We start from the raw sequence: 57,671 nt of genomic DNA on the forward strand, positions 1-57,671 counted from the left end.
CGACTACTTCTTCTTGAAGATAAAAGCGGCTTTCCCCGGAAAGCCGCGATGAACCTTAAAAAAGCCCTCATAGCAATATAAGGGCTTCAGAATAAGAATCAAACTGTGTTGTTATTGGTGTGTTAAGCGTATTTTTTTGCTTTAAGCATATTGTTCCACTGTCATCGCCCAATTTTTCTTCTGTTGTTCGAAATTCATTTTGATTTGCTGATAACGAACCTTAAGAACAGAGTGTTCGTACTTCTTCACAACGTCTTCGCGCTTGCTTTCAAGTAGCTGTTTTTTAACTTCGTAATATTCGTTCATGTTTGATACTAGAGCATCAAACTCTTGTTGAAGCTTCTCTGCGATTTGTTGCTTGTCGGCACGATGCATGATTTTTTGCTGGGTGCGTTTAAGTAACATTGACGCTTCAGCTTTCTCAATACGAGCTTGAGGGGTTTTCTTAAGCTTACTTGCCAGTCCCATCAACGAAGCACTCTTAATCAACCATTTTGTTGGATCGTATTGCCACCAGTAGATGCCGTTACGGTAGTCGTTCTCAAAGATGTGGTGGAAGTTGTGGTAGCCTTCGCCGAAAGTGAGTACTGCTAACACACCGTTATCACGCGCTGTGTTTTTGTCAGTAAAAGGTTGGCTACCCCAGATGTGAGCAAGAGAGTTAATAAAGAATGTTGTGTGGTGGTTAAGTACCAAACGAACTGCACCTACGATTAACAACATGCCAATCACGTCACCGTAAATCACGCCTAAAGCGATAGGAACACCGAAATTCATTAGTAATGCTAACAGAACATAGTGCTTGTGCTGCCACATAACAATCTTATCTTTTTTAAGGTCACGGCAGTTTTCGTAGTTTTCGTACATTGAGGTGCTGTAATTACGAATCATCCAGCCAATGTGTGAGTACCAAAATCCACGTTTTGCAGAGTATGGGTCTTTGTCGTTGTTATCGACATGCTTGTGGTGAACACGGTGATCAGAAGACCAGTGTAGCGCGCTGTTCTGCAGGGCAAATGCACCACCTAATGCAAACAGGAATCTTAGGCTTGAATGCGCTTCAAACGCTTTATGTGACCATAAGCGGTGATAACCTGTCGTGATTGAAAGGTTACAGAACGTAAAGCAGATTGCTAGCCATATCCAGTGCTCCATGCCATAGCCAAAAAAGTAGCCATAAACGGGAGCCGCTACAACAGCAAGCAGCATACTAAAAGAGAACACAAAAATATTGAGCCAGATTAATGGCGGCTTTTTTGTAGATTGTTTGTCGGCACTATTCATTAGCAAATTTCCATTGGGCTTACATCTGTGCGCTAGAATATCAGCGTACACGTGTAAGTCAATATTGAAAGTGTAAACGTGTATTAGTATGTTTTGCTTAAATATTGTATAAAGGTAGTGTGAAATGTAGTAGCAAGTCATAAATGGAAGTACTAAGGGCTAATAAATGGAAATTAAGGTAGCTGAATATAAAGATTATGAGCGGATTGCCCAATTACACGCGGATAGCTGGAAGCTATATTACCGTGGCATTCTTGCTGATGATTACCTAGAACATGATGTTTTGGAGGACAGATCTGTTATTTGGCAGACTCGTTTGATTAATCCTCCTTTCAACCAACATGTTTTATTGCTTGAGGAAGGCGGTTTACTGGTTGGTTTTGTCTGCGCGTTCGGTAATCACAACTTTGAGCGTGGTACGTTCATCGATGCGTTACATGTAGATAATAATTATCGTGGACGAGGTGTAGGCAAGCGTCTGTTGTCTGAATTGTCGAAGTGGTTGCAGCAATACTATTCTGACTCAGGGCTTTACCTAGAGGTGATGTCTGAGAACCACCAAGCGATTGCTTTTTATCAGGCGATTGGTGGCAAAGAAGAACTAGAGCAAGTTTGGAACGCACCATGTGGCAGCCAAGTGAATGAAAAAGTGATTTCTTGGAGCTCTCCCGTTGAACTTGAACAGAAAACAGCGAGCGTTGTGTATTCTTAGTCGATTCTTGTTGAATACTGTTTTTTGCTGAGTAGCAGGTTCTTAACGAAGCTATTTTAAAGCAGAAGAACAAAGACAAAAGCCCCGAGTATTAAGTTGCTCGGGGCTTTTTTGATTGAATTAGTGGTCGTTTTAATGATTCGCAAAGATGCGTGAAATATTGGGCGATTAATCACACCATGTGATCTTATTCCTACCGCCTTTTTTCGAAATGTAGAGTGCTTGGTCAGCGTCGTCGATAAGCTGCTCGACAGAACCAAGGGCTTGAGGGGCATGTTTCACACCGATTGAAATTGTTACTTCTAATCTAAGGCGAGTAGGGGATTCTAAAAGGGCATTAACCAGCGATTCAATTGAAGCCTCGGTTTCTCCTTGGACCAGCACCAAAAACTCTTCACCGCCGTATCGAAAGCAGTTACTGCTAGTCGGTAGTCGTTTTTGAATCTCATCGGCCAGTTCTTTAATCACCATGTCACCCATTTGATGGCCGTAGGTGTCGTTAATCGATTTGAAATGATCAATATCTATCATGAGCGATGTAATGGATCGCTGACGGTCTATGCTCGGTTCTATCACCTGATGAAGATAAAGGCGGTTGTAGCAGCCCGTTAGTGCGTCTTGATAGGAAAGGGCCTCGAACATATTAGATTGCTTGCGAAGCTGAATCGCTTGTTTGCGGAGTTGCTCGGATTGAGCGAAACGTTTGTGTACTTCCAGGTCACGTCTAACACAGGCCGCTGAGATTAGGATGTAAGCCGAGATATAAACGGAAATTGTTTCTATTTCATGCTCTGGCTCCGCTTCATAAAGCAGTGGCGCAAGGCCGATGAGATAAGCCAAAAAGATAAACGACAGCGTAGATATACTGTATCTGGCTGACAATCTTGAAAACGTACCAATGTAGATCATCACTAAAATGATGCCACCTTGGTAATCGAAGTTGTTCAGCTCGATGGCTAGTCGACCGACATAGACCAAGAAAAGTGAGCTAATTACAAGGAAGGCACTTTCTACGAGTTCCAAAACGTTGGGTTTGTTTGTAATACAGTATCTGGCGGCGGCCATCATCAATAAAAAAAGTATGACTCGGAAAATGATAGGCGTAATGCACTCGCTACCAAAGTGGATGTAGTCGGTGACGATAAAAGCACAGAATATTGAGATAGGGATGTAGATGAAATTTATGTACGGCAAATAAATTTCATTATCGAAATAGGTTTTAAATCTTTGATTCTTGAACCCAGAATAAGAGCGCATTGAGAAATTAGCCGAGATTGATACACAATAATTTGCGTAGTATGTCACAGTCTTTGGGATTGTAAACGACCATTTCTATAGATTTGTCAGTATGTTAGCTAGATCAACAAACGGTAGCGGGCAATATTCACGCTCTATTATCGATAGAGCGTGAATATCTAGAGGCTGGTGTAAGAGTGGTAAACAGAAATTAAAGCAGATTATAAAAACTAATCGCGATTAACGCTTGTTCTTCAGGTAACGCTTACGACGCTCTTCTTTTTTCTTAATCTGTTGTTCCGCTTTCAGCGCAGCCGCTTCTTCAACTTCGATCAGCTCTTGTGTGATCATTTCTGGCAACTCAAGCGTTACCTTACCTAAAGTGCCATTACGCAATTCGTGAAGCAGGATTTCTGAACATTTGTGAATGTCGATATGACCACCGGCACGAAGTGCACCACGCTTACGACCAATTGCTTCCATCAATTCGATGTCAGACTCTGGCAGCTCTTCAATTTGGTAACGCTCTTGCAAAAGGTTAGGGTACTGCTTTGCTAGGTATTCTACTGTGTAGAATGCCACTTCATCGTATTCCATTGCTGTATCTTTTACAGCACCTGTTGCAGCCAAGCGGAAGCCACTGTGTGGGTTTTCTACTTTAGGCCAAAGGATTCCTGGAGTATCTGAAAGGATCACGCCATTTTGCAGATTGATACGTTGTTGGCGACGAGTTACCGCAGGTTGGTTACCAGTAACCGCAATCGTACGTCCAGCCAAGCAGTTGATGATGGTCGATTTACCCACGTTCGGGATGCCCATGATCATTGTACGAATGTTTTTGCCCATCTGTTCACGGTGCGGTGCCAGTTTACGTACCAGCTCCATAACGTGGTTAACTTCTTCTTTTACGCTAGTCGTAATCGCAATCGCTTTAACGCCTTGCTCCTTCTCGAAGTGCTCAATCCAACGTTGAGTCAGTTCAGGATCTGCAAGGTCACGCTTGTTCAGCACTTTTACACAAGGCTTATCGCCGCGCAGTGAAGAGATCATTGGGTTTTCACTACTGAACGGGATACGAGCGTCCAGTACTTCGATGATCACATCAACTTGTGGGATAACTTCTTCGATTTCTTTGCGGGCTTTATGCATGTGACCCGGAAACCATTGAATAGACATAGAGATAAACCTTGATAAATATATTTGCTGCACATTGTAAGGGTTCGATAGGGCGTGTAAAGCGCTATATCGCCTAGAAGAACTACAGAAAAAGACATTTGCGCAAAGATTCTTGGGAGTTCAATTGAAATTGACTATTAAGTTACAATTTAGAACGCAGTACTTATGCGGCTAAGCCTTTGATTCAAATGCTAACAACTTGAAATGAGTTAGTGAGACAACGCGTTATCTGAGTCTCCTATTCAGAGATAAATAATGCGAGTATTTGCTTGGTTTGCCTCAAAGGCAAATCGAATATTACTAGGGGAACTCTATGTTGGAGGTTGGTTTGATTGTACAGATTGAGCTAGGCTTTTTATTAGCTGCTTACGTTCAGCTTGAGCAATGTATATAAATTGGTCGTTGTAGCTTTTGTCTGCGTTGATATATTGTTCGAAGTTAACTGGTACTCCAGTAACCGAAAGCTCTAAATGCAAGTGAGGTCCAGTTGTTCGGCCTGAATTCCCAGTAAGACCGATTATCTGACCTTTAGTGATGTATTCCCCAGCTAAGACATGTCTTTCTGAAAGATGAAGGTAGCGAGCGTAGTTTCCATCAGCGTGTTTTATGGTTAGATAGTTACCAGCAAAACGGTTATACCGGGACTTCAAAACGATGCCATCTGACAATGAATGAACCTTTGTACCTATTGGTGTCGCGTAATCCGTTCCAAAATGAGGTGCAATTCGATTCGTTATAGGGTGTTTCCTGTTTAAATCGAATGATGAACTCACTCGATAATGCTTAGCAAGAGGGAATACATAGTCATTGTTTATTTTATATCCATTTTCGTTATAGATATTATCATCCGCCCCTCTCATAGCAAAAAATTCTATATCACTACCTAAATAGTAAAAAGCACTGACATATTCTTTTTTTGTACCATCATGTTGGGTTTTTATTGAAAACTTATCACCGTTGTTAACTGATTTAATAATGTCAAAATTATCACCTAATAGACTCAATAGTGATTTTAATTCATTGTTCGTCAAACCAGAGGATAGTATAGAACTGACAAAAGAGTATTTCACAACCCCTGAAACCATTTCAGATGTCGGAGCTGGGGTTGGAATATGAATGCTTTTGGACTTGGCTATTTTAGGTGCCTGTTTTTTATAAGTATTTGAATGATTGTAGCTTAGCGATATGGCTGTTGAAACGATCAAAAAAACCATCAAAAGGCCAAAGGAAAGGGTACGGCGACTTAAATGGCTATTTATTTTCAAATACATAAATTATCAATAAAATTCGGTTAATGGATAAAAATAAGAATTAGATCATAATATTTATTTGTTTTTTTTGCATGTTATTTTAGTTCATTCCTTCGTAATGACTAGCTAAAGGTATAGGGTGTGTTTTTAGAGAGATAAAAAACAAACATTTCACCTTTTGATTTAGCTAAACTGTACTTTATAAGTAGTTATTATGTCATGTTGAGAAAATCTTAGACGATAATATAATCGCGGAAAAATATACTCTGCCAGAAAACTATGTTCACTAAAAATACGTTGAAATCAACATTAGGTCTTATTGTTACGTCGCTTATCTTAAGCGCATGTGGCGGTGGGGAAGGCGGAGGTGATAACACCCCGCCAGCAAGGAATACCGGAAGCATCTCAGGTAACGTTTTTGACGCTCCTGTGAGCGGTGCGAAAATTGAGGTGTTTGAATACAAGGATGGAAACCTAGGTAGGAAGTTAGCAAGTACGACTTCCGATGCTTTTGGTGACTACAAGGTTGAATTTGAATCTTCATCGATGCCACTTTTCATCGTAGCTAAAGAAGGCAGTTATACCGATCCCTTAACGAAAAATACAGTGTCTGTCAGTAACGGCAAAACACTGCGTTTAGAAGCCATGCTCAATTACAAAGAAGGGCGTGATCAAAACTTAATGCTGACCCCTTTGACGAACATCGTTTCAGGCTTAACTCAATACAAAGTAGGCAGGGGAGTGTCAGACTCTACTGCTATATCGGAATCACTAAATAGCATTAACGATATGTATGGTTTCGATGTCAATGAAACTACTCCGATAGACATTACTAAAGGTGGTCAAAGTAGTTTTGCTACATCCGGTCACCAATATGGTGCTTTGTTAACCGCTTATTCTTCTTATTCGTACGACCTAATTCAAAAATACGGTGATACTCAGAGTAATATTTACACATCGATGCATTTGGCTGATATCCAATATCGAGATGTCATTGCCGATGGTCTTCTTGATGGGCTGGAAATAAGTACTGTGTCGGGAGGGGTAACCCCTTTAACCTTCGGTCAACAAAAAGTCTCTAGTGATATTTACACTCACGATTTGGCACAGCATGTTCTAATTGTCGTCAATGATCCTAACTTAAATATTTCAGGAACAGACGCAGACGACTATGTTGAGTTTAGCCGTAAGATTAATGACCAAGGCACCAATAGCGGTACTGGCGGTGTGATCCCACCTCGCGACGAAACCGAAATTGATACCGAAGCGCCTACAGTGTCTAGAACAGACAGTGATGTATTGGTAAGCCTCGATAAAGTGGATATTAAGCTCAATGATGAAATTGGTGTTCAAGGTGTCTCAGCGTACCTTGAATACCAACTGGACGGTGTCTGGTCTCTCGAGAGTCAGTGTGACGATGAACAAACTGCGGGTAGTGAGTTTTGTTTCTTGGAATTCGACGGCTTTGAATCTGGTCTTAGAGAAACAAGTATTAAAGTAAGTGTAGACACAAAAGCCATTGACGCGGTAGAAGTTGATTCGGATACGGGACTCTCAAATGTAACTGCGGCACGTTTGGTTTTTTATACGACTGACGTCTTAGGTAACGAATTAGTTCAAGGGCGAGATGTTGGCCATTATGTAAACTTTGAATGGGACAACAATGCGCCGGTAATTGAAGTAACCTCGGCTAGTTCTATAAACAACAGTGCAAAAGAGTATGTGCTTAAAGGCACTGTAAAAGAAGACTCGCAAGAGATTGATTCGGTAACGGTTTCATTTAAAGGCGGTTTAGATGATAGCGTTTCTTGTGGTCATATAACTTTAGAGTCAGGCAGTGCCTGTGAATTCAGTAAGGGATATTCATCCGATGAATTCGTATCGATAACAACATTTGAAATTAAAGCCACCGATAGCAACGGGAATATTGGTAAGGAAGTTCACGAAGTCGTTCGTGATGATCAAGCGCCGGCGCAAGTGATTAGCTACCCAGAGAATGCTCCAATGAATTATGTCAACGTTAGTGTTGATGGGGAACGCGTAACTAAAGAAGATGTTTATACGCAAGACACCTACACATCAGAAACGGTTCAATCCACTCGTGATTATTTGAAGATTGATTACATTTACGCGAGCAAGGGGATTTTAAACTCAATTCCCGATGTCGATTTTAGTGACTTTAATGTCAACGACCTCAAAGATAACAAAATTCCATATGTTCGTGTCAGAGTCTCAGATGGCAACGGGGATATGGGGTTAGGATCTAGTGCCGACAAACTTAAGCTAGTTGTTAAGTATTTAGTAAGCGCAAACAATGATAATAACTACGTGCTTCAGAAGGTAACCGATACCGTAGCCTCTGCCGCTAACATACCCCACGAAACTATCTCTGATACTGAAGGACACGTAAATGAGGTTATCTATTATGTTCCTTTTGTAAAAGAAATACTTGGTGACAACTTCGCTTCGACGTCCGAGAACAGCAGTCAAAAACTAGTGATTCAAACTATTGACGAGTCTGAAAATGAAAGTGCTGAGCAAGAAGTTTATTTTCGTAGTAGCTTCGACTTGCCGACAATGACGATCGTTACTCCATTTATCGGGGCTAGTGTGCAATTGGAGGGATTAAACTCGAAGGGAGAGTTTACCTCGCTAGGAAGATGTACCACGATTCAGCACTTAGAAAGTGATGGAACAAATAAAGCACTCGATGTTGCTGGATGTGAAACAACAACTGATGTAGTTAACTACGACTTTATGCGAGTGCGGTTAATCGGTATTGATGGTAATACGCAACCGTATTACTACAAGTGGGAGAGTGATCCAGGTACACAATCAGAACAAGTGAACCTAAATAGCGCGAATATAGGTGCCTACTTTAAACTTAATGGTTCTAAGACTTTTTATATTACCGAGCTAGCAACATACCAAACCGGACTGTTTGACTCTCAATGGAATCAAGTTGAAGCTGGAAACAAGACTCCAGAGAATGCCGCACGAATTTTAGACGACGTACAATATGCTCTCGCTGGTGGAAGCGATTCATTCTTTGGTTTCGACCCAACGATCGTTTCGTATGCAACGAATGAAATATTGAAAGGTGCTATTCCGGAAAAACTGCCTAATAATTATATTCATCGGTTTTTAGTAGAAGCGATTTATGACATTACCCAAATAAACAACATGCTACTAAGTAACTCTGTTGATTTTGCTTCCGCTATCTATGATGACTTGCAGTACGATGGCCAAGCTAACGGTATTGGTAGTGGGGGTGAAAAAATAGTTCTAGATTCATATGAATTTAGCTCAAAGTCTTACCGTAATGACTTAGCGCAATCATACTATAACATTATGACTGAAAAGTATGGTGTAGCAGCTAACCTAGCTCAGCGATACGCCGATCAGATATCAATGGCGAACCCAAGCCTCGATGGCGAACAGATTATAGACGGTGATGGCGAAAGTATTGATAAATCACCGCCTCAACCTTCGCTAAGTATCGAAAATGGCCGAGAAACATGGGTTGGAAATAAACGGTACGTTGCTGGTGTTTTAGATTCACGGATTATTTTGGAAGATCCGTCAGGCATTGTCGTGGAAGAAGGCAGTCAGCCATTATTTGTTACAGTGTGGTATAAGAAAACTGAACCGAATACGGAAATCCCAATTGATCTGAATATTCGAGAGTCAGGTGGTGATAATTATAAAAAAGAGTATTTATTTACCCTTAATACCGAGTCTTCAAATCTCAAAGGGATTGTCGAGTTTGCACTTGTGACCAGTGCAATGGATGAGCATGGAAATAGCTATGGTTACAATGGAGAGGAACCACATACGGAAACTTTGTATGTGGATAATGATTATCCTTTAGCGACTTATATTCCCCCGAGCGATGGTAATGGTGATCCGATTGACGAAAATGTCTATTTGAACACCAATTATGTTCAAGAACTCACTTTCAACATTGACGATATTGTAGGAGACAAATTGGACGAGCGAGGGCTCACTTTCTACAACTCGGCAACCGGTGTTACTAATGATTATGACGCTAACTCACATTTTTCAAGTAATACAGAGGATCATTTTAAGGTAAAACTATGCTCCGGAGACAAATGTAGCAGTCAAGGTAATATTATTAGTCCAGAAGATGGTAATTGGGTGGTGTATGTTAATGCTGAAGACAATCTGTCTAATATAGTTAACCGCCAGACGACCAATGCCCCTCAATTTAGTGTATTACTTGATTCAAAAGGTCCGGTAGTAAACGGATCTAAAATTATTAACCACTTAGGTGGTAATACTAGCTGGGTACCTGATATTACTTGGAGCTTGAGTCCAGGGAGTTTGGTTGAAGTCGATATGAAGTCAGAGTCTGGCAGGCGTTTCACTTTGCAACATTACGAAACAGAACCTGAAGAGAGTACTGAGCCGTATCTATTAGGCATGCAGCCTAACGTAGAGGTGAGACTAGTTGCGGAGGCATTTAAATATAATGAGAAAAACTTCTTCTACGTAACAGCAACAGACAGTTCTTTTCCATCGGGAACACACAGTGGTGAATTTGAATTCTTGGTCGACAACAAGGGACCAGTAATTGAATTAGCTGACCCTTGGGTTTTAGACACTAATTCAGGTGAAAGCTATGTTCTTGGTACCGCATTTACTGTAAAGCTTACATCAGTATCTGACGACTCTGATGTATCTAAGGTTGAACTTTGGCAACAAGGTCAAAACGCTGCAATACGTTCAATTGACCCCAAAGATCCAACGCAGCCCTTTGATATCGAAATTACAGAAACGCAAAGTGACACTATAGTGATTGGCGAAGACAGAAAGGCTAACCTGTACCTCAAAGCCCTAGACGAATATGGGTTTGAATCTGAAACAGAAATTAGAACTGTTCTGCTAGATCGTGAAGGCCCATCACTAAAGTTAAATGCGTTTGATCCGGAAAGTTTCTATCTTGGTGATTATGTATTCAATCTTTCAGCCCAAGATTTAAATGATAGGGGAACACCATCATCAGACGGTGTTAACAATGAAACATTAGAGTATTGGACTTTCAAAGAAAACCCCTCTGATGCAAGCACCTTAGTTGGTGAAGATATGAAGATTCCTTTAAGAGGTGAAAACGATGGTGATAGTGCGATTCGCACTATCAGATTAGGTGGTTCCGACATTAGAGGGAATACGACAAGCATAGATTATGTGGTTAAAGTTCAAAACTCAAAGCCCACTATTAACTCGGTTACTTTCACATATGAAGATGGCACGCCAGTTTCTTCTGGTGGCCAGATACAAATTACTCGTGTTGAACCTGTAATTATAAGTATTGATGCTGAAGATGAGAGCGGGATCCCGCTAGTTGAAGGTACTTATAAATATGGGGAACAAACCAACAATATCTCATTTTTTCAGAAAGGTGGCCTTTGGGAAGCTAGGTTGACAGAGGCAGATCTAACGGAAGATGGTGCCTATCAGTTGGAATTCAAAGTATATAATAACGTTCGCTATAGCTCTGAACAAGAAAGGCCTGTTTCCGAACGGTCAGAAAGTATCAATGTGCAACGTCAAGGTGTTGCTCTGTCAATCGTAAAACCGACTGACTTCCAAAGTCATATATCGGGAAGTACCCTTAATGTTGAATTTGGCCCTGCGGGTGAGGTAAAAGCAAAAACATTAGAATGTTGGGTTAGAGAGAATTACACCTCAGACGGTGTGCCGGAAGATGGTTCGAACAATGCTTATTCAGGTGTTATAACTAATCCTCAAGAAAATTATAAGTGTAGCATTACAACTGATGTGAATATGTCTGTTTCACCTGTGGTTTTGATAACGAAAACAGTAGGAACGAATGATACTGAAACAGTCAATAAATTCAGCTTTAATATGATGGATATCGATGCCCCTACGGTTGAACAAGACACATATCAATTTACTGGCAATGACGTTGGTTTGAACGCCGAAGGTAAGAAAGTTCTGAGCTTAACATTGAGCTTCAAAGACAATCTTTCTGGTGTGGATATTAGTGATGGTAACGAACCGTTATTGGTAAGAAATCGATTAAATGTGTCTTTTGAACCAAATAGTTGTAGCTCTAAATTGGGTATAACGACATGTACGTATAGAGAGTTGTATGCCGATATCCTCTCTCCGGGGGCGTTACAGCACTTATACACGATTAAGAACTTGTCTGATGTCGCCGGAAACTTAGGTTCGGATCATGCGTTAGAATTATTGCTTCCAGCCCAAGGCGATTTAGAAATCGCTATTACCAGCCCTGCTGAAGATACTATTATTCGAGGTGAGACCCTTGAAATGAAATTCAAGGTGAAGGTTGGACAAAATTCTGATCTTGAAAATGTCGTCGCAACTCTAGATGGTGCGTCATATAATTTGAATGACAACCCAGAGAACTTTGGCCCTTTCACTAAGTGTGAGGATGACTATTCTTGCTCGACGTTTACCGCGCCATTAGATGACAAACTAGATGGTCAATTTATCAAGCCTAAAATTCAAATTATTGATGTATGGGGAGAGTCTATAAGCGATGAAGTCAGCGTAATGGTCGATAATAGCCTACCAAATGTTGACGACACTGTATCCCTCAATGAATCTCCGGATGATTCTAGCTTAGTTAGATTTCAGTTTTCTGTGTGGGATGAAGGTAGCGGTATAGCAAAGGTTAAGTACACAATAGTTAATCCTAAATATGTATTTGATAAAGATGACATTGGCGACAATTCACACCTTTATTTTGATCTTCCAAAAACTGAGTTAGAAGAGTTGAATTCGATACGAGTCAATGTCGAAGCAACTGACAATGTAGGTTGGACTCAAAATAAGACGATTGATATTGACATTAGGATACCAACTATTGATTTGGCTTTTGATGGAATAACGAGTTTACAAGGGGGTAAGCTTGCTTTTACTAATGATAGCCAAGCGTTCACCATTACCTCTGAAGAGGGAGAGGATGTAAAGGCTGCTTCCTATGCTATAGATTTGGTTCCAGTTTCAGGTAACACGATTAAGTTTTCTGGGAAAATAGCCTCTTCAACAGCTTCAGATACGATGACTTTTGATATCGATGCTCAAGCTGAGTATATGCAAAAAGTAACCGTAACCGATTCTATCGGGCGAGTTATTATTGACTTTAATGTGCTCAACAAGACTTACGATGCTGAAGGCATCGCATCCATTGTTGATTACCAAGCACCGGTCATTTCAAGTATCACCAGTACTCAGGATTCGATGATTCCAGAGGAAGGGCTATATTATTTGGATGTAAGAGCATACGTCTTCGATAAAAATCTAAGCAGTGTTGGTTCTACTTCGGAAAACGGTACCGATGCCCCGGTAAACCCACAATCAATTGAAGAACCGACCAAAGACGGTGACCCTTACTTGATACGTTATCTTTTATCTCCTGGCGATTATCTAATAAATGTAACGGCAGACGATTTAGTTGAACACCAGACCGAGAAGTCACTAAATACAAAAGTTGAAGCAGCAAGTATTCCAGAGCTAACAATATCAACGGCAGCATCAATGCCTTTGGCTGGTGGCGTTGAAATTCCACTTTTGTTTACCTTCACTGAAGAGGTTAATCAATTTGAATTTTCAGATGTAGAGATTTTAGCAAGTGATGGCAATGATACAGGCGAGTTGAAGCAAGCATCATGGAGTACAACAGACAATATAACTTGGTCGGTCAATTACATAACGCCTGAAAAACAGAACAAAAACATAACCATACGAGTCGGTGATAATAGTTACGAAAGCGTAAATACTATCCCCGGTACAGGGGATAGTTTGGTTTTGGGGATTGAGGGTGTGTTACCAACCCTGTCTAGCGTGACATTTGATCCAATGCATCAGCAAGTAGGCAAAGATGTACAAGTAGCCCTTGAATTTGATAAGGAATTACAAGAAGTAACGGCCATGCTTGGTGGTAATCAAATCAACTCACTAACTGCTACGGCTGATAAGAAAGTTTGGAAGGGTAACGTTCGAGTACCTGATACTAATGAATTAACAGTGGCTTTGATTACAGAGCAATACAAAGACCTAGTGGGTAATGTGGGCATGCAAGACAGCACACACTCGCTGCCTATCACGCCAACGTTGGACATCACACCGGTGGGCAGTGTGGACGGCAGCAATGCCGCGAACTTGGCCTTCTCAGGCACCTCGACCCGTTTTGATGGTCAAGAGCTTCGCCTGGCAGTGAAAGCGCAAGACAATGAGACGGTATTGAAAAATGGCGTTACGACCGTAGCAAGCGGTGGGGCTTGGAGCAGTACGGTGGACATCAGCGATCAACCGAACGGCAGCTACACCGTTATTGTGACGGGCACCAACGCTGCAGGCGTGCAAGTAAGCGAAAGCGCAAGCTTTACGCTCGCGCAAGCGGTACCGACGTTAACGAGCGTGACGTTTAACCCAAAACACCAAGCGATAGGTCAGAGCGTATCGGTCAGTCTTAAGTTCGATAAAGCGCTGCAAGCGGCCAGTGCCGAGTTAGGTGGTACGGTCATCTCGCTGACGCAGAGTGCGGACGCCAGCGTGTGGACGGGCAATGTCGATGTATTAGTCGCGACGTCGTCTGATTTGACGGTGGATTTGGTGGTGAAAGATTACCAAGACTTATTGGGTAACGTGGGGGCGCAAGACAGCACACATTCGCTGCCGATTACGCCAACTATTAGCATCTCTGCGATCAACAGCGGTAACGATGTTAACGAATCAGAGTCACCCACATTGATTCTCGATGGTACTACGGTTCGTTTTTCTGAAGGTGATAAGTTGAGCCTAAGTGTCACAGACAGTGGGGGAGTTAAAGTTTCAGATGCTGAGGTGCTGGTTAGTGAAAACGGAGTTTGGCAATATGAACTGACTCTTGATCCAATCGAAGGTGGGTCTGTGACGGTGTCACTACATGGTGCCAATGCACTTGGAGCCGATGCTACTTTGGTTGAATCTACATTTACATTAAATAAGGATGTGAACGCTGCAGTGGTCGTAGTGCCAAGTTTATTACGACAACTGCTTATTTACGACAAGGGCACAAAACTAGCAGCGTAACGCTAATCGTTATATGGAAGATTAGACAAAGGTCTGCCTATTCGGCAGACCTTTTTTGCAAATGTATCTCAGGTTGTAGAAATTTGAATATGCACAGTGGACTTAATCATTTCTATTCTCCTCAAGTCGATTTTTTGTACAGCAGTGACTAATATTGATTAGTTTAGTGATGCTGAGTCATTGAAATGAAAATTATTTTGTTTTTCCTGTTTCATTATTTAGTCATATTTTTAGTCAGATAACTAATATAACTGGTGATGTAATCAGAATGGCAATTGTATAGATATTTTGCATAGTAGTTTTTGGTGTTATCCCTATAAAAGTGCCATCTTGATATTAAATGCATAATATATATAGTGTTTATATCAAATCGTTATTTGATGTGGTGTTCTGCATTTTGGTACTTTAGTACCACCCTTTTAAGCCAATTTAGTGTTCCAAAATAAATCCTATTTATATTGGCTAAGTTTATGTGGGAATTTATTCCCACTTTTTTTCTCTTTTACAGATGAGAAAATGCTCAATATAACCTTCTAAATCGATGAAATGCTTCCACCAGATATGTGTGTTTAGTCTAGTTAGTATTTACTTAAGTACGCAATGAAATGATTGTTATGTGACATCCGTTCAAATTTATTTGCCTTTTTAGTTGGTCAGACGAAATGACTATTTATCCTGTTTAATTAGCTTTATTGCTAGTGTTATGGTTTTTGACGATACTCCTTCTAATCTATTGAAATTTATAACCATTACGCGTAGAATTTATTTAACCAAATCGTTTTTTAAGCCTTATCAGCTTAGTTATCACCGCAACTATATATACCTGTAGGTTGTGGAGAATCCAAATGCACTTAGTTTGCAAATTTATATCTAGTTCGTCTCTCAGTACGAACTACCTTCAATATGTCTTAACACCGGATGAGTGTATCGGGCTATTTTCGCGTGCGCGCACCCCTAAAGACATCTTGGCTCAGTTACCAAGCACTCTGGTTCAGCAGATTACTGCGTCGGCTAAAAAAAATGTCCACAGCCTGCTCAATGCTATTCGAGTAGAACTTGTAAAAGCGAACTGGGTTTGTCTTTCATCCAATGTGAGACGTAGTCCACTAACGAGTAAGCAGCTAGCAAATTTCCCCCGACTGAAGTTACATGTCGATCGGGTGAGCAATAGTACTGCAGAGCGCGTTCATAAAGCTAACTACCAGCAAGTTGTCGATGATGTACCTTTGGCACGCCACTACAACTTCTCGCCGGTTGAACCTTCCCCTGAACATAAAATCGTCGTTGAGTTTGCTGGTCAGTGGTCGAGTAATGCTGGCTGTCTGATGTTAGGAACTACCGATACTCAAAAAGAAAAAGTGACGGTAGGTAAGTCAGATCGAGAAAATAAACACCGAAGCCTCGCTACATTTAAAGATCTTGAATTAGAGCGTAAAACGCTATATATCAAAATCCCTTGTTCCGATCAGCCTCAGCCAATTTTGCTTAAACTCGCCGAAGACCTGCAGCCCGTTGATAAAGAAACGCAGATGGAAGAGTGGGATAACGTGTTGGTGCCGGTAGTTCCGCTATACAAATCGGGTTCTTCATGGGATGGCTACACGTCGGGGCGTGTTTACATTATTTGGAATGGGGAAGTTTGGCGCGAACTACAGGTAACAAATGATGGATATTTTGCTGATGTAGACATGAGCAATAGCCGAAAAAAAACAACGGAGACAAGACACGTCAATATTGATGGCTCTTCGTTGTTCCCCGGAGAGAATGTTGCTTTTGAACGGTTCACCATTTTGCAAGATGGGGTAGAAGTGTTTAACGGCGAACTAGACATCAATGAGCAGGCAAGAGTGTTTAGTTTGGTCGCAGAGGAGGTCGAGATCAAGTTCGTTGATTTTGAACATGAGCAATTGATGGTTCCGACCCATCCTAGCCCTATGAAAGCCTCTGCCACACCGAGTGATGAGGTTCTAGGCTATCCGTTACCTCATATCTGGATACCATACAAAATCAAAGGTGAGTGCCAAGACGTTTACCTGTATTACGCATCTCAAGCATTAAGTGATGGTGCTATTTCTGAATTAGAAAGCAATTATGAATCGATGGCTGTTTCACTAGCCGAAACGTCAGACTACAGCAGCAATCAAGAATTTACTCAACAAACTGTTTTTGCTTTGCCTGAGCTCTCTGAAAGTCAAAAAGTGAAAGCGCTTGTGAATGAACAGAGCGATTGCAATGTTGCTGCAGTCAATATACCGCCTCCTGGAAGCGAGATCATACTACGCTATCGTGTTCTGGGCTCCACCGATCAGCCCGATGACTATTTTATGTTACAAAACGAAGAGCATAGTTGGGCGCAAAAAGCATATTTTCGTTGTGCCAAGGTCGATGAAGATGGCTATCTCAATTTACGATTTAGTGGCTGGCCTGAAAAGGTTAAAGAAGTCGATATTTTAAGGGGGGCTCATGCATCACGAGGGAATGAAACTCCCGAAACATTTAAGTTGCGCGATAAAGTAAAAGTTACGGATTTATTAGGCTAGAAAATGAAAAAAACACTACTAATCACGTTATTAGGCTTAGCAATCATTGGTTGTAATGACCAATCTCAACAGAGTGCTTCCCCTGTTTCGAGTTCTGCGCAAACAGAGCAAGATAAACACCCAGATCGGGTCTATGTCGGCGAGCATAACTACTACGTAATTGAATCGGCAGTGACCAATGAGAATTGGGTAGCCGATGACAAAATAAAACCTATGCCGGGCAAGTTTCCTAAATACTATGTCTTTAATTCAGATGAATGGCCCAAGGAAGACATTAACGATGCTAGCTCTTATGATCTGCCGCGTTTTCAGTTTGCATGGGCTAATGATGAAGACAAAGTGAACTTAAAAATATGGAGCATGAAGACAGATGGCACTGATTTACGTTTAGTCGTAGAAGATACCGTTGGATATGGGGTAGTGCTAATTCGACGCTCCCCTAATTTACGTTATGTTTCTTGGATTGATAGCGGTACTGGTAAGTACGTATACGACCTGGAAAAGGGAGTAACAACTAAATTACTTGGAGGGGGCTATCCTGGTATGGTTTGGTCAGAGGATAGTCGTTTTCTTTATTTTCACACAATGCCAGGGCAGAAGTTTGATGCTTATAATGCCCGTTGGGATTCTGAAACTGGTGAAATTGAAGCGGTGGATTTTGGGATTGGTCCTGCCGCTGTAATGAAAGACAATCAGTTGATTACGCTTAATGATTACGGGCTAGTAAAGATAGATCTAGAAACCAAAAAAAGAAGCTATATTGACTTCGTTGATCGATTGCCGGATAGAGATATCCTAATGAAGTTTCGCTCGATAAGTCCTGATGGTCATTATGCTTGGGGAGAAAATAGTAAATATGATTTCTTCTTTGATATTAATAATAACACGGTTAAAAAATTCGCTGCAGAAGAAAAATTCATAAGGGCTCTTATTTTGGGAGCCTCTGCTCGCTTTAGCGCACGTGATCGAGTGTCTTACCTATCAGTGGTTGATCGCGAGAAAAAACAAACTTGGCAATGGTATGCGTTAGGTACTGGCGAAATAGGTGTTAACTCGAATATGAGTTTATACAATGGCTTGGCGAATGATGGTTTGTGGTTTAAAGGAGCAACGAAATGAGTGACGTGCAAACTTATGATAGGCCGTTATACCTTCTAGGCGCGACCTATCAAAGAAGCAGAGATAAAGATAAAAACGTTGTTTTTTCAGATTGGAACCAAAAGAGTGACTTAACTGATGAAGCTAAGTTGAAAAACATCCGACCTATACCGTTTACTCCGATATTTGTCGATGCACTCGCTGAAGATTCGATCACTTTACCAAGGTTTTGGGGAAGTGACCAATATGGCAGGTTATGTAACCTATCGTACTTAGGTGAAGCTGAAGATAGTAAACAGCAAGTGCTACTTCGCCATAATAGCCCCATCACAACGATTGATGATGATCAAAACTATGAAATGCTGTTCCCACCAACTAATCTAATTGGCCAATTAGCAAAAAATACATCGTCTATCGTTGAACTAAAAGAAACATTGAAGTCTCTGTATACGGAGATGAGCTCGAGAAACGTAGCGAGGCGGTTTAACCCTACCAAAATTTCTGTAAAACAACTTGCTAGGCCTCACACGAAGGAACATGGGCAATCACTATCGCAGGAAGAAGAAAATTACAACCAATGGTATGCGGATATTCAGTTATCTGACGTTGAGTTTATTGAAGGTTTTGTTGTTCCTGCTGTAAATACCATAAGTATTGTATTTAGTAGTGATATTTATGTTGGTGCGGAAGTGTCTTTATTAAAGTACGCAGATACACTAAGCGATACTCAGCAAGAAGCAGAAGTTGTGATAGCACGTGATATCGTTAGGCTGCCATTTTATGTAGGTGAGGATAGAAGCTCTGAGGACTTTAACAACACACTTCCGTCTGTAACATTTAATCTGCCCTCTGTAGTAGATAAATCGATGGTAGACTCCCTAAACGACGAGCAAGAATTTGTTGTCGGGGATGGTTTTTACGGGCTTAGAGTCCAATTCTTTGTTAAAGATTATTTAAAAGCGAATGAACGTCTTCAAAATGAAGTTCCTGAAGTTATCAAGTCTGGACGACTCCGATTTGAACGGAATAAATCATCGGCGGTTACTGGCGTAGAAGAGCAGGGCTGTTATACCTACGAATTGAACGAAAAGGTAACGTTTAAATCAATCAGCGGTTATGGGAAGCTTGCCATTGTATGCGGCGACATGATCTCTCTTGAAGAGTGTTTGTTTTACCAGTACCCCCAAGCATTACCCTCTAATTACAGCGAGTTGATGACGAAAACTGGTAAATCGGTTCCTCTAAGCGGTACGGGTATTAATACTCTCGGATTAGCATCAGCAATCAAAAAGAATGCGGAAAGTCTGGGCGAAGGTTTCCTGATGGGAGGTAATCCATTTTCAGATAACCTGAAAGCAACCATGTTCAGTGTCTCTAAAGGTATCTGGTCGGACATAGAGCAACAAAAACTGCCCGATTTAATGACCAGTAGTGTTGCTCTCGCTTTTGGCTTTTCAGCATTTAAAGAAAGCCGTAAAGAATTGACTAAAGCGATAAGATTTGCCAATAAGGGGCTCGATTTTAATCAGGCGGCAGCCTTGGCGCTTCGTAAGAGCGGTATGAACATCTCTTTTATTAAGCGCGAACTCGATGTCATAAAAGCTAGCTTGATCACGGGTACATTCAGTGAAAACTCAACACGTCTAGCGAGGTCATGGTTCAATGGCTCCGTTATGGAGAAGATGAACCGAGCATTTCCAATTCTTGAATCTGGTTCTAGCTTAGTCGATTTATACGATTTGGTGCAAAAAGAAAACGAGCTTGAGAAGAAATCTCTTGAAGCCAAAGAAGATTTCGATGCGGTATCTCAAAGCTACCTTCAATCTATTTCAGTTATTAAAGCATATCAAGAATGGGCACAAGCGTTAGACGATGCTAAAAACGTCATCAATGGTAGCGATGGTGAGGAGATAGCCCACATAGTTGAGGACAGCCAAGGGTTAGCGATTCATATCAACTTTAAGTTCAACGAATGGCAACATGGCAATGAGCACGGCAAGCTGAGAACAGACATTAAACAAGTGTGTAAGAATTTGTCGCAATTGATGCTAGATAACCCAAGTTACAAGGTATCAATAGAAGGGCATGCGGGTAGGATTGGTTCTTCTGATGCGAACGATCTTGTTGCTGCTAATCGTGCAAAAACTGTTACCAACGCAATTACCTCCATTGACTCTAGCTTGGAAGAAAGGGTTTACACGGCGTCTTATGGAAATACTCAACCGCTTACGGCTGATAGTACCAAGAGCGATATGTCACAGACCGGAGACAGTGCCCCTGCAGCCTTAGATCGACGAGTTGAAGTTCGATTGATTATTCCTAACTATCAAGTTGTTTTACCACCGAGCCGCAGCGGAATGGTGGAATTAGAGAAAGCACGCCAGTTGAAGCAGGCATTGGATGTTGGCTTAGATGATACGCAGAAGGCACAAGTCGCGGCGGTGTTAACTACTCTTAACGGGTTTGCGATGTTTACACCGTTAGCCCCGCTTGCTGCGGGTATTTTGTACTTAAGATCGGGAGCAGAGCTAGCAGATTGTGCGCTATCTGTGTTGGATGAACTCATTACTGAAAAAGCCTATTCTGACTTTAAAGGTCGTTACCAGAACATCGACCAACTAAACCAGTTAGGTAAAATCCATATCCGAGTTCTTCAACAGTACAGAGACCTAAAAGTAACGATTGAGCGTAGTGAAATAAAGACACGTGATGAAGTTGAATCTCACCTGAAGAATAAAGAAACTGTGCAAGAGCTGCAGAAACGATTTTTACTCCGTGCTCTTGCGCTTAACGGGCTAGTGGAACTGCTTGCTCGCATTTCGCTTTGGAATCCTAATGTTTCTAAGTTGCAAGAGTTGCTTGAGGAATATCGAGTTAAGGATTACATCGATGTTTACGTTATCAACGATAACTGGGAGGCGCCGTTAAGCAATTACAACACAATGGCTCAGAACTGGATTCAACGAGTTAGGGACGATAAGTCAGGTGCAAGTGCTGCCCGAGCTTTTGCGCAATCTTGGAAAAACGAACATTCGCCACAATTGTCCCCTTTGTTGAAGAGAGCTCGCATCCAAGGGGAATTCAATAAAGGCTTCCCAGTACAAGCCCGTTTATATCAGGGGGATGTGGACAATGGCTTTTCCGATTTCGCGAAAATGTTCGATAACAATGTGGAGTCGGTTAGATCGAGCGATATCGGCTTCAGTCGTTTGCTAGTTGATAGTAAAGGAGATGGGGTTTCTTGGAAGCCTTTTGAAGAGTGGATTTCCCCAAATAAAACCAATCGAATTACGCCTTTTACACGTGTTAAGGTACAAATTGTATTATCAAGTAATGCCTCTAAATCTAAGAAAAAGATCTTTAAGACAACACTGCAATATTGTTGTGAGCGCTCGCTTTGGGACTTTAAAGGGCCAAGCTTTGAGGTTTTGATGGCGCCACGAAAAGCGGATGATCTAACTTTGTGCGGAAGCAACGATAAGCTAAAAAATTACTTTGGCCAACACGCAGTTGAAGAGCATATGACATGTGTTGAGTTTGAGCCAACATATTGGTTCGGCGAGTATGAAATCCCAGGTCTCAAGCCTTTATACTCAGATTACGAGATGCAAAACTTTGATAAATGGAAACAAAGTGGAGAAGCTCGTTCATTGCAATACTATTTCACTGCTGATGGGAGTACGCTATCGCTAGCAGGAACTGACGAGCGGTTGACTATGTTTAACTATGGTGTCGATGATAATAATACCTATGGTAAGCAATGCCACCTGAATAGTGATGGTGAAGTCGAGGTTGATGGTTTACCTCTCGTTTTATACGACGGTTTGGCGAATAGGCAGGTAGTGATTAACGAATATGATTTACTAATCGAAGAGTTTGTTAAAAGTGCTTCTGCTAAAAAATCTGAAGGTATTGCACCGTATCTAAAAGGTGATGTTTCTATCTTTAGTGCTGTTTCGAAAGGCAGTGGTTTTGAGTGGTTCGATGATAAAGCACCAAAATCCTCTGTACTTGATTGGTCTAATGATAAACCAGTTACTATATATGTCGCGTTTCTTTCCGAAGGAGGCGAAAAAGAGACATATAGTCGTATGATGGGAGAGGGCTATCAGGTGCCAATGCGGTTATCTTTGTCAATCGAAGAGCAAGAATCGATGTTTTCAAAAGATACGACTGAAGGGCCAAGTTTCTTTGGGTCACTTCTGGAAGTTGGTGAGTACACTTATAAGAAAGATGTCCCTTCTCCTTATGCAAAAGTAGAAATCAAAGAGGTCAATTTTACTGATACTAACTCCGAACTTGCATCTGGGTTGGGAGCTTTTGTGGAGGAGTTTCAGTCGAAAGTTAATGTAGATCCCAATAGATACCTAGATCCATTTAGTGACCGTAGAACGCTACATATTGTTAAGTTTGAGCTTAGATACACCTCTCCTACTGGACGACGAGTGCCTACTTTGAGGCCATTTGGTCCTATTGTAGACAAGATAAAAGCAGAGTTCTTACCGGTGCATATTTCGGTATCATCGTTATCGCAAACGGGGCTTGCACCCGGCGTAGGGGAGTATTCTATAAAGCAGCCTCAGAAATTGTCTTTGCCTGGTGGTCAAAAATACAGTGTGCAAGGGATGCCTTGGATGGAGATTGAAGGCGATGCTTCTCGAATGAACGATTCAGCTTTTCTCTATTGGCAAAAAGAGTTAGCGAACAACCCGGTGAAACGAAAAGCGTGGATCGAGGATTGGATTGTGAAAGAACCGATGAATGTAAGCGTTCCGGAACAAAAATCAATATAAAAAAACCGCCTACGGGCGGTTTTTTATTTTCTATCGGACTGACTGAAACACTCTGCTGTAATTGCTTTCTTTTTGGCTCAGCCCGCCGCAGAAATATCGTATTTCTTCATCTTGTGATTGAGCGTACTTAATGGAAGCGACAGTTGCTCTGCCGCTCGTTTCGTGTGCCAATTACAAGAGTTTAAGCAGTCAATAATTACGGTACGTTCGTATTGGCTGACGACCTCTTTTAGGCCAACTGCGACATCGTCATCTCCTAGAGGTTCAGGTTCAAACGTGGGCTGTATTGCCGATGTAACTGGAGCAACGACTTGATGGTGTTCTACCTCTTCAGGGATCTGTTCACCAAACTCAATCTGAGTAATGGTTTCGAAATCGGAAAGCAGAACCGAGCGTTCGATGATGTTTTTAAGCTCACGCACGTTACCCGGGTAAGGGTAAGCGAGCAGTTGGTTTCTCACATTAGCACTCAAGCCTGGTGATTGAGGCAAGCCTAACATCGTCGTGGTGTGCTGAACAAAGTGCTCAGCAAGTGGGATAATGTCCGCTTGTCTGGATCTCAGTGGTGGTAAAGTGATAGGGAAAACATTCAAGCGATAGAATAAATCGGCCCTAAAGCCACCGTCTTTAATCTGCTGCATTAAATTACAGTGTGTCGCTGCAATGACTCTGACATCCACTTCAATTTCTTTGCTGGCACCAACAGGACGAACTTTACGTTCTTGCAGCACACGCAGTAGTTTAGCTTGAAGTAGCATTGGCATATCGCCAATTTCATCTAGGAACAGGGTGCCACCGTTTGCTGCTTCAAATAAGCCAACTTTGTCCTTGTCTGCACCGGTAAATGCCCCTTTTCTGTGTCCGAAAAGTTCGGATTCCAGAAGTTGTTCAGGAATTGCGGCGCAGTTCTGAACGATTAATGCTTGATCTGAACGATTCGAGTTTTCGTGAATGTATTTTGCAATGACTTCTTTACCCGCACCTGTCTCGCCTCTTAGTAAGACGTCGACAGGCAGAGAGAGCACCTTATCAAGTCGGCTCAATACATTGACCATCTCTTCACTTTCAGCGATCGGACCTTGATAGGTTTTCTTTGTCCGCTTTTTTAGCTGAGTATTTTCACGGACCAATGCTTGGTTATCGGCGCTTAAACTCTTAATCACTTGTCCATATTGCTCTAACCAAATGGCATGGCGAATATTACTTGCCGCCATTCGGCAAAACTCGGTAAGTGCGGTTTCGTTATCGATAACGCTTAAATCGAGCAAAACCAATAATCCAATGGTTTTGCCTTCATCATCAATCAATGGCCAAGCAAGTAAGTTGTTGCTTTTTAGACCTAACGTTTGCTCGGTTTGATAGATGCCTTCGCAGTCATAACCATTATAAGTGTATAGCTCATTGATCAAGACAACTTCGCCGTTACGTACGGCGAAGTTGAATGGGTCGGCTTCACTTACTGTGTCTAACTGCAGTGGTTCCCAAGGATGTGAGGCAATGACTTTTTCATGGTGGTGTGCAGTGCTCGGAATCAAGGCTTGACCGGTTTGGTCAAGCACGTAAATGATGCCATGTTTCGCGAAAGTCATTTGCCTTGCTGCTGTGAGAACGGCATCCAAAGTTTGAGCTAACTGGCTGCGATCAGCCAGAGATTGGCTGATCGCAAGTAGGGCGTTACTAAGCTCACTATGGTTAGCTGAACGCATAGGTTAGAGTTCCTTGCTCGTCAACAGAAACGTCAATTTGAGTATGTGAATCATCCTTGTCATTCACCAGTAGTTGAGTCGAAAGCTGCGGCAATAGTTGACGGTTAATAACGGCATCAATATTTCGAGCTCCCGTCTCTGCAAGGCGGCAGTTGCCTAATACGAATTCTACTAAGTTATCACCATAGCAAAGTGCCAGTTTGTGGTGGCTTTGCAGGCGCTCAGACACTTTCTTCAGTTTATGATGGATGATATCAGTCATTGCTGCGTCTGAAAGTGGAAGGAATGGCAACACGGACATACGAGCCAACAAGGCTGGCTTGAAGTGTTGATTCAACGTTGGGCGAATGGCTTCAGCGACGATATTGGCATCAATGTCTTTCGCTTGGTGAACCAAAGACTCAATCTCATGTGTCGCGAGGTTACTCGTCATGATGATGAGCGTATTTTTGAAGTCGATGGTACGACCTTCGCCATCATTCAGTGTGCCTTTGTCGAAAACTTGATAGAACAGGTTGAGTACTTCTGGGTCTGCTTTTTCAACTTCATCTAAAAGAACAACAGAGTAAGGGCGCTGACGTACTGCTTCGGTTAGCATACCGCCTTCGCCAAAACCAACATAGCCAGGAGGAGAACCAATAAGGCGAGACACAGTGTGTTTCTCTTGGAACTCAGACATGTTGATGGTCGTCATGAAACGTTCACCACCAAACATTTGATCGGCGATAGCGCGAGCTGTTTCTGTTTTACCTACACCACTTGGGCCAACCAATAAGAAAACGCCCGTTGGTGCATCTGGGTTGCCCAATCCTGCTTTTGCGGTTTGAATACCTTCAGCAAGCGCATCAATGGCAAACTCTTGACCTTTAATGTTTTGAATTAGATTTTGCTTCAAGTTTAAGGTCGCTTGCGACTCATCTTGAAGCATCTTACCCATAGGAATGCCTGTCCAATCAGAAATAACATGACTAATCTCGTCTGGACCTACTTCATAGTGAACGAGCGGATTGGTACCGCGCACGTTATCTAAACGTTCGTTACAAGATTGAATAGCTTCGCGAGTCTGCTCTTCAGAATATTCATGACAATTTGGTTTGTCACTTGTTAGTGCGTCATCATCTTGAAGCGTATTGTCAGCTATAGGAGCGCTGTCTTCTTCAGTCGAAGGAGTAGTAAGGCCATAAAGATGACTACGCAGTTCTATGATCTCTTGAATAAGAGATTGCTCTTTTTTCCATTGAACCTGAAGGGTAGCTTGTTCTTCTGTGGCCTTTTCAATCTTCTCTTTTAGCTCAGGAATTAAAGCGGCACTGTGTTTGTCACCAGTTTGCTGAAGTTGGTCACGTTCTAGAGCTTCGAGCTCGCGATTCGCAGCGGCAATTTCTTGATGTAATGTTTCAACAGGTGCCGGTGTTGCATTAAGGCTAATATTGACGCGAGCACAAGCCGTATCTAACACGTCGATTGCTTTATCTGGCAGTTGACGTCCAGTGATGTAACGATCAGCTAAGTTTGCTGCGGCAGTGATTGCGTCGTCACGTACGTATACGTTATGTGACTTTTCATAGGCTGGTCTTAAGCCTCGGATGATCAATGCTGCTTGAGTAGCCGACGGCTCATCAAGTTTTACCAGTTGGAAACGGCGCGCCAGAGCTGGATCTTTTTCGAAATATTTTTTGTATTCAGACCATGTGGTGGCAGCAATTGTTTTTACTTCACCACGTGCTAGAGCGGGTTTAAGTAGGTTGGCAGCATCGCTGCCTCCAGCTTGATTGCCTCCCCCAACTAGCGTGTGAGCTTCATCTATAAATAAAATGATTGGAGTCGGTGAATTCTTCACTTCATCTAGTACTGCGTTAAGGCGTTTTTCAAACTCTCCCTTAACACTTGCCCCCGCTTGAAGTAAGCCCATGTCTAGGCCGTATAGTTCAACACCTTTGAGGCAGTCTGGCACATCTCCTTCGGTAATTTTTAATGCAAGACCCTCTACCACCGCTGTTTTACCAACTCCCGGCTCACCTACGGCGATTGGGTTATTTTTTCTGCGTCGCGCCAATATGTCGATTATTTGTCTGATTTCTTGATCACGGCAGAATACTGGGTCGATCTCGCCCTTTCTTGCTTTGCCGGTAAAGTCGGTGGTGAATTTACTTAATGCCGAACCATCTTCACGTGCGTCGGTTTTTTCTGATGTCGTTGCTAAAGATTCTAGAGAGTTTGTTGTGAGTTCAGAAAAGTTACGCTTTAAGGTATCTGGGTTTACACCGTCTAAGATTGAAGCGTAGCCGTGCTGACCATAGCGTAGTGGGTTACTCACGAGTGTAAGAAGTAGGGCGCCAGAGCGAATCTGAGTTTCGGATAGATCTAAAGATGAGACCAACCAACTTTCTTGAAGCCATTCGATTAAAAGCGAAGAAAAAACGGGCTTGCTGCCGTTGCCTGTTGTGTTGGTATCTAAAGTCGAACGAATGGATTGCCTTAAAATGGTCTCTGAGCAATCGAAATGACTTAATAAGATATCAAAATCACTATTTGGCCTTTCTAATAAGCTTAATAGATAGTGTTCAATTTGCACTTCATTGGCTTTTTCCGATACGGCTAATGCAGCGGCATCCTCTAAAGCGACTTTTACAATAGGGTGCAGACGTTGTATTAAAGAGGAAAGGTTTATATTTATCATTTTAGTTCTATTAGTTATGTATATGGGATGCAGCAATTATACTAAAATTGATAACTGGTTTTTTATTCGGTGATGAATTTACTATTGTTTATTGGTTACTTTTATTGTTTGTTTTGGCTTTTTATCTGACTAATATTTAAAATCCTGTTAAAAATAATAAATAGTCTAGGTGTTATGATTTAATTACTAGTTTTTTTGACTTTATTTCTAATCTTCGAGATGGTTATTTTGCCTTTGTGTTTTAAATTCAATTTATTAGTATCCACGTTCAATAAATCGTTTTTATAAACAACAAATTGTTGTTAAATATAATGTTTATAACGGGTGATTTTTTGTAACTGACTGTATTAATTGGTTTTATAAAGTTGGCATGATGTTTGTATTAGCTTAGTCAGTCGCGGTGATAAGCGATTTGGTGAATTAATGAATTATAAATTTTAAAAAGGAAATATCGATGCCAACTCCAGCATATATGTCTATCAATGGTGAAACTCAAGGTCACATTACTAAAGATACTTACTCTGCAGATTCTGTAGGTAACACTTGGCAAGAAGCTCACGTTGATGAGTTCCTAGTTCAAGAACTTGATCACGTACTAACAGTTCCACGTGACCCACAAAGTGGCCAACCAACAGGTCAACGTGTTCACCGCCCTGTAGTAGTAACTAAAGTACAAGACCGTTGTTCACCTCTGTTATTCAACGCATTAGTGTCTGGCGAAAAGCTTCCTGAGTGTGTAATCCGTTTTTACCGTACTTCAGTACAAGGTAAGCAAGAGCACTACTACTCAATCAAGTTAATTGATGCACTACTTGTAGATATTCAAACTCGTATGAATCACTGTCAAGACGCTGCAACTTCAGATCGTGTAACTGAAGAAGTACTTAAGCTGACTTACCGTGCAATCGAAGTAACTCACGAGAACTGTGGTACTGCTGGTAACGATGACTGGCGTGCTCCACGCGAAGCTTAATCGCTTTTCGTGAAAAACAAAGGGTCAACAACTGCTGTTGGCCCTATTTCTATTATTAGTATCAGGTAAAAGATATGGTGAATGACGTAGAATTTAAGTTTGAACTGCAAGGCTCTGAGCATGATTTTCGTGTGGAGAGCTTTCAGGTAATCGAAGAGCTTTCAAAGCCTTTTCAAATCAGCCTATCATTACTTTCACTTGATCCTGATATCTCATTTGATGCACTTATCCGTAAACCAGGTAGCTTGACTCTATATGGCCAAGGTGTCAGTTCAGCGAGATGCTTTCACGGCGTAGTTAATGAAGTTCGTTACCTTGGATCGGGTAGGAGATTCTCCCGTTACCAACTGACTCTTGTTCCGCAAGCTTGGTTTTTGAGCCAAAGACAAGACTGCCGAATATTTCAACAAAAATCAGCGTCGGCGATCATCTCTGAAGTTTTAGATGATGCGTCAGTAACTGATTATCGATTAGAGCTGTCAGGCGTATATCCTTCAAAAGAATACGTGCTCCAATATCGAGAGACAGACCTAGAGTTTGTTCAACGAATTTTGGCTGAGCATGGTATGTGGTACTACTTTGAGCATACAGAAGCTAACCACACAATGGTTATTGTCGACAGTAATGATGCAATAGCTGAGTTATTGAGCTCACCACTTAACGGGTCTTATTTGGGTCCTATTGTTTATCATGCTGATGGTGGTGGTGTTGCAGATCGCGAGCATATCTCTGATCTTGAACTTGTGAATCGAGTGAAAACCGGCCACGTTACTTACACTGACTATAACTACGAGTTTCCGAAGATCCCTCAGGAAATGAGCAGCTCCGGCGAACTCGATTTAGACCTTAAATTGTTCGATTTCCCAGGGCGTTACGTTGATCCAATGATGGGTCAAGTAAGATCAAATGAATGGATGTCTGAATATGTTGTTGATAATCAGCAAGTGGAGGCGACCAGTAATGTCATGAGGCTGGCGTCTGGATACAGTTTTAGTATCAGTGAGCATCCACGTTCAGCAATCAACCGTGATTATCTCATGTTATCGGTAATGCATAGTGGCCATGACCCTCAGGTTCATGAAGATGAAACTAATGGTCTGCCAACTACATATCACAATCAGTTTGCGTGCATTCCTAGGAATGTTGAGTTTAGAGCTCCAAAACTTGAGGCTCCTTTGGTTGAAGGTACACAAACAGCGGTCGTTGTGGGGCCTGCAGGCGAAGAAATCTATACTGATAAGCTTGGACGAATCAAAGTTCAGTTCCATTGGGACCGTTATGGCGAGAGCGATGAGCATTCGAGTTGTTGGATTCGAGTTAGCCAATCAATGGCTGCACCGACTTGGGGGGCGGTATACCTACCTCGCATCGGCCATGAAGTGGTTGTTACCTTCCTAGAGGGAGACCCTGATAGGCCTTTAGTTACTGGCGCAGTTTATAACGGACTTCATTATCCTCCATATTCGTTACCAGAGAACAAAACGCGGACAACTTTTAGAACGCAAACGCATAAAGGGACAGGCTATAACGAGTTGAGCTTTGAAGATGAAGCTAACCAAGAAGAAGTCTACATTCATGCGCAAAAGGACATGTCGACTAAGGTTTTGAATAACCGCTATCGCGATATAGGTCAAGATGAGTTTTTAAAGGTTGCACGCCATCAGACAAATGATGTTCACGGTGATCACAAAGAGACCATTGACGGACACAAGACCACCCAAGTTAACAGTACGTTTACTGAAACTGTCGAACAAGATGTATCCGTTACTTACAATGCCAATGAGACTCAATATGTTAAGAATAACTCTGATCTAGAAATTGGAGACAATCAAATTACCAAGATTGGTAAGAATGATGACTTGGATGTGGGCGAAAATAGCAACTTAACGGTAGGTGCTTCAAAAAGTTCTGACATTGGAGCTGATGATAACCAAACGGTTGGTGGCAACTTAACGGTTTCTGTTAAAGGAAATACTTCATACAAAGCCGATGGTGCGACCCAGATCATAAGCGGTGACAAGATAGTACTGAAAACGGGTGGGTCTTCATTAGTGATGAATAGTGATGGTTCTATCAAGTTGTCCGGTTCTTCAATAACCATTGAAGGAAGCGATAAAGTTGTAGTCAAAGGTGGAAACGTAGCGATCAATTAATGATGGAAAAACAAACCCAAATTATCCAAACCATCACCGAACAGCAAGCCGAATCAACGGCTTGCTTTTCGCGTTTTGGAACAATTGTATCGATTAACGAATCTAAAAGTGGTGTTCGTGTCGATTTCGAAGGTAACCCTTTACAGCAACCAATAAATGCGAGGTTGGGGCGGGGGTTCAAATTAGCCGAGTTACAACTTGCTGTTGATAACAACCTTTCATGTCGTATCGAATTTTTAAATAACGATTTTAATCTCCCTTTAGTCACAGATATCTTTTTCTCCATTCTGGATGATTCTGATGAATTTGTACTGAGAGCAAAGAAAATGGTTATTGAAACGGAACAAGAGTTAATTGTGAGAAGTGGCGAAACAGAGACTCGTTACAGCGGCCGTGATGGCCGAATTACCACCAAAGCCAAATATGTGACTTCCCAAGCAGAGAAGGCTCAAAAAATTCAAGGCGGCACCATCGCGATCAATTGATCGTGTTACTAGATTGGATTCACGGATGCGTCAAAAAATAGGTATTGATCAACTAAACCAGCCGATTACTAATGAAGATTTGGAACTCGCCATCACTAATGCGGAAAGTACGCTCGCTTTATTGGACGAGCTTCCTATCAAGTGGCTGGATATGTGTAATGAAAAGCTGTCACTGGCTTCGGAGACACTCGGTTTCTTGTTAAAGCAACGCTTACAAGTACATAAAAGGGGATACCCAAGCGTTAAACTGGAGTATTTAGCGCTGGCTGAGCGTCAGATTGAAGACCTAAAAAATGTTTATTGGTCTTTCTATCGATTGGCTCCGGGATTGATTCATCAATTAAAGCAGAGCGAACCAACCATTTATGCTTGGCTCATGTTGAATTCTGAGATTGGACAAGAGCAAGAAAACCTACTTTGTGGTTTATCGATACTTGATGATTTGGATTACCAAACCGCAAAATTGCTAGTTGTTCAGTCATCATTATCAGGTATCGACTCTGTGGTAATCGAAATGGTTGAAGGTGGTTGTAAACTGCCCGTGCTTTACTTGGAGTGCCTACAGTTACGCCAAACTGTCACAGTTGGTCTGCTAAAACGTTGGCTTAAAGACAAGCGGTTTTCTGAGCATAAAACACATTTATTTTTATCGTTACAAAACGATGCAGAAAGCGTTGTCTGGTTAGCTGAAAACTCAAATGGCAGTCAGAACCTGTTTGAGCGATTACTTACGAAAGAGGATAGAGGGACATGGTTTCGTCAGGAATTTGGTACCTCAATCGATAGTGTATCTGATCCCGAAGTGGTCACTTTTGCCAAACTTTTGGAGCTCAAAGAGTTTGAGAGCTTTAATCTGAGTAGTGTACAGGCTCCGTTCGATTTTGTATTACACGGTCTGAATGAACATGTTCCGAAAATAGTTGAATTAGTATCAAGCCTTGACGAGTTCGAAGGTGAGGATTGGATCCAAGCGCTTTACATTGTCTATGGGAAACGTTTACCAGTGACACCAAAAAATTTGGGGATAGACTTTGAGTGGCACGAAATACTCGAAAAGCTAAAAGAATGGGTCGAAATTGGCGCCTACAGACAAGCGTCACCGGGTCGATTGGGACAAACTTTGACTCTAGAAACCAGTATCCAAGCCATGTTCGATACTCAAGTCAGTGCTGCTTTTAGGGTTTGGATTTGGCGTCAGGTTTGCCTCCATACTCGCTCATACATCCCTTGGGATATGGCTATGCCAGTTCATCAACAAGAGTGGAATATCACGCGACTAACCCAGAATTCAACAGCCTCAGAAAGGTTTAATCTAAGGAATAATAATGCAGTTGTGGGATATTGAGAACCATCCAGAACTTTCAATCAAAGGCCGTTTTCAACGGGATCATAATGGCAATGAGGTGTGGATTGTCGTTGGAAAACGTTCATGGCAACTCGTAGGTTCTGTTTGGAAGGAGCAAGAAGAGGCAGAGATCTATGACGATCCTGTCTACCTGGGTGAAGCAGGGCTTTCCGCGATGAAAGCTGACCAAGAGTTCTCAGTTGTTAAAACCAACACAGATGTACTGATTTTCGGTAAGGCCCGAAGCTACGCGAAAAAGGCAGTTACGTACCATGAGTGTCGGCTTTTGATTGATGGCCATATCGACAAAACCATATCGGTACTTGGTGATAGGCAATGGATTGAGCACGGAGGTAGCGTAACGCTAAGTAAACCACTCCCATTTGTGGAAAAAGAGATGGACTTCTCCTGTGCTATCGGAGGCGATTTAAGAAACCGGCTCGGCGGAGGTATTGCTGATACTAAAGGGGAACTATTGAAACAGAAGGTTCCTTCGGTTTTTTATCCTACGGAAGATTGGAGTGCGACACCCAAGAATACACGGGTTGCTGGATTTGGCCCGTTAGCCCCATTTTTCGGGGCTCGTCAGCGATACGCTGGCACTTTTGATGACGATTGGCTAGAGAATAGGAAACCTCTTTATCCCGTAGACTTTGACCAGCGTTTTTATCAGAGTGCGCCACTAGACCAACAATGCAAAGGCTTCATATCTGGCGGTGAACGATTGATGATGAGTGGCTTTTGCCATAATGATGCACTCTCTTTCCGTTTCCCCAAAGAGATGTATGTAGCAGAAGCTCAATTTAAAAATGCCAACTATCAAGTAGATATGCCTATTTCTACGGTTTTCATTGATACAGAGGCTCGCATACTTTCAATCAGTTACAGCGCTGCCTTTCCATGTCAAGGCGAGGAGCATCTTTTAGTGTCAACGAAGATCCATAAAAAACAGGAGTTGTCGGATAATGAATAACAATTCAGCACGATTCGTTATTGGTATGGAAGCCATGACACCAACGGGCATGAATCTTGATATTGCCACAACAGTTGCCAAAGCGGATTTGGGAAGGTTCGATCAGCAAGTGGCCGGTGATGGGATAGAAAGATTCACGTACGCTAGTATTGAATACATTTCCAGTACATCATTGTTTGACAAGTGTTCGGTGCTTATTGAGAGCTTGATCGACTCTCTTTTAAAGCAGTTACCTACATCATTAAAGCCTATTCCGTTACTCGTCAATGTACCGGGCTCTATTTCTGCTGTGGAGATGAGTCAGTGGTTAAGTGAATGTAAGCATTGTGATTCAATATCACGTTATGAAGTGGTTCAACAAAGTGGACCATCATACTTGACCACATCATTGGCTAAGTTGAACCAATTCGATGCAATAATGAGTATCTCAGTAGATTCACTTGTTGATGATCTCAGTGACTTAATCGAAGCTGGAGATGTCATGAGTTCAACTAATCCATGGGGCATAATACCGAGTGAGGGCGGGGCGGGTTTACTGTTATGTCGGAATAACTTGGTGCAAACGTTAAAGCTTAAACCCAAAGCAAAGTTAGGTTATTTCGAAGTAGAACCTGCAAATACAACGCGAAGGTCAGTAATGAAGCTCGTCAGGAATGCGAGTCGCAATATCAAGAGTTTTGGGCCTGTATTCTCTGATATGACTAATCTGAGGTCTCATACTGAAGATTATGGGTTCGCGTTAGGTGCACGCGCCGAATGTTTTGATAACCCACAGCAGCCCACTTTAATTAATGATTTATGGGGTACATTGGGTAGTTGTTCTGCATTGGCATTAATGGCCTGCACTATCCAAGAGGTAACGCATAATAGCCCTGTAACCCTGTTAATGTTTGATGTTAAAGGAGAAAGGGCGTTGCTCCAACTCACTTGTATGAAACAGACCTGACTGCATAGCCGTGATACGAAACGCTTATATTATAATCATTATCACACGACAATTATCTGAAAGGCGATTCAGTAGACAAAGTTAGTCTTAGCGTTTATTTAGATCCACCTTATTCATCAAGCCGCTTTAGTTGCTGCACCGCTCTATTTCTAAATTTGTAACACCTTGATGAAACTGATGTGTATTTTTATCATCGTAATTAAGTATAGCGTTGTACATTCCAATGACGAACTCAAGCTTAGGAGCGGGGCTTGATGGTTTTATGATAAGTGAGCAGTATTTTAGTGCTTTACCATACTCACTTGATATCGAACTATTCCTAATTCCTATTTGGTGAATCCACTTCCCAAACACCTATTCCAATTATAGAGATAATCAATATTATTTCTGAACATTACTCAGATAAACGAACAATTCGTTTTTATTAGAATGAACTAAAAATGTGACTCAGTTAACAATGTATGTTTAGTTCGTTATTTACGTGGATAAGTACCCTAATTTTTAGCCAAAAATAGTTAGTTAAAGCGTTTGTCGTAATGTTCGGTTGTTTAGTAATAATAACTGAATTAATAGTCTTACCGATGGTTTTAAATACTGCTATTGAAAAGGGTATTGGACAGTAATTATTATCTAGCATTAATTTATTTCGTTTGATAAAGAGTTTAGCGTGCCAGAAAAGCAAGGGACAGCCAAAGGTTATCTAGATAAGTTGGTTGTGAAAGCGATCGAAAAGAAAAATCAGCAAGCTCAGAATATGGCTAATAAAAATAAGCCCAAGCTAGAGTATGTGATTTTCTCCCAATTTGACGTGTTAGATACATTACCTTCAAAAAATGGCAAAACGACTGTTTATCACCTGGCCAAGAAAGGGAACCCTGAAAAACAGGTTTGCTGTAAGGTTCTAAATGAAGGTTCATCTGAACTTGCGAATGAATTAATCATTAATGAAGCCAGTCGTCTTGAGATGTCTCAACATCCGAGTGTTGCTGATTTCATTAAAATAGGCAAAGAGTTCGATCGACCATACTTTATGTATCAGTGGATTCAGGGCGAATCTTTGGCTGAAAAAATGGCTCGTCATACTCCTAAAGGTTTTAGGCATGACCATATTGCGTGGCTGATATATCAATTGTCTGGTGCGCTTGAGTTTATGCACACGAGAGGTGTCTGCCATTTAGATATTAAACCTTCAAACATTATTGTTACAGAGTCCGATTATGTAAAGTTGATCGACTTTGGTGCTGCTCGTTATGTTGGTGAATCTAATACTTACGCTGAAGCAAGCATGAGCTATGCGTCTCCTGCGTTTATAAAGTCTGGCGTGGCTCAACCTCAAGATGACGTCTATTCATTGGCGTTATTAACTGGGCATCTATTTCTTGGAGCTGCATTTGGCGATGCTTGGACAACTCAATTACAAGCAAAAAAACGACCAGGTTTAATCCCTAACCATGTATGGAAGTTAATTAAAGATGTTGTCAACAACCCTCGACAGCACAGGTATACAGCGACTTCGTTTGCGCAGCAACTAGCCAAGATCGATACCCAAAAATTTGGTGCTGATGTAAGTGCTCCCTTATTTAGTAGTTTACGGAATGCTGATCTCGTTCTAACCAAACATCGAACTATTGACAGAATTCAAAGTGGTCGGCTTCGATACTTAGAAGCGAGTTTGGTTCTGTGTGTCGTGATTATCACTGGTACATATTTATATAACCAAGGTCAGCCTGAATGGAAATCGATTGTTAAATCGACCAACAGTTCGAGTAGCCTTGTGAGCACTATTAAACCTGCACAAACCGCGTCTTTTTTAGCACAGTCTCCATGGGATATTGAATTCGCGTTACAAGATATGGAAAAAGATGTCGTCTCGACAGCTCCTTACCGAGAAGCTTATGAAGTCCAACAGAGCAAATTAGCTAAGTTGTATAAAAACTATGAATCGGACTTGAATGAATATGAAGGGGCGGTCGATCTACTTCCTAAAACTCTGATGTCGATCCGGCATGATCTCGTTGTTTTGCGAGAAAAACTGAACAGTGACGGCTCTCTATTTCCTTATGCAGATAAAGCGCTGACGGAAACGATGGCAAGTCTGAATAAGGCGACCATCAATTCACAAAATATTGCCGCCTTTGGTGGGAATCAAGAACAGCGTTTAGTCGAACTCATCTTAGATGGGAAATCAGATGTTGCAGACAGTGATATTGAAACTGCTTGGAAAGTAAACCAGTCAAGAGCCTATTTTTATAGTCATGTATTACCACGCAAAGTGCTCAGCGGAATAGATGCCTCGATAGAGAAAAATGCAAAGCAGCATTATTACACCAAAGCAATTCTTGAGGCAGAAGCTGCGCAATCATTTTTTGGTAACACGCCAAAATTGAAAGCTAAAGTAAGAGCTCTAAAAGTAGCAAGAAGCGAATTTATTTTGTTCAGTACTGTAACTGAACAATCAGTATTTGGTCGACAGAAACTTCACGACTCGTTAGCTGATCTAGAGACTAATGCCCCTAAGAAATTCAGCGAAATAACGGAAATTCTTAATAGCATGGCAAGTGATTCTATAGACAAAAGTCATCAACTATCTAAACCAGCGCGAGGTGCTATAGCAATCGAGCGAGCAATTAGAAATTACAATTCTGAAAGCAGAGGTTAACTTGAGTCTGATCGATACTGAAACGCTATTAGCACCAATATCTGAACACTCACCAACTGGTGAGGATGCTAGGTACGAGTTTTGCTATGAAATGATGGAAGCCGAAGTGAAAAAATTTGGTTCATTATTTGGTGAGACTGTTGACTGGCATATAGTAAAAGTCCATTCGATTGAAGTGCTAAGTCAGCATAGTAAGGATCTTAAAGCGCTTTGTTATCTGATCCGTTCTTTGGTAGAGGACAAAGGCGAGATAGGGCTTGAGGAAGGATTATCTTTGCTCAATGACTCAATCAGTCGTTTTGGTCATGAGTTATACCCTAAACGTAAAAGAGGTAGAGATGGGGCTGTTGAGTGGCTCAATCATCAATTCAAACTCGTCGCGACTAAATTGTCTGCAGAATCCCTTGACTGGGAAGTTCTATCTCGATGTATCACACTAACTGAAGGTATCCAGCGTCAGTTTGACGAGATATTTCAAGACTCTGATGTAGACTTTTTCGAATTAAAAAGTCATTTGAATCAACTAATGCAGAACGCATCTTTAAATGAAGAAACGTTGGTTGAACACAGTTTGGCTGATTCCGAACCGCTCATTGATGTTGTTGCACTGTCCGAGAAAGCGATCGTTCCACAAAGCCACGAAGCTGACAGTCCGAAGACGCACACCACGCCTAATCAGAAACGAAGTAAACCTCGAGAGCACAGCACTGTAGACGTTGACACAGATTTTTCATCTCCGGCTGCATCAAAGCGTACGTTAAAAAAAGTGTCTGAGATCATGGTGCATTCAAATCCGACTGAACCTTTAGGATATCGGATTTACCGTCACCTGACATGGGCCGACGTTGATGGTTTACCTGATCACAAAGACAATCTAACGCCTCTTAGCCTCGCTGTGTCATCAGACCAGCAGGCGGAATATCGAGATAAAGCAAATCAAGAAAGTGATATCGATACGATCAAGCGTTTAGAGCGAACACTTACTGATGCGCCATTTTGGCTGACTGGGCATTATTTCGTTTATTCAATGTTAGACAATCTTGGGTATGACGAAGCTGCGTTGGCTGTAAAGCAAGAAACAAAGAGATTTGTCGATTCTTTTGAGGGAATTGAGAACCTCTCTTTCAAAAATTCTATTCCATTTGCGGATGAAGCAACGATTACTTGGTTGTCTACAGGTAACGCTTGTCCTTCGGGTAAGTCGTCAATAATTCAAACTATTGTTGTAGCTGAAGATGATCTATCTGAGATGGAGGATATTGCCCTAGGTGACTTGGGTAAATATGTGGCTGAACTGTCAAACAAACTCGAGTTGGATAACTCCGGTCGTGGACAATTCATGTTGCACTTAAAGTTAGTGAAAGCCTACCAAAGTGTTGGTTTATACCCTTTGTGCTTGCCTTACTTGGAACAAAGTTGGGCGGTGGCTAAGGAACTAAATCTATCAATTTGGGAACCCCATTTGTTTTTTTCTTTAGAAAATCTAATTCAAAAAACTCTAAAGGAACTATATCGAACTAAGGATTTTTTACCTGTGAGATATAGCGAATGGGAAACAATTTATGACCAGCAATAAACTAGAAAGGACTAATTATGTCACGTGATGGCTCGGTGGCTCCGAAAGAGCGAATTAATATACGTTATGTTCCAGCAACAGGCGATGCGTCTGATGATGTTGAACTGCCCCTAAGTATGATGGTTGTCGGTGACTTCACTGCTCGTGCAGATGAAACTCCGATCGAAGAGCGTAATCCGATTAATATCGATAAAGATAACTTTAACGAAGTATTAGAAGGTTACGCACCGAATATCAAAGCAAATGTTGAAAACCGTCTTTCTGATGAAGAAGGTGCGCAAATTGGCGTTGATATTACATTCAAAAATATGAAGGACTTTACTCCAGAGTCGATTGCGAAGAGCGTTCCTGAGCTGAATGGTTTACTAGAACTTCGTGAAGCCTTGGTTGCATTGAAAGGCCCTCTAGGGAATGTACCTGCTTTCCGTAAGAAGATTGCAGCAGTTCTTCAAGATGAAGAAGCAAGAAAGAAACTTTTGGATGAACTAAGCATTGGTGCAGACCAAGGCGAAAAAGCAGAGTAAGGAAGATCATGTCGGCAGAAGCACAAGCACCAGAACAAGAAGCAGCTCTAGTTGAGTCAGGCTCTCTTCTGGATAGCATTTTAAATGAGACTCGCATTAAACCTAGTGATGAGGGTTTTGACGTTGCAAAGCGTGGCGTTGAAGCATTCATTGGTGAGTTATTAAGCAGCTCAACAGTAGAAAAAGTAGACCAGTCTTTAGTTGATTTGATGATCTCTGAGATTGATCAAAAGTTGTCTAAACAGGTTGATGCAATTCTTCACAACGAAGAAGTTCAAGCGATTGAATCAACATGGCGTGGTCTTAAATATCTTGTTGATCACACGGACTTCCGTGAAAACATTCAAATCGAACTTATTTCGGCTAAGAAAGACGAAGTTCTGGATGATTTTGAAGATGCTCCTGAAGTAGTGAAATCAGGTTTATATAAGCAGATTTATACTCGTGAATACGGTCAATTTGGTGGTAAGCCTGTAGGTGCCGTTATTTGTGATTACCAACTATCTGCGTCTTCGCCTGATATTAAACTAATGGAATATATGGGTAATGTAGGTGCTATGTCTCATGCACCATTTATTACTTCTGCATCTTCTCAATTCTTTGGTTTAGATTCTTATGAAGAATTACCAAACTTAAAAGACTTAAAGTCGGTATTTGAAGGTCCTCAGTATACTAAGTGGCGCGGATTCCGTGAGCACGAAGACGCACGTTATGTTGGGCTGTGTACATCACGTTTTATGCTGCGTACGCCATACTCAGTTGAAGACAACCCAATTAAGGCGTTTGACTACGATGAAATGGTTACGGACAGCCATGACAATTACCTTTGGGGTAACTCAGCTTATGCTATGGCTTCAAAGATCAGTGAGTCGTTTGCAAAATATCGCTGGTGTCCAAACATTATTGGCCCGCAAAGTGGTGGTGCGGTAACCGATTTACCGGTTTATAACTTTGAAGCGATGGGTCAGATCGAAACTAAGATCCCAACCGAAATTCTGGTTTCTGACCGCCGTGAGTATGAACTTGCAGAAGAAGGCTTTATGGCTTTAACAATGCGTAAAGGTTCTGATAACGCAGCGTTCTTCTCGGCAAACTCAGTTCAAAAACCAAAAGTGTTTGCGAATACACCTGAAGGCAAGCAAGCTGAGATGAACTACAAGTTGGGTACTCAGCTACCTTACATGTTCATTATTAACCGCTTAGCTCATTACATTAAAGTACTTCAACGTGAGCAAATTGGTTCTTGGAAAGAGCGTACCGATTTGGAAGTTGAGCTAAATAAATGGATCCGTCAATACGTATCTGACCAAGAGAACCCGCCAGCAGAAGTTCGTGGTCGTCGACCGTTACGAGCGGCTAAAGTCGAAGTGTCTGACGTTGAGGGTGACCCAGGTTGGTATAAAGTATCGATGTCTGTTCGTCCTCACTTCAAGTACATGGGCGCGAGCTTTGACTTATCTTTGGTTGGTAAGCTAGACCAATAATAAGTTTGGAAATAAATAAGCGGCCAGGTTTACTGGCTGCTTTTTTTCTTAGAGTGTTATATGGAAAAAGGTTACCGATTATTAGAACGAATTGAACTTGGTGAGCCGAAAAATTGTTATGAAAAAGTGGTTTCACATAGGCATTTAATTGAATCCATTCATCTGCACCTTGCTGATTTGCTTAATACTCATGCGGGTAATTCAATGATCGATCGGGAATATGGCTTACCTGATTTCAATGATGTTCTATCGAACAACACCAATTTAGTTCGTCACATCCAAAAGAACATCACTTCCACAATAGAAAGCTTCGAACCTCGGCTACGAAGTGTTGAAGTACATTACCGAGAAAATCACAACAACCCTCTTCAATTAGGCTTTGGCATATGCGGAGAAGTCTTACACAACGGTGGAAAAGTTCCGATGTCTATCGATGTCTATATGGGAACTGACGGCCAATTTAACGTTTAGTAGGTGCCCATTGAGTAACAGTAAATACTTTCAAGATGAACTCACATATCTACGAGAATCCGGCAGCGAATTTGCCAAGTACAATCCAAAACTGACCAACTTTTTGTCTGAAGGAACATTCGATCCTGATGTAGAACGTCTTCTTGAAGGTTTTGCGTTTCTTACTGGCCGTATTAGAGAAAAGATTGATGATGAACTCCCAGAGCTCACTCAGTCGTTAATGACGCTGTTGTGGCCACATTACATGCGCTCGATTCCTTCGTTATGCATTAGCGAACTAACGCCACACTCGGGAAGTGTCACTGAAAAAACAGTGGTAAAGCGCGGGGCTGAGATGGCTAGTGAACAAGTGGAAGGTACGCAATGTTTATTCAGAACCTGCTATGACGTAGAGCTTTTCCCCTTAAAAATCACAAGCATTGACCAAAGCAACAGTCGAACAAGCTCATCTGTTGATGTGACACTTGCGACTGAACATGGGCTAGAGTTATCTCGTATCGGGTTAGATAAATTAAGGTTTCATTTACATGGTGAGATCCATATAACTAGAATTCTTTTCTTATGGATATTTAGATACTTAGACTACGTCGAGTTAGACGTGGGCGGTGGGTATAAACGTAAACTTGGACCTGAATTTGTTAAACCGGTTGGGTACCAAGACGACGAAGCGATACTGCCATATAGCGACAATTCATTTGCAGGTTATCGTTTGTTGCAAGAATATTTTTCTTTACCAGACAAATTTATGTTTTTTGATATTACGGGTCTCGATTGGCTAAAAGGGATACCACAAAGAAGTACCGTGAACCTTAAATTCCATTTTAAGAGAGCATTACCTGCCGAAGTTGTCCTGAAAGATAAGCACTTAAGGTTACATTGCACGCCAGCTGTGAACCTATTCGAAAAAGATGGTGATCCAATTCGGCTTGAACATCGCCGAAATGAGTATAAAGTTCGGCCACAGAGTGACAACCAGGATCACTACGAAGTTTATTCAATAAACCAAGTAGAAAGTTGGAGCAAAAATGAAAGGCGACGAAAATCTCTTATTGAATTTGAGTCCTTTGAACACCAAATAAATCAAAGAGATAAACGTGATTTCTACAAGTCAAAAGTTTCAGAGCGAGTGAGTGGAAGAGGGCTTGAGCGTTATATATCTTTTCATACCCACAATGGGGATATTGCAGACCTAGGAACCGAAACGGTTTTGATGAAGTTATTGTGCAGTAATGCAGATTTGTCTGAAAGATTGTCTGTAGGAGACATCATATATACCACACATAAATCTCCAACTTACGCCACGTTTAGTAATATTACTAAACCTACGCAATCTGTTAGCCCGCAAGTGAATGGCGAACTCCAATGGCAACTGATTGCTAATATGTCATTGAATTATCTATCGCTCTCTAATATTGATGTACTCAAGGTTTTACTGTCTACATATGACTTCCATTCTAGAGTGGATAGGCAGGCTCATAGGGCTTCGTTGCACAGGCTTGACGGCATTATCTCATCAGAAATGAAACCTATCGATAGAGTGTTTAGAGGGGTATCCGTTCGTGGTAATCAATTTAAGCTTAAGATGAACTCTAGTTTTTTTGTCAATGAAGGGGACATGTTTTTGATGGCAAATGTATTGAATGAGTTCATACGCTTATATTCAAGTGTTAACTCATTTACAGAGTTAGAAGTCTACGATGAACGCAGTGGCGAAAGCTACCAATGGGCAAGTTTAACTGGACAGCAAACAATCTTATGATTGATGAATTATCAGAAAAAATAAACGAATTTAGCTTTTTTCAAGCAGTTTTGTTGTTAGAGAAGCACTACCAACTATTACCGGGCAGTGATTTTGTAGCGGTTGGTGAAAACAAATATTTTTATCAAGAGAGAATTGCGTTTAGTGTCTCACCAAACCTCTGTTTCCCCAAAAGTGATATGGAATTCATCAGTCATATGGAAAGGTCTGGTGAGCACTATTCGAGAATTGAAACTAACTTTTTAGGATTACACGGTTCAAGTTCACCTTTGCCCGCGAACTATACAGAAAAATTAGTAGGTAGAGATGATGATGATAATCCAGTTAGAGACTTCTTTGATTTCTTTCATAATAGATATACCAGTTTAATCTATCGTGTTTGGAAAAAGTACCGTTATCATGTTCAGTATCAAAGCGATGCAACAGATGACTTTTCTGGGCGTATGCTGCACCTAGCAGGGTTGTCTAATGTTATTCAAGAGTCTGATACGATCGGGCTTGATCGTGCAAAGATTTTGTCTTACGTCAATCAGCTATCTACCAGGACACGCTCTCCGAAACTGATTTCTGGCATTGTTGCGCACTATTTTTCATTACCAAGTGTTCGAATCGAAGAGTGGGTCTTTCGAAGAGTAAAAATTGCCGAATGCCAAAGGAATCAATTAAATAGAACGAATTGTATTTTGGGTTCAAATTTACATTTAGGTAAGAGCATCCCAGATCTAAACGGTAAGTTTAATCTTTGTATTGATAACATTGATTTCGAGACGTTCCGAAAGTTCTCCTATGGAGGAGATTTCCATAAAACTTTAGTGGGGTTGATGCGTTTTATTCTTCGTGACCCCATGTCTTGGGATTTAAAGCTAACCGTTGATTTAGACTCAGTTCCAAAGAACCAACTCGGTCAAGGTGATGGGACGAGTTTGGGGCAAACTTTTTGGTTGGGTCAAGCAGGTACGAAAGATGCGAAGATTAGAGTAATTGGAGGCATTTAAAAAAGCCGCTCATAAGAGCGGCTTTATTTTTAACGACTGATTGGCTGGTGTAGCACTACTGTTGTATTGAGAGAGCGAATGCCATTGAAAGACTCTATCTCATTACATAAATGGTGTATTGATTGCAGATCAGGAGCTTCAATCAAAGAAATAATGTCGTAGGTACCCCCAACAATGCTTGTAAGTCTGACTTCAGGTAGTTCTTTTAATGCATTACTTACATCATTTTTCTTACCTTTTTCACAAGAAATTAGCAAATAACTTGCCGCTTTTCTCCCGTCATTTTCTACTCTTATTTGTGCCGTATACCCTTTGATAATACCGGTTTTTTCAAGTCTGTTGATGCGTTCAGCGACTGCTGTTCGCGACAAGCCGATGTTGCGAGAAAGATTAGCAATCGATTCTCGCCCATTGGAGAGTAGATTCGAAAGAATTTTACGATCTAGTTTGTCTAAGCCTTGTAAACTAATGTTGGACATCATGTGTTCTGCCTTTTCTGAATTATTATTGTATTTGTATTTGTATTTGTATTTGTATTTGTATTTGTATTTTTACTATATGGCTTCGGGTAGAGTGAAGTTATACAGCTCCGCTAACGTAAACGGGTTTTTCTGAGTCAAAGGAGTGATTCGCAAGCTCAGATCTCTGCCTGATACTTTTATATCACTCACGAAGCTACCGTTATGGGTATTTGTTAACGTTGAGTCACCAAATAACCGATAGATAGCCCATTGACCATTCTTGCTCAGTACATGTTGTTTACCTTCGTCTGTTACATCTTGAATTGTTATACTGATATTGAAATCTCCATTTTGAGGAGGCCACTCAAGTTCGCGAATTCTGCTGGGACCATGGTAATAGTTGATATTTGAGTCCGCTATTTTTAAGCTTGCTCTGATCGCACTAGAATCAAGATCAAGTACCTTCGCACTAAATGGAAGGTACAAACGGTTTGTACTCTTGTTGATTAGTGTATCTCTGATGACATTGTAATTTCGTAACTGAACAAGCAGTTCTGGTGAGAGAGGCATAATTTCACCTTCTACTTGTTTTGGCGTCCATAGGTTTGTGTCATAAAAAGGAGCGAAATTTCTATCGATAAATGCATCAAGCAAGCCTCCCGATGCGAAAAGCAGCTCAAAGTCTTCGATCGAAATTTCTTCTGTTGCACTTAGATCAAAAGGGTACCTTCCTAAACCTAACTCTTTGAACTTAGAATAGATTTCACTATACCAAAGAGTCTGTATTCCTTTTGATGATTCAGAAATCATCACGGACCAGCTCTGGTTAACTACGTCTAAAAGCCAACTTCTTACTGGCTCAGGAGATTTTTGTGCAATTTGTTTTAAACGAATCAGAGGATCGGCATCCGTACTACTCATCCGGTGTTGTGCTGCAGACAACGCTGCCATTTGAGGGGCCGGTGCGTCTGCTATATCTTTCATATACGTACGAACTCTGCTCAGTGCAGTTATCGTTTCATCCCATGGTGTAGGGGAGTTAGGGGTTTCGTTAATTTGTAATTGATTCAAGATGTGGAAAGCTTGTTCAACTCTTTTCATCAACAAGTAGTCAGGTTGAACAAGTTCTTCAACGAGTTCTGGTGCTGCATTTACGGCACCAGCAAGTTTAGGGTTAACCTGGGCCATTAATGCATTCTGTTGTCCAACCGGGGAAAACTGAGTGTTTGTATAAACTTGTTTTAGAACGGTTGTCATAGGAGAAGAGGGACCAGAGATCAGATCAATGGCGTTAGTAATCTCCCCTATATTGTTATAACGCTTTACTTTTAGTTCGCTTAAAGCATTTCGCCAATAACTGATGTAGTCATCCGTATATTTTTTTCTTACTTGCTTCTTGAATGTCTCTTGTTCTTTGTCTGTTGGGATTACGTGGTTTGACAAACCCAATACCCAGTTGTCGGTGATGACTTGTTGCGACATTAAATCGACGCGAGGGCGGTAAAACGTACTGAAGCCTGTAGATGTGTAAACTTTATCGATTTCTAATCGTTGAGGATCCAAGTTGTCGTTGAAGACATTATTAAAGTCGAAACCGACTGCTCGCTGTAAATTCAAAGTGCCTAAATCAATGTCACCTGCTTGTTGTAACAAGCTGGTGTACACAAGATCTACATTTGAACTAGAGAGTAGAGAACGTCTTGTCGCACGCACCATATTCATGTTGATCGATACAGGTTCAAAATCAGTGCGGAAATATGCGTCCAAATATTTCATCACTGTCGTGATCGTGTCTGGTTGATCACTGAGTTTTTGGAGCGTTGACATCGTTTGCTGACGTAGAAATTTTATCTCGCGTTTTGTAGGATCATTCAACATTAAGTAACCTTTTAGTAAAGGCAGTGCATTATTAACGTTGTCTTGATTTTGTGTTAGTTGCAAACGATAACCTTGCTCAATTACTGGCATTAAGTGGTTTCTAATTTGCATTATGAGGGCGTTATAAGCGATTTTCGTACTTTCATCGAGACGACTTACATTCATATTCACAAGTTCATTATCTAGCGCTTGTGAGCCACTAAGCCATGCTTGATAAGATGGTTGTACAGTTTGGATCGCACTTGAAAGAGAACTTTCAAAAGAATTGCCTTTTGGGTAAGACGATTGTGAATCATCTATACCAATAAGCTGACTAATCACTCTCAGGTTGTCATCTAAAGTCGTTGAAAACAGGTAAGCACCACTACCTAGTAAAATAATGGAAGCTGCAACGGCTAGACGGCTCTGCCTCTGGATCATCCTAAGGTAAGTCTTGTTTTCACCTGCGAAATCAGATTCAGGCAGGATCTGAGAGTCCATTAAGAAACGCGTAAAATAGGGCGTTTCTGTTAACTGAGTATGTTCCGACGCAATGATAGGCAAGTTAAAGTAGTTGCTGCAACTCTTAGCTAATAGGTTGTATTTTCTACCACCTTGGATATTCGATATAAAAAACACTTCACGGATATCAAGAGAGTAAGACCCAGTATTGAGTTCTGAAAGTCGTTCTATCACAGAAGCAATTTCAGACTGACACAATTCGAATTGTTTAGGGAATGCTAATATGGCTTGCTTCTCGTTAACTTCATTAGAGTGAGACGACGAATCTAACGCATTGCTCTCCATTACTTTTACTAAATTACGGAAGCTATCATGGTAGTACTCAACAAATACACCTTTAGCTTCCTTTAATGGAATTGATAGAAATTCAACCGAGGTCTTTAAAGAACTAAAGTGTATGTATTCCTTAAATCCTTCTAGCTTGTCGAGCTTAGACATCATTAAATATAAAGGGATCGCTGAAGCTGTTTTTTCACTTACTGATTCTAATCGATGGTTAAGCGCGGTTAACGTGTAATCGATTTGTTCGGTTTCAGAGACAATTAGAAATTCAAAATCGATAAAAAACAAGCAACCAGAAAATGGCTTTCTAGGCTTGTGTTTAATGACCTCATCTACAAATGTGTTCCACAGAGCGCTATCGTTACTTGATACTTCTTGAAACAATAGGCGTTGATCCGGTTTGATATACACGGCGGAGTCTGACTCATACCATTCGAAAAAATCATTCTTTGCAGTACGAGTCTGATCCATTGGCTTGATTGCACTGGAGTTAAGTAGAAACTGAGTTCGACCCGCGTATTTATTGCCAATCATTAAATAGATTGGCTTTTTATTGGAACCAGAAAGAAGCGGACGGATGACCATGGCTAATGCTTCTTCTTCTGTTTCCAGCTTTAGGGCTTTAGTGTTGTTTTTCTTTTTTAGCCACAACGTTACCTGAAACAACGAATAGAAAATTGTTATAGCACCTAAAGCAATCCATAGGTAAAACTTGTCTGTTATATCTAGCCAAAGGATATAGATTGCAGCGATCGTAGCAGCAAGAAAGAGGAAAATGGCCGTTGATATAACAACAGGGTTCCTCATTAGTTTGTGTTTTAACATAAGCCTATTTCGTTGTTTTGAGTTTGTTGTAATACCGAGTCTTAAGACGGTTTTATGAGTTTTACGGTTTATTTGCTGACAGATCTGATTCTAAGGTTTTTATTTTGTGTAAATAGACGTTCAGTATCCGAAGAGATTTCTGTAGTTCTTTTTGTTGTTGTTCTTTTTCTGCATATTCAATGCGGCCAATCAATGGAAAAAGAGAGTTACTGTACTCATAAGCTCGTGCTGTCTTTTTACTTTCACTTCCTCTAATTACATTCGCAAATACAGTCCTGGCGTTAGAAAAGCGTCGGTGAAGTTGGGCGTAATCTGTGTTTAACTTTTCTTGTTCATTGGTGAACTCTTGGCGTAATCGTAGAATAGAAGACGAGTCCGGATACAGCTTGGTCAAATCAAGCGTCAATCGGTCTAAAATATCGATCTGATACACTTTGATTGGATCGGCAACCCAACCTTTCATTAGTGTGTCTAATTGGTTTACGACATTAGGTCTAACATCTTGAGAAATAGGAGCATATTCATATCTTAATGAATGTGCTATTTCATTAAGTTGTGAGATATCAGATGTGATGATTTGTTTAGTCAGATCTTTTAGTTGGTATTGCTTATAAAAGAAGTGAGAGGACAATGCTAAAGCAAGAAATCCGGCTAACAGGTAGACGACTAAATACTTAGAGGGTGTTTTATCGTCGACTTTCGATGTTGTTGCAGATTGCTTATTTGACACATCAATTTTAATGGTTGATGGTTGAGCCACTGGTGTTGGTTGTTTATTTTCTTCTGGAGCTCGGTACTTTCGTTGATTCTCTGCTTCGCGCAGGTTTGCTTCGGTCTCTTTATGTTCATCAACCCATTGCTTTAAGATTCGACGTACCCCACCCAATGAAGGTGCTTTTATACCGTAATGTAGTCTTAGTTCTTCTTCAATTCTCATACATAAGCGATGGCAAGTTTCGATCAGCAGTACGTCGTCGGGGTTTGTTTTAATCGACTTTATTCGTTTTTCTGTGTGTTCAACCATCCAGTCTATCGCCCCAATCCTTGCGTTTGATTTTGTAACTTCTGGATATGCGGTAAACCAATAAACGACGCATAAGTCCAGAATAGAACTGAGTCCTTCAGCTAAACCTTTTAAGCCATCATTATGTGTTGCTGCGACAGTAAAGTAGCAACTACAACGGAAATCTTTGCTGTTTTTCGAAAGTATCGTTTTTGAAAGAGACTGAACCTTTTTCCAAGAGACTCTCCCTGTCACCTTATTAAGGTTATTAATTTGACGTTTTATCTCTGTAAAATCATCTAATGCGTTTGGGTTAGTTCCGCTAGGCTTTTCTTCGTCAATAGGCCGTCTTGTGAAATCTGAGGAGAACATAATCTTGATATCCAACTGTATATATAACGAAATCGAAATTTAGCGATAACTAATAAATTTAGCCTCGCTTGTTTTTTATTTATATTCCCGAATTCAACTCCGAACTGCGACATTCTTAATTTTAGCACTATGTGACGTTATTCACAAAAAGATCAAAAAATGTAACAATTTACGACTAGGCTTTATAAAATTTCAGTGATGAAGGTCACATTTATGGTCTTTTTGGGGAGAAATAATATGAATCTAACTATTCCTACGTGTGGTGCTTTATTGATTAATAATTACTCTTGTCAATGATTGCATAAATATTAACTAACACTAAATTAGAAAAATGCTTTAAATGATTATGCCATAGGTTAAAGATAAAAAAGTGGCATTTTAGGTTTTTTGAATTTTGTAAATGCTAATTTTCTTGTATTGAACAACCTTCTTTCTTTGGATGGTTGTTGGTCGTTTGATTTTTCAATTATTGATAGTTTTGATTTTATAAATGAATTTTATTTGTAATTATTCGTAATGCATTTTCTTGTAGATATATCGTTTTTTTTGCTAGTTATAATGTCGTAAATGGCGGGTGTGACCGTCTCCTTATTGTAAAAGACATAATACTTGCTATCTTGCGCATCTAGTTAATATATGGATGAACTCAGAGGGAAGCATGCGAAACCTAAGTCAAATCGGTCTAATATCCACAATGTGTCTTTTTTCGTCCATCGCAATCGCGAAGGGTGAAAGATATGGTGGTTCAGTAAATATGCTGAGCATAGACACTATAGAATATGATGAAGGGCCGAGTGGACAAGTAGATGCTCTACGTTACGGGTTCGTCCATACACGTCCAATTGATGAAAGTAACAACCGATGGCGTTGGTGGTTAGGGTTCAATTATTTAGCAGAAGATGATATCGAAGCTCCAAAGAATGGCGTTTATAACGAGGTAACCAATTACGAATTTCGTATTGTGCCTCAGTATGCTTTAGGTAGCTGGTCGGTGTTCACACCTTATATAGGTGCAGGCTTGTCTTTAGGTTACTCGCAATACTCAAACCGTTGGAAAGTTGACGACCAAGGCTTTCGTTACGGCGAACAACTTGAAGATATCGATCAATTTGAAGCTGGCGCTGTTGTGACTTTTGGTAGTGTGATCAAGTTAGGAAGTAACCCAGACGCTCATTTACAAATAATCCCGCAAGCTTCATACATCTTACCTTTTTATAACGAAGGTCTAGGTGGTGTCGAGTTTAGTGTTTCTCTTCTGTTTTAAAGGCTATTCATGCGTATAAATCAATTGGTTTTGGTGATCTCGAAGTGCCCTGAAGAATATGTTGGAGCTAAAAGTATCGAGATGCCTGAAGAAGGTGGATCTCTAGGGCGAGAAGCAGGTTGTACAGTGACTTTAACGGATCACAACCGATTCATATCTGGTACGCACTGTCTATTGAGTATATATGGAGACACTTATTACATTAGTGATGTGAGTACAAATGGCACATTGGTTAATGGTAATAAGATCCTAAAGAATCAACCAGTTTCGTTGTGCGATGGTGACAGAGTTTCTCTCGGACAATATGAAGTGAGTATTTCTCTTGAGTTGGTAACGACTTCATACGACATAGCTTCTGAAATAGCGCCAGAAAGAGATTCAACAGACCCTTTAATGAACTTGGAAGAATCCGTTGTTGAGGAAGAAGCAGAGACAGGCGCGCTTGAAGATCTCTTCATGGAAACGAAACCTGATGGAGTAGATACTCATGATCCCGTCGAGCACTTAAAATTCTCAATGCAGAGAGATGATGATTATTTGGTCCGAGACGAAAGTAACAAAAAAAATCTTATGAAGTCATCGATAGAACCACAAAGGCAAGTTGTTGATGACAGTTTAAGCATCCATTCTGAGTTCGACCTCCCTAGTCTGATTCCTGAAGATTGGATGGGGATGGAAGAAGAACAGCAGGCGAACCTGAATGCTCAAGACATCGCTGATGATCAAACTAAGATACCGAACCGTTTAAAACCAACAAACATTGAAGGTACCGATTTTAAGTCAGATACGCTTACCGGCAGTTCAGATGTTCCCAAGCGTAAACCGACAAAAGTACCGCCTGTTACTATTATCCCTAATTCCGCAAATATACAAAGCCACAAGTGGGAAGAGGTGACACAAGAGTTTGTCCCTCATACCGAACCACAAGAGCAGCCTGTTGAAAGTGAGAGTAGAACTCAGAGTAATACCGCATTGAGTGAAACTTCTTACGAACATGAAAATGTAACACATGCATTCTTTGAAGGACTGGGTGTTGATTTAGAGTCTGACACGAAACATGACGCTTTATTTTTTAAACAAATGGGCGCTTGTTTGCGATTGTGTATCGATAATTTGTACAAAGATTTACAGAGTGTTGAAGAGCTTACTGACGAAAGCTCCTTTGCTCACAATGATCTTAGCCTAACTACATTGATGTTAACGCTAAATAGTCAAAATCTATTGGCTCCAAATGAGCTAATTGAACAGATACTGGATGAACTTAGCGAGCACGATACCTTATATGCGAAGGCAATTAACGATTTGGTATTGGAGCAACTAAAAGTGAATGATCCTCAGCAGTTTGCAAACACTTTAAGCCAGGAAACGCGCTTCCTTAGTAAGTCAAAGCTATGGCAAAAGTACAGCGAACATTATGAGCAGAATACTCGACAATTCAATGAGTCGACATTTAAAGCGTTGATGAAAGACAGATACAGTAAGGTTGCAAAAGCTGATCATGCGTAAACTTATAATCCCCATTACCTTGTTTCTATTATCAGGTTGTTCTATGTGGGAGCAGTTCAAAGAGTCCTCAGGGATAACTCCTGAGACTTCTTCGATTGAACTTGTTATCGAAGCTTCAGAACACCTCAATGTTCGTGACCAAGGTCAATCGTCCCCAGTAATTCTGAGAGTTCACGAATTAACGTCTCCAGTTATGTTCCGTAGTTTGGACTTCTTCGCTTTGTTCGAAAATGATAAGGCCTCCTTGGGGGATGAATACATTAAACGGTACGAATATCAGCTGCAACCAGGAGACAAGTTGCACGAGATTCTAGAGTTAGACCCAACAACTAGAGCATTGGGTTTTTCTGTCGCATTCCGCGATATCAATGGCTCGTCTTGGCGGAAGGTTGAAGTGATCGAAGAAAAAAGTGAGTACTTTCTGAGATTAAAAGTAGAGGGTAGTGAATTATCTTCGAACAATACTCGCGGTATTGAACAGACGTATTTTTAAGGAACTGACGAATGTCTTTATATAACCCAGTTGTTTGGCAAGATGGTATGTTCATGAAGCCTCAACACTTTCAGCAACTCGATAGGTCTCAAGGCAAGTTATCTAACATGCTTAGCTCTAATAGCTCTCCCTTACACTGGGGAGTGAAAAAAATTGAGATTAACACTGAGCTACTGGCACTTGGCAAAATCGGGATCACACGAGCAGAAGGTATCTTACAAGACCGTACTCCATTTGATTTACCGCTTCTTGCTGAGCTTCCAGAAGTAAGAGATGTTGACCCTTCTATTGCGGATAAAGTGGTGTATTTATGCTGTCCACTGCCATCAGAACGATCTGAACTCTTTGGCGGAAATGGAGACGGTGCTCGCTATAACATGGAAACCCAAGAAGCCGTAGATGCATGTTATGAATCAGAAGATATGGCAAGTATTGTGGTGGGTAAGCTTAACTTTTTCTTAATGTACGATCATGAAGATAAGAGCGCATATACATCAATTCCCATTTTGAAAATTTCGGAAGTGAAGCCAGACGGAAGCATCATTCTGGATGACAACTATATTCCGACGTGCATTGATATTCACGCATCTACAGTTTTGAGCAAGTTCGCGACGGAATTCGCGTCAATGCTTAAACACAGAGCCGAATCGATTGTTCAGCGTTTAGGCGTGGTTGACCAACAGGGCGTGTCATCTGTTGCTGATTTTATGTTGTTACAAGCTTTGAATCGTTATGAGCCGTTGTTCTGGCATTTTGCAAGTGTTGAAGGCGTTCACCCAGAGTCATTTTATCGGATCCTGTTACAAGCGGAAGGTGAATTATCTACACTGTGTTCCGCATCTCGTAGACCACAAGAGTTTACAAAATACAACCATAGCCAACTGACCGATTGTTTATCTCGTACGCTTGATAGCGCGAAAATGACATTAAGTGTTATGTCAGAACAACGTGCAATACCTTTAACATTGAGAGAGCAAAGCTATGGAATTCGAACTGCAGCAATTCCAGACAGTAAAATTGTCGAATCTACGACGTTTATTCTTGCTGTTAAAGCAGACGTACCGCTTGATATTTTACATACACAATTTGTGAGCCAAACTAAGATTGGTTCGATCGACAATATTCGCGATCTAATCAACTTACAATTGCCGGGCATTGAAATGAAACCAATGCCAGTCGTACCTAGAGCGTTGCCTTATCATGCTGGCTATACCTATTTTGAGCTTGATAAAGCGAGTGACGAATGGAATGCATTGAATAACACGGCAGCAATCGCTGTCCATATTGCTGGCGACTTCGCGAACTTATCACTACAGCTTTGGGCTGTACGTTTATGAGTTACGCCGAAAACGACGTCACCGTAGTACTATTTCAACCAGAACCAGGCAAACCAATGGAGGTTATGCCTGCACCTGATTTATCTAGAAATATTGCGGTAAGAGACCTAAACGTCGAGAGCATGGGGGTTAACCCGTTGGTCGATCAGTTTACCTGGTTAATAGCCAGTCTCTCATGTATGTCTTCGATTCCTTGGTTGGACGATCCTGGCCCTTTTAGAGAACAAGTTGCGCGAGAAATTCGCAAAGGTGAACGAAAGCTCAATGAAATGGAGTTGGATCGGGCATCAATATTAGTCATACGCTATTGCTTATGTGCTGCAATAGATGAATCTGTGTGTAGGCAAGAGTGGGGGGCAAACAGCCATTGGAGTACCAATAGCTTATTGTCGGAGTTCCATAACGAAACATCGGGTGGCGATAAGTTTTTTACTATTTTAGAGCGCTTGAAAGCTGATCCACGAAAATACAGACACGTTATCGAATTCCTTTATTTATTGCTTCAACTTGGGTTCAAAGGCAAGTACGGCCGAGAAGAGCGTGGTAACGAAAAGCTTTCAGAGATAGGAAACACAATTTATCGCTTAGTCCGAGACGAGCGTTTAGCCGAACAGGAAAAAGTAACGTTAGTTAACTTAAAGGCGAAGTATTTAAAGAAACCGCTCAAACGCGTTATTTCCCCTAAGTTGATTATTGGCGTCAGTACTGTGATCTTTGGTGTTATGTATGCCGCGACTTACTTGGTCATTGACCTAAAATTTCAGCAGTTACTGGATGTTTATCAATAGCATTAGATTTAATTGTGAGATCTTCTGTCCGTTTTTAAAAATAGACTCGAAGTAACAGTCTCATCCTTCATTTTCACTGCGTACTTAGAGAGATTGCAGCCTGCGATCTCTTTTATCATACATCTATTGGAATTTAATTGGATTTACTATGGGCGTAACAGTTTGTGCGAATGGACTCAGCGTAGTTCATCAAGGCTCAGGAGGAGAAGCGAACGCAACACTCCCTGATGTTTGTTTAACAACAGTCGGCAAACCTGTTGTTCCTATCCCTTATGGTAACAATGCAAAGTCTGCCGATTTAGCGGGAGGCACCACGACTGTCTCTATGGATGGCGGTAACAGCATTGCTATTAAAGGCAGTAAATTCAGCGCCAGTACTGGTGATGCCGGTGGTGATAAAAAGGGCGTAGCTTCTGGCACTATTGAAGCCGAGGCCGAATTCATATCAGCTTCTCCTACCGTTAAGTTCGAAGGTGTCGGTGTATGCCGCCTTTCTGATCAAATGACCATGAATAAAGCCAACACCATGTGTTTAGGCGGTGCTCAAAACCCTTCGGTTTCTGTGACAGAAGAGCAAGAAGGGACGTATACGGTAGACCTGTTTCTTTCTTATTCTGATGGAGAACCTGTTCAAGGGGCTACATATAAACTGATTGATCAAACCGGCGCTTCCTTTGAAGGTACATTAGATAATGTAGGCAAAGCTTCGGTGAGTGGGGTTGCACCTGGTGAATTTAACATTGACTATGGTGAAGATAGTCGCGAATTCATGCCAAACATCCCAACTAAAACTAACCCTAATTTCAACCCAAATGCGAATGCTCAATTAATTATTGAAGAAGCAAAGCGAGGCGAGGTTGGTTTTTGGGAAAACTCCTGGAAGAGAATGTCTGGCGCTGCCAGCTGGGTCTGGGGAGTAATTTTAGGTGACTTTAATGATGATGCATCGGTAGAGCAAATCATTGCAAACACAGCGCTGACAATGATCCCCGTCGTAGACCAAGCAGCAGATGTACGAGACCTTTCAGCAAATATCATGACACTATTAAGTGAAGAAGAACGAGATAAGCCAGAAAATTGGTTGGCACTGTCTTTGACTTTGATTGGCTGTATTCCAACGTTTGGTAGTGCAGTTAAAGGTACATGTAAAGTCGCTTTGAAAGGCGGGAAGGGTACATCAAAAGACACATTACTTGCGGTACTGCGTGGGATGGGTAAAGGTGACCCGGAAAAGTTCTTACGTACCCTAAAATGGGTTGATTACGCCAAACAGGCTAGCAACATTGTATCGGATGTTCTAAAACCCTGTATTGAAGTGGCCACCGAGTTGGCTTCATACGCCAACAGAATGGGTGCGGATGAACTAGCAGAATACTTCTTAAAATTGGTCGACGAAGTGAAAATCATCGATAAGATGGTGCCAGACAAATTAAAAGAAGCGATGGGCGAGTTTGAAAAACTTTTTGCTCGAATCTTAGATAAGGGCGAGAAAACCTATCCAGCAAAAGTAAAACACAACACAGGTGAGTCTGCTCAGTCAGGAAAGAACTCTGCAAAGGCGAATGAAGAAAAAGATAAAAACTCTGGCCGATGTAAAATATGTAATAAGGAAATAGGAAAACTTAAAACACAGTGTATCGGACATAAATTAATAAAGGCATAAATATTATGGGTAAATGGAATAAACTGACGATAAGTAATCTTAGTCGACATCCTAAAAAGGCTGTGGGATTTAGGTCGTTTAGTGAAAACTGGGCTCCTATTTGTGAAATGTTTGGAAATTCAATTCATTCTCACCCATGGATTACCAACTCTACAAACAAAGATTTGTCTGTAAAAGTCTTGGCTCCCCATCATATAGTTTCTATATCATCTCTAAACTATATAAATAAAAATTACAAGAAGATATTAAGCAGATCTCTATATAATGTTAATCATCCGAAGAATATACTGTTGCTACCTGCACAAATAGAAGCAATGGCTTGCGAGTTGAGAGTTCCTTATCATATTGGTAATCACCGAGAATGGGGTACAGTCGATGCTCTAATTCCTAAAGAAAATGTAAAAAAAATAGAAGAAAAAAATAGAGGTACAGATATTGCTGGGGGATATCACTTTTTAGTCAGTGGCAAGGTTAGAAAGGAAATTAAGAAAATAATGAAAAAATGCAAAGATTATAAATGTCAAGAAATAGTTGATGCAATAGATAATTTATCAAAAACAATTTCTAATGATATTACAGCCGGTAGCATCAAGTTAAATAAGAATGGTGCGGACTTTTTGGACGATGGATTAGGTTGTGGAAGGGAGAAATGTAATAGTGAGAGAAACCATAATTTTTACGTCTCTCCTCACACTATAAAACAATTGGCCATGACTGGAACTAGACTAAAAACGGCGTACGAAATCTATGGTTAAAGAGTTATTTGAAGTTACAGAAAACTACATTACAAGTGATTTCCATTTTCAAGAGTCCGATCAAAGAACTTTTCAACTAGTGTACGATGAAATTACTTCATATAATAACAAGTTGGTTATCTATTCTACTTCTGAGATAAATGATTACAAGATGAAAAGCATCTATCGTTATGCTGATGGTTTTATTGTTAATGATGAAAGTGCCAGAATTCTGGCCTCTTTAGATATTTATAATCTATCAATTACACCTATATTAATTAAGGATAGGAAAAGAGTTGTTGAGAACTACTTTTATATGAAGGTTCACTCCATAATAAATTGTATAGATAATGAGAATTCAATATTTTATAGAGAAGGCGATGCATTCTCATTACAAAGTATAACTATCTTGTCAAACCGAATAAGCGAAAAGGATAGGATATTCTTCATTGATGATGATTATTCTATCTTGATGGATAAGGAGATTGTATCTGTTCTCCTTAAAAGCAATGACCTAGTGGTAAATAGCGTGTGTTTGAATTAACTTACATAGTCATGTTTTCTATGCTTTCATTGGTTTTCATAGATGAGTTTTTGATATCTAACAAGCTAGGTTTAGTCAGCGATGGAGAGTCAGCGTTGCTAAATGAAGGAGTTAT

35 protein-coding genes and 2 pseudogenes (1 of these 37 running past the window's edge) are annotated in these 57,671 nt (G+C 41.0%); 26 read left to right on the plus strand and 11 right to left on the minus strand.

The window, feature by feature from the left end; genetic code table 11:
* Window positions 1-141: 141 nt before the first annotated feature.
* Window positions 142-1,284 (minus strand): fatty acid desaturase, encoded by a 1,143-nt coding sequence (locus tag AB6E51_RS19480; protein ID WP_017062601.1) that lies wholly within the window; start codon window positions 1,282-1,284, stop codon window positions 142-144.
* Between the two features lie 166 nt (window positions 1,285-1,450).
* Between AB6E51_RS19480 and AB6E51_RS19485 the strand changes: the two genes are divergently transcribed.
* Window positions 1,451-1,996: an N-acetyltransferase gene (locus AB6E51_RS19485; RefSeq protein WP_017062600.1), complete on the plus strand. Its 546-nt coding sequence runs from the start codon at window positions 1,451-1,453 to the stop codon at window positions 1,994-1,996.
* Between the two features lie 168 nt (window positions 1,997-2,164).
* On the opposite strand, the gene AB6E51_RS19490 is transcribed toward AB6E51_RS19485, so the two are convergent.
* From AB6E51_RS19490 to AB6E51_RS19500, 3 genes are all read right to left on the minus strand, one after another.
* Entirely contained in the window at window positions 2,165-3,190 is a 1,026-nt protein-coding gene (locus tag AB6E51_RS19490) for a GGDEF domain-containing protein (RefSeq protein ID WP_017070587.1), read from the minus strand.
* A gap of 282 nt (window positions 3,191-3,472) precedes the next feature.
* A complete protein-coding gene (gene ylqF, locus AB6E51_RS19495; RefSeq protein ID WP_029405588.1) occupies window positions 3,473-4,408 on the minus strand; it encodes a ribosome biogenesis GTPase YlqF in 936 nt (311 codons plus the stop codon).
* A 311-nt stretch (window positions 4,409-4,719) separates the two neighbouring features.
* Window positions 4,720-5,679 carry a peptidoglycan DD-metalloendopeptidase family protein gene (locus AB6E51_RS19500; RefSeq protein WP_372058383.1) on the minus strand — a complete coding sequence of 320 codons (960 nt, stop codon included), beginning with the start codon at window positions 5,677-5,679 and terminating at the stop codon, window positions 4,720-4,722.
* A gap of 258 nt (window positions 5,680-5,937) precedes the next feature.
* Between AB6E51_RS19500 and AB6E51_RS19505 the strand changes: the two genes are divergently transcribed.
* The 4 genes from AB6E51_RS19505 to AB6E51_RS19520 all read left to right on the plus strand — a co-directional run bounded on the left by AB6E51_RS19505 (window position 5,938) and on the right by AB6E51_RS19520 (window position 23,176).
* Entirely contained in the window at window positions 5,938-14,745 is an 8,808-nt protein-coding gene (locus AB6E51_RS19505) for a tandem large repeat (protein ID WP_372058382.1), read from the plus strand.
* Between the two features lie 845 nt (window positions 14,746-15,590).
* Window positions 15,591-17,285: a hypothetical protein gene (locus AB6E51_RS19510; RefSeq protein ID WP_372058380.1), complete on the plus strand. Its 1,695-nt coding sequence runs from the start codon at window positions 15,591-15,593 to the stop codon at window positions 17,283-17,285.
* Window positions 17,286-17,288: 3 nt separating this feature from the next.
* Window positions 17,289-18,404 (plus strand): hypothetical protein, encoded by a 1,116-nt coding sequence (locus AB6E51_RS19515; protein WP_017062594.1) that lies wholly within the window; start codon window positions 17,289-17,291, stop codon window positions 18,402-18,404.
* Entirely contained in the window at window positions 18,401-23,176 is a 4,776-nt protein-coding gene (locus tag AB6E51_RS19520) for an OmpA family protein (RefSeq protein WP_372058379.1), read from the plus strand. Before AB6E51_RS19515 ends, AB6E51_RS19520 begins: the two co-directional genes overlap by 4 nt.
* Window positions 23,177-23,253: 77 nt before the next feature.
* Here the strand turns inward: AB6E51_RS19520 and AB6E51_RS19525 are convergent.
* The 3 genes and pseudogenes from AB6E51_RS19525 to tssH form a co-directional block, all read right to left on the minus strand.
* Window positions 23,254-23,418: pseudogene (locus AB6E51_RS19525) on the minus strand (helix-turn-helix domain-containing protein); the annotation flags it as partial.
* A gap of 83 nt (window positions 23,419-23,501) precedes the next feature.
* Window positions 23,502-24,882, minus strand: a pseudogene (locus AB6E51_RS19530) (sigma 54-interacting transcriptional regulator); the annotation flags it as partial.
* Window positions 24,869-27,562: a type VI secretion system ATPase TssH gene (gene tssH, locus AB6E51_RS19535; RefSeq protein ID WP_372058377.1), complete on the minus strand. Its 2,694-nt coding sequence runs from the start codon at window positions 27,560-27,562 to the stop codon at window positions 24,869-24,871. The pseudogene AB6E51_RS19530 and the gene tssH, both read right to left, overlap by 14 nt.
* Window positions 27,563-28,016: 454 nt before the next feature.
* On the opposite strand from tssH, the gene AB6E51_RS19540 reads away from it, so the two are divergent.
* The 13 genes from AB6E51_RS19540 to tssG all read left to right on the plus strand — a co-directional run bounded on the left by AB6E51_RS19540 (window position 28,017) and on the right by tssG (window position 43,905).
* Window positions 28,017-28,535, plus strand: a complete 519-nt coding sequence (locus AB6E51_RS19540) for an Hcp family type VI secretion system effector (protein ID WP_012600867.1) — start codon at window positions 28,017-28,019, stop codon at window positions 28,533-28,535.
* Window positions 28,536-28,609: 74 nt separating this feature from the next.
* Window positions 28,610-30,688, plus strand: a complete 2,079-nt coding sequence (gene tssI / locus AB6E51_RS19545) for a type VI secretion system tip protein TssI/VgrG (RefSeq protein WP_371725152.1) — start codon at window positions 28,610-28,612, stop codon at window positions 30,686-30,688.
* A complete protein-coding gene (locus tag AB6E51_RS19550; RefSeq protein WP_372058375.1) occupies window positions 30,688-31,173 on the plus strand; it encodes a hypothetical protein in 486 nt (161 codons plus the stop codon). Before tssI ends, AB6E51_RS19550 begins: the two co-directional genes overlap by 1 nt.
* A 25-nt stretch (window positions 31,174-31,198) precedes the next feature.
* Complete coding sequence (locus tag AB6E51_RS19555; RefSeq protein WP_372058374.1) at window positions 31,199-32,518, plus strand: hypothetical protein; 1,320 nt, start codon at window positions 31,199-31,201, stop codon at window positions 32,516-32,518.
* Window positions 32,499-33,491 (plus strand): DUF2169 domain-containing protein, encoded by a 993-nt coding sequence (locus AB6E51_RS19560; RefSeq protein WP_372058373.1) that lies wholly within the window; start codon window positions 32,499-32,501, stop codon window positions 33,489-33,491. The genes AB6E51_RS19555 and AB6E51_RS19560 overlap by 20 nt, the downstream gene beginning before the upstream one ends.
* A complete protein-coding gene (locus tag AB6E51_RS19565) occupies window positions 33,484-34,437 on the plus strand; it encodes a hypothetical protein (protein ID WP_102361670.1) in 954 nt (317 codons plus the stop codon). The genes AB6E51_RS19560 and AB6E51_RS19565 overlap by 8 nt, the downstream gene beginning before the upstream one ends.
* A 667-nt stretch (window positions 34,438-35,104) precedes the next feature.
* Window positions 35,105-37,096 carry a serine/threonine protein kinase gene (locus AB6E51_RS19570; RefSeq protein ID WP_371722020.1) on the plus strand — a complete coding sequence of 664 codons (1,992 nt, stop codon included), beginning with the start codon at window positions 35,105-35,107 and terminating at the stop codon, window positions 37,094-37,096.
* Between the two features lies 1 nt (window position 37,097).
* Window positions 37,098-38,672 carry a type VI secretion system protein TssA gene (tssA, locus tag AB6E51_RS19575; protein WP_029235906.1) on the plus strand — a complete coding sequence of 525 codons (1,575 nt, stop codon included), beginning with the start codon at window positions 37,098-37,100 and terminating at the stop codon, window positions 38,670-38,672.
* A gap of 17 nt (window positions 38,673-38,689) precedes the next feature.
* Window positions 38,690-39,196: a type VI secretion system contractile sheath small subunit gene (gene tssB / locus AB6E51_RS19580; RefSeq protein ID WP_017064520.1), complete on the plus strand. Its 507-nt coding sequence runs from the start codon at window positions 38,690-38,692 to the stop codon at window positions 39,194-39,196.
* 8 nt (window positions 39,197-39,204) lie between these two features.
* Window positions 39,205-40,680 (plus strand): type VI secretion system contractile sheath large subunit, encoded by a 1,476-nt coding sequence (gene tssC / locus AB6E51_RS19585; RefSeq protein WP_017067544.1) that lies wholly within the window; start codon window positions 39,205-39,207, stop codon window positions 40,678-40,680.
* A gap of 60 nt (window positions 40,681-40,740) precedes the next feature.
* On the plus strand, window positions 40,741-41,151 hold the full coding sequence (gene tssE / locus AB6E51_RS19590; RefSeq protein WP_017064522.1) for a type VI secretion system baseplate subunit TssE: 411 nt from the start codon (window positions 40,741-40,743) through the stop codon (window positions 41,149-41,151).
* Window positions 41,152-41,161: 10 nt separating this feature from the next.
* A complete protein-coding gene (gene tssF, locus AB6E51_RS19595; protein WP_017064523.1) occupies window positions 41,162-42,910 on the plus strand; it encodes a type VI secretion system baseplate subunit TssF in 1,749 nt (582 codons plus the stop codon).
* On the plus strand, window positions 42,907-43,905 hold the full coding sequence (gene tssG / locus AB6E51_RS19600) for a type VI secretion system baseplate subunit TssG (protein WP_029235222.1): 999 nt from the start codon (window positions 42,907-42,909) through the stop codon (window positions 43,903-43,905). The genes tssF and tssG overlap by 4 nt, the downstream gene beginning before the upstream one ends.
* Window positions 43,906-43,934: 29 nt before the next feature.
* Here the strand turns inward: tssG and AB6E51_RS19605 are convergent, their stop codons facing one another.
* From AB6E51_RS19605 to AB6E51_RS19615, 3 genes are all read right to left on the minus strand, one after another.
* Complete coding sequence (locus AB6E51_RS19605) at window positions 43,935-44,387, minus strand: Lrp/AsnC family transcriptional regulator (RefSeq protein ID WP_017062578.1); 453 nt, start codon at window positions 44,385-44,387, stop codon at window positions 43,935-43,937.
* A 72-nt stretch (window positions 44,388-44,459) separates the two neighbouring features.
* Window positions 44,460-47,852: a type VI secretion system membrane subunit TssM gene (gene tssM / locus AB6E51_RS19610; protein WP_372058371.1), complete on the minus strand. Its 3,393-nt coding sequence runs from the start codon at window positions 47,850-47,852 to the stop codon at window positions 44,460-44,462.
* A 61-nt stretch (window positions 47,853-47,913) separates the two neighbouring features.
* Complete coding sequence (locus AB6E51_RS19615; protein ID WP_102333586.1) at window positions 47,914-49,227, minus strand: type VI secretion system ImpA family N-terminal domain-containing protein; 1,314 nt, start codon at window positions 49,225-49,227, stop codon at window positions 47,914-47,916.
* A gap of 658 nt (window positions 49,228-49,885) precedes the next feature.
* Between AB6E51_RS19615 and AB6E51_RS19620 the strand changes: the two genes are divergently transcribed.
* The 8 genes from AB6E51_RS19620 to AB6E51_RS19655 all read left to right on the plus strand — a co-directional run bounded on the left by AB6E51_RS19620 (window position 49,886) and on the right by AB6E51_RS19655 (window position 57,556).
* Window positions 49,886-50,491 (plus strand): hypothetical protein, encoded by a 606-nt coding sequence (locus AB6E51_RS19620; protein ID WP_102333587.1) that lies wholly within the window; start codon window positions 49,886-49,888, stop codon window positions 50,489-50,491.
* A 9-nt stretch (window positions 50,492-50,500) separates the two neighbouring features.
* A complete protein-coding gene (locus AB6E51_RS19625) occupies window positions 50,501-51,997 on the plus strand; it encodes an FHA domain-containing protein (RefSeq protein ID WP_372058369.1) in 1,497 nt (498 codons plus the stop codon).
* Window positions 51,990-52,490, plus strand: coding sequence for a type VI secretion system lipoprotein TssJ (tssJ, locus tag AB6E51_RS19630; protein WP_372058368.1), 501 nt, complete (start codon window positions 51,990-51,992; stop codon window positions 52,488-52,490). The genes AB6E51_RS19625 and tssJ overlap by 8 nt, the downstream gene beginning before the upstream one ends.
* A gap of 11 nt (window positions 52,491-52,501) precedes the next feature.
* Complete coding sequence (gene tssK / locus AB6E51_RS19635; protein ID WP_017062572.1) at window positions 52,502-53,827, plus strand: type VI secretion system baseplate subunit TssK; 1,326 nt, start codon at window positions 52,502-52,504, stop codon at window positions 53,825-53,827.
* Window positions 53,824-54,615 (plus strand): type IVB secretion system protein IcmH/DotU, encoded by a 792-nt coding sequence (gene icmH, locus AB6E51_RS19640; protein ID WP_017062571.1) that lies wholly within the window; start codon window positions 53,824-53,826, stop codon window positions 54,613-54,615. The genes tssK and icmH overlap by 4 nt, the downstream gene beginning before the upstream one ends.
* A 148-nt stretch (window positions 54,616-54,763) precedes the next feature.
* Window positions 54,764-56,278 (plus strand): PAAR-like domain-containing protein, encoded by a 1,515-nt coding sequence (locus AB6E51_RS19645; protein ID WP_372058366.1) that lies wholly within the window; start codon window positions 54,764-54,766, stop codon window positions 56,276-56,278.
* A gap of 5 nt (window positions 56,279-56,283) precedes the next feature.
* On the plus strand, window positions 56,284-57,033 hold the full coding sequence (locus tag AB6E51_RS19650; RefSeq protein WP_372058365.1) for an AHH domain-containing protein: 750 nt from the start codon (window positions 56,284-56,286) through the stop codon (window positions 57,031-57,033).
* Window positions 57,026-57,556 (plus strand): hypothetical protein, encoded by a 531-nt coding sequence (locus AB6E51_RS19655; protein WP_372058364.1) that lies wholly within the window; start codon window positions 57,026-57,028, stop codon window positions 57,554-57,556. Before AB6E51_RS19650 ends, AB6E51_RS19655 begins: the two co-directional genes overlap by 8 nt.
* A 1-nt stretch (window position 57,557) precedes the next feature.
* On the opposite strand, the gene AB6E51_RS19660 is transcribed toward AB6E51_RS19655, so the two are convergent.
* Window positions 57,558-57,671: the end of a hypothetical protein gene (locus AB6E51_RS19660; protein WP_372058363.1), read on the minus strand. The gene runs 357 nt beyond the window's last position; 114 of the gene's 471 nt are visible here — the last part of the coding sequence; its start codon lies off the right edge, out of view; it ends in the stop codon at window positions 57,558-57,560.

The organism is Vibrio sp. 10N.247.311.47, assembly GCF_041467535.1.
In the GTDB taxonomy this organism is placed as follows: Bacteria; Pseudomonadota; Gammaproteobacteria; order Enterobacterales; family Vibrionaceae; genus Vibrio; species Vibrio crassostreae_C.

Coding starts and splice junctions, on each gene's coding strand:
- AB6E51_RS19550 (WP_372058375.1), top strand. CDS start 30,688: ATGATGGAAAAACAAACCCAAATTATCCAAACCATCACCGAACAGCAA.
- tssM (WP_372058371.1), bottom strand. CDS start 47,852: ATGTTAAAACACAAACTAATGAGGAACCCTGTTGTTATATCAACGGCC.
- icmH (WP_017062571.1), top strand. CDS start 53,824: ATGAGTTACGCCGAAAACGACGTCACCGTAGTACTATTTCAACCAGAA.
- AB6E51_RS19615 (WP_102333586.1), bottom strand. CDS start 49,227: ATGTTCTCCTCAGATTTCACAAGACGGCCTATTGACGAAGAAAAGCCT.
- AB6E51_RS19500 (WP_372058383.1), bottom strand. CDS start 5,679: ATGTATTTGAAAATAAATAGCCATTTAAGTCGCCGTACCCTTTCCTTT.
- tssH (WP_372058377.1), bottom strand. CDS start 27,562: ATGATAAATATAAACCTTTCCTCTTTAATACAACGTCTGCACCCTATT.
- ylqF (WP_029405588.1), bottom strand. CDS start 4,408: ATGTCTATTCAATGGTTTCCGGGTCACATGCATAAAGCCCGCAAAGAA.
- AB6E51_RS19650 (WP_372058365.1), top strand. CDS start 56,284: ATGGGTAAATGGAATAAACTGACGATAAGTAATCTTAGTCGACATCCT.
- tssI (WP_371725152.1), top strand. CDS start 28,610: ATGGTGAATGACGTAGAATTTAAGTTTGAACTGCAAGGCTCTGAGCAT.
- tssC (WP_017067544.1), top strand. CDS start 39,205: ATGTCGGCAGAAGCACAAGCACCAGAACAAGAAGCAGCTCTAGTTGAG.
- tssE (WP_017064522.1), top strand. CDS start 40,741: ATGGAAAAAGGTTACCGATTATTAGAACGAATTGAACTTGGTGAGCCG.
- AB6E51_RS19510 (WP_372058380.1), top strand. CDS start 15,591: ATGCACTTAGTTTGCAAATTTATATCTAGTTCGTCTCTCAGTACGAAC.
- AB6E51_RS19505 (WP_372058382.1), top strand. CDS start 5,938: ATGTTCACTAAAAATACGTTGAAATCAACATTAGGTCTTATTGTTACG.
- AB6E51_RS19655 (WP_372058364.1), top strand. CDS start 57,026: ATGGTTAAAGAGTTATTTGAAGTTACAGAAAACTACATTACAAGTGAT.
- AB6E51_RS19625 (WP_372058369.1), top strand. CDS start 50,501: ATGCGTATAAATCAATTGGTTTTGGTGATCTCGAAGTGCCCTGAAGAA.
- tssB (WP_017064520.1), top strand. CDS start 38,690: ATGTCACGTGATGGCTCGGTGGCTCCGAAAGAGCGAATTAATATACGT.
- AB6E51_RS19645 (WP_372058366.1), top strand. CDS start 54,764: ATGGGCGTAACAGTTTGTGCGAATGGACTCAGCGTAGTTCATCAAGGC.
- tssJ (WP_372058368.1), top strand. CDS start 51,990: ATGCGTAAACTTATAATCCCCATTACCTTGTTTCTATTATCAGGTTGT.
- AB6E51_RS19515 (WP_017062594.1), top strand. CDS start 17,289: ATGAAAAAAACACTACTAATCACGTTATTAGGCTTAGCAATCATTGGT.
- AB6E51_RS19560 (WP_372058373.1), top strand. CDS start 32,499: ATGCAGTTGTGGGATATTGAGAACCATCCAGAACTTTCAATCAAAGGC.
- tssG (WP_029235222.1), top strand. CDS start 42,907: ATGATTGATGAATTATCAGAAAAAATAAACGAATTTAGCTTTTTTCAA.
- AB6E51_RS19480 (WP_017062601.1), bottom strand. CDS start 1,284: ATGAATAGTGCCGACAAACAATCTACAAAAAAGCCGCCATTAATCTGG.
- AB6E51_RS19620 (WP_102333587.1), top strand. CDS start 49,886: ATGCGAAACCTAAGTCAAATCGGTCTAATATCCACAATGTGTCTTTTT.
- AB6E51_RS19565 (WP_102361670.1), top strand. CDS start 33,484: ATGAATAACAATTCAGCACGATTCGTTATTGGTATGGAAGCCATGACA.
- AB6E51_RS19520 (WP_372058379.1), top strand. CDS start 18,401: ATGAGTGACGTGCAAACTTATGATAGGCCGTTATACCTTCTAGGCGCG.
- AB6E51_RS19605 (WP_017062578.1), bottom strand. CDS start 44,387: ATGATGTCCAACATTAGTTTACAAGGCTTAGACAAACTAGATCGTAAA.
- AB6E51_RS19485 (WP_017062600.1), top strand. CDS start 1,451: ATGGAAATTAAGGTAGCTGAATATAAAGATTATGAGCGGATTGCCCAA.
- AB6E51_RS19540 (WP_012600867.1), top strand. CDS start 28,017: ATGCCAACTCCAGCATATATGTCTATCAATGGTGAAACTCAAGGTCAC.
- AB6E51_RS19555 (WP_372058374.1), top strand. CDS start 31,199: ATGCGTCAAAAAATAGGTATTGATCAACTAAACCAGCCGATTACTAAT.
- tssK (WP_017062572.1), top strand. CDS start 52,502: ATGTCTTTATATAACCCAGTTGTTTGGCAAGATGGTATGTTCATGAAG.